Here is a 55,972-nt window from a genome sequence, read left to right as displayed (position 1 = left end):
CCTGATAGAAGGGACCAGCGATGCGGCTCTCGGTTTCCTGTCGCCTTTCGGCCACCGGCGTTCGCTTCTCGGGTCATCCTGTTCCCGCCGAGGAGTTGGGCCTTCCTCACGGTCGACTTACCACCCACCAACAGCAGGGTGGACCCCGTCGGGGTTTCCACGTTCCACACTCACGAGTTACGACCGGGGTGGGTGCCCTCTCTACTCCGGGGACCAGCGGTGCTCTCCTGACCGAATGCCGTGCCCGGCCAGCGCCTGCCACCACGAGGGCGGCGCGTCCCAACACCCCGCCCGAACATCCCATCGCGCGGAGCCACTATTCACGGAGCATCAACGAAGGTTCACGCAATTCACCCGTCCGGTCTGCCCCTCACCCGTGACCTCCACGATGGGACAGAGATCCTTCGGCTTTCCCCCGGGCTTCGCACCCCGCCGTTACCAGCGACGCACGCCAGGGAAGGGGCCAGGCAGCGAGCACGCGCCCGGGACTACACCACCGACATCTCGCCGGTCCTCCTAACTGCGAGTCCACTCGCAAAAGTGCGACCTCGTGTCGCAACGGCATGACAGTGTGTCGCCGGCGAGGCTGAATTGGGCGACGGGAGGACGTTGTAGTGATCGACATGCAGGTACGTAGTGAGAGCGGTGAGGTAGTCGCTCATGGCTCCCATGGCATCCGATGGTCCGACGCGCTAGCGCGGCTGGATCCGGAGATCTTCCCGTGTCTCAGTAGCCTGCTGCCATATGCGGATGCCATCTTCAACTCACGGCAGACTGAGAGGCTGCGGCGGGAAATCTCCGATCAATATGTTCGAAGCGTGATCGGAGAAGACGCCGCGATGGAAGCCGAAAGGCTGAGTAGGGAAGTCGAGAGCGGCTCCCATCTTTACCTGTGGTTCGTGGGCGACTGACTCGAGAGACGCACTCCTCTCGGTACCAGAAGACGCCTGCCAGTAACGGCCGACCACCGGTCGTGATGGCGGCGGCCAACGCGAGCGCGGACAGCGGCTACATGAGAGGTCGTCGCAGGAATGCGAGGATTGTGTACGTAACCTTGGGAGCTTCCGTGAAGGACGCCGCCATGGACTGGCGCGCCCTTCAGACCATCAACATTCTTAAGCTGTGATTGCAGATCAAGAACCAGGCCGTTCGGAACGCCGGATGCGGGTCACCGTCGGCATCGGTAGTGCTTTCATCGGCCATATCGTCGCTGCATGCCCGTGGTTGTCTAGCCTTTTTGCTTTCACCGTCCACGCCGGGCCTGAATCGATTTTTATGGTGGTCTGTCTGACGGGAGCTTTGGAACTGATGCTCTTCGTCGTCTGCATGACGCTGGGAGTAGTCCTGCTGCACAACCGAGGGCGGTACTTCGGGACAGGTCTCCTGACCGGATGGTGCGCCGGCTTGATCACGGTCCTCGGCGGAGGCACCGCCTTGATCGGGTTGCTCGCTGCGCCGTGACCGTAGTCGCCGACTCCAGACCAGCGTGGCTGCGAAGCAATCGCCGCGTCATCAACGACGCTTACAGCGAGTTCCGGCTGTTGCGCGCTACGGCAGAGGCAGAGACGGGATCCAGCGCGCGTTGTCTGCGGCATGTGAGGGCGTTCTCGTCACACCTTCGTTAACGTGCCGGAATGATCACCCACTCGGGAGAGCCGGCTCGCACGCTTGATGACGTACAACGGCAGCGAGCACATCACCTCATCCGACGCCTCAGGCACCCAGAGTTGCCGGACGAAGCTGCTGCTGAGCTGCTAGACGAGTTGGAGAAGCTGCTGCTGTATCCGCGAGTCAGCGATCTTCTGTTTTGGCACACGCCCGAACTTACTGACGATGAAGTCATTGACGAGGCGCTCCGGTATCAGCCGTTCGTCGGCTAGCCGACGAAGGGTCGTGGGCACTTGTATACACGCTGCTCGGATGCCGACCATCAGCCACCCCTGCCCGGTATCCGGCACCGCCAGCGCCCGATCGGCGGCAGATGAGCGCGTTGACCTCGGCTGATCACCAAGCGTTAGGCACCCGACCGCTTGGCCTTATAGAAGGCATACAGCGCGTTGAGCTGTCCGATCCAGAAAGCTTGCTTCGCCATTGCAGACGACCGCTGCGGGAGCACGCCCAACTCGACCGCCAAGACATAGAAACCGGGCCCCGCATCGTTGGCATTCAAATACTGAACCAAGGCCGATATCAGCAGGTTGGTCGTCGGACGATTACGCTCCACGATCAAACCGAGCAAGTGACCCATAGCGGCACGTTCGCTGTCCTGGTCGAAATCGAATCCGCGTATGCCGGTCCGCCGTCGTAGCGTGGCATCGAGCTCGGTGTACGTCGTGGTGTTCTCAAGGCGTGCCCGTTCGACGAGGAACGCCAAGCCGACGGAGGTTAGCTGGTCCCACTCCTCGTCGCTGCGCCCGTAGCCAGCCATCGGTTGTCTCCCTGCGTTCGTGTCGAGTTGCAGCCTCTGGCCAAGAGCATCGGCGCCAAAGCCGGTCTACCACCCTGAGGGCGCGGCACGCCATCGCCAAACTAGACGCGAAGGTTGGGACTGAGCTGATCTCGGTCGGCACCCACTCCGACCAATAAACGCTCCGCCAGCGGGGCTGTTGCCCGACTACAGCCTCGAGCGCCTGGCTCCGGGGTGGCCAAGAAGCGGTTATGTTGGTTGGTGGCCCGGTCATTGCGTCTTCTGGGGGGACTTCGTGGCATATCTCGAGGACGTCCTGGCAAGTCGAGATCTTCGCTTCGAGGCCGCACTGGCCGAGGCGCGTGCGCTGTTCCACCACGGCGAGGCCGGGGCGTTGTTCGAAGACCTCGTCCTGAAGATCATTCACGAGATGCTGCCGGGCACCTACACCGCGCGGAGCGTACTCCTGGCGGGAACGGACGAGACGAGGAAGCAACTGGACGTCGGCGTCTTCCCGGAATCCATTCCACCGTTGATCAGGCAGCTCAACATCGATGCGTTGACCGCGGTCGGGGAGATTAAAACTCGGCTGAGTACCAAAGACAGCATCACCACGATCTCCGACAAGCTCGCCGCCGAGGCGAGCTCGCGAGGTCGGTTACGGGCTGTGCCGTTCTTTGTGCTGGTCGGCAAACTCGAACACAGCACTGCATGGCTGTGCGACTTGGTCGCGGCCCTGCACCTCAATGCCGCCGCACAAGTGTGGCCCGCTGTGTTCAGCTTCGACCGCGACAATGCAACGTCCGTCCTGCGGCTTACCCGAGATTCCGCGTTACGCGCCGAAACGGCGGAAGGAGAAATTCTGGAAGGGCTGGTGACGATCGACCGGTCCAGCCTTTCTCCCTCCGCCGTCTTATACCTTTGGCTTTGGGCTGCTATCTACGCCGACGAGCCCGTTCACAGCATGGATTTCCGCTTCATGCGGGAAGCCGTCCGGGAACTCACTGGCGAAGGGCTGGCCGTGCGATACCGGCAAGACGGGTCGGCCAACTCCCGGGACATCCCCGCGGTGCGCCTGCTCCTGCCCGAGGATCAGCCGATCAGCCCTGCCGCAGCCCAGGTGATTCCGCGAGACGCGCGAGCCCTCCCGAACCACCGTTTTCTTGTTGATGAGGAACCTGCCCCCGCGGCGCCGGACGGGCGTCGCGTCATGTTGATCAGCCTCGGACCGTGGACGGACGAGGAAGACACTTGGGACGAGTCGAAGTGGGGTGGGGACGCCCAAGAGACCCGGACAGGCTACGGCTACCGGGAAGGCATGAGCGATGCCGAACTGCTCAACGCCGCCAGACTGTTTTGGAAATGGAATCCCCGCTCGCGGGTCTGGACGGGTGTCGATTATGCGGTGGTGGCCCACGCAGGTCGTACACGGGCCGTCCTCCGCATCGACAAATCGATCGGACCGTTCTGGGGCAGGTGGGGTTTCCAAGGACGTGTCGCTAAAGACTCCGCGCTGAACTCAGAACTGGTCGACCGGGAGGTACCACGACGCCAGAACCCCATCACGTCGATCACCTTGTAAGACAATGGCCGACCTGCCGGCTGATGATGCGCTGGGCGAGCGTCCAGGCCAGCACTCCATCATCCTGCCACGGCTCTATGCGCGGCATAGCGGGCCCAGGCTAGGCGCGCGCTGATCGGCGCGAGCGGGCACTGGCCGGCACCCACTCGCGCCTGGACGCAGGTCAACGAGCGGCTGAACGCGGGTCAACGAGCGGATCGTGGCATCTGAGGGCGGCTCGCTCGGTTGACCGGAGCCGGACCGGCCTGTCGGCAACACCTGCTCGTTTAGTCTGGAATCGTGCTTGAAGCAGGTGGTCGGCGGCGAAGCCAGCCGGCACCGCCCCATGTCGTCTTCGAAGCGCTGACCGAACCGGACCGCGACCCGGCCCGTCGATGGCTACTGCTCTTGAACGATGAGCAACCACCGCGGGTGATCGCCGCCGAGCAGCCGAATTCTGTCGTCTGGTCCTCGCTGTGGGCGAAGCGGCCCGACGCGCAGATCCGGTTCGACCTGGCAGCCGACGGCACTGGTGGCACCCGGCTGGGGTGGACTCTGCTCGTCGTCGAGCCGCTGCCGGACTCCTCGAACCTCGGACACATGCGCAAACGGATCAATGAGCTGATCAATGCGAATCTGCGGTACACGTTCGGGCAGTAGCCCACCGGCACCGGATGGGGGCTATTCATGTTGGTAGACCTGCTGGCGGAGATACAGCGGCAAAGTGGCTGCGAGACCGGCGTGGGGCTGGAGTCGGTCGTCAGCCTGGAGTTGTTCTTCGAAGGCAACGACGATCTGGGATCGATCGGCTGCAACCTGGCCGATCATCCAGGGATCGAATATTTCCATGCCACCCTACTCGCGCTGCGGGAGCGACCCGATGTCGACGACGTACGGGTCGGCATCAGCGAGGTCATGGGCGACGACGAATGGCCTTTCAGTGATCATGTCTACGTCGTCGCCAGTGCCTCCGCGGCCGAGGTGCTGCGCTCCACTGCCGCGCTCCACCCCGAGCCGGAATTGGGATCAGACTGGTGGACGGGCAGCCCGCCCGCCATCGAGATTCCCATACCCGAAGGACAACGACTCATGACTCTCTGGTGGGACTAGTCCAAAGGCGGCGGCGGTATTCCACCGCCAGTCGACCCCGTCGGCTGCCGACTTTCGTAGCCGCGCACAGGGAGCCGTTTCGCCTGCGGTACATTCCCTCAGTCTCGTCGTCTAGGGGCCTAGGATCCCGTGCGCCCTTCGGGGACACGGAGGCGCGGGTTCGAATCCCGTCGAGGCACTCGGCCGACGCCGTCTGCGGCGTCGGCCGACATACTTTCGTGCTGCTTCCGGCTACGGGGTCGGCACCGAGATCGGTGACCATGTCGCTCCGCCGTCCCGCGATGTCCAGTAGGTGCCGGCGCTCGTCATGGCCGTGATCATCCCGCCGCGCTCGATGAAACTGGAGACAGCGGGCATGGTGTCGGGGGTGGTGAAGGTGCGGCCCCCGTCGGCGCTGATCATCGGACCGTCCCGTTCCGTCCCGATCAGCAGTTGTCCATCCGGCTGGATGATCGCGCCGGTGATCGAGGCGGGCTGCTCTTCGCCGTCTCGTATCCGGGTCCAGGTTCGGCCGGCGTCCGTGCTGGCGTACAGGGGCCCGAAGCCGTTCTTGACGCCGTGGCGTTGCACGGTGAACACCGCGTACCGCTGCTTCCCGGGGCCTACCAGGAGTTTCGGCCCGGACAGTAGCTTCTCCGGCTTGGGAAGACGAGACACCGACCAGGTACGGCCACCGTCGCGCGTAATGGCCAGAGCGGGAGCGCCGCCCCGGGCGATGCCGGAGATCCAGCGAGTGCCGTCGGGGGCGATCGTGGATTCCGATGAGTCGTGAACGCTCTCCAGCGGTACGTCGCCCACCTTCAACCGCATACCCGTCGCCGGGTCGATCACCGTCAGTTCGCGCCTGTCGCAGTTCGGGTCGGCACAGTGGGTGTGAAGGCGCGCCTTCGCTGGAATCGCGGTAACGGTTCGCGTCACGGAGTTCGGCGCCGAACGCCATGTACGCCCGGCGTCGAGGCTTACCCACCATGTCCCGCGATCCTCGATCACGACGGTCTGTGCGGTGACGGCGTGCAGGTCGGCGCTGTAGCCCTCGAGCGGAGGGACCTCGGCCAACGGGACCCTCCGATGCTGGTAGGTGCGGCCTCCGTCGATGCTGACGGCCAATCCGTACGAGCAGGGCTGCTTTTCGTCCGGGCATGTCGAGGTCAGCGCGAACCCGTGATCCCGGTCGACGAACTGGACGAACAGGGCGCCGAAATGCGGTCCGTTCACCTCGCCGGTGTCCACCCCGGCAACGACGTCGTCGGAAGGCATCGCCTGCGCGAGCGCCGCGCCGTCACTCCGGCTGGGCTTGTCGCCTGCCGCATCCGTCGTCGCAACGCCGATCGCCGCCAGCAACACCGTGGCGATGACGGCACCGCCGGCTCGCCGGTACCACCTGTCTGCTGTCGGCCCTCGCGGGTCGGGTGATGGTTCGTCGTGTGGGCCGGCCTCGCTCCAGACGATCAGCTCACGACGCGGTGTGGCGGGCATACGGCCGTCTCCTTCCGGTGGGTGTACTCAATGACACCGCCGGGGCGAAGACGGTTCCGAAGCCGGAGTTCCGAGAGGGCGTCGAGCGATGACCGGCGGAGCAACGGTCCGGACGATCAGATCAGTCCCACCACACGCGCCAGACGGGGGCATTCATCAGACCGGCGGCCAGTTCGGTGAGAGTGTCAGCGTGGTAGTAGTCGAATCCGCCGTCGTTGTACTGGCGGTATTCCCAGGCCAGGGCCAGTGCGTCGGGCGGGGTGGTCGGCGGGCGGGCGACGGCGTATTCGAGGGTGGTGTCGGTCCAGACGACCGGTTCGGCTCCGTACCGGCCGTGCCAGTAACGCATGATCGCGGAATGCTCGGCCGGGTCCGGGGACCAGAAGACACTGTGTTGCAGGGTCACCGGCACCAGCCACGGTGCGGTGGCGGGCACCAGGGCGACGGTGACTTCGGCCGGCTCCCCGTTCCAGCTGTAGGGGAGCCCGAATCCGGGTTGTTCTGGTTTCTCGGGCCATACTCCTTCACCGGCCAGTTCGGCGCGCAGCTTCGCGGCGTAGTTCGGGGAACTGGTGCTCAGGTACCGCTCGCCGAGTTCGGCCAGAAGCGCGGCGCCGTTCAGCGCCTGCGCGTCGGCTGCCGACCAGACCTGTCCGTTGTTGGAGGGGTACGACTCGGTCAGCTGCCCAGGGGTGTCGACATCCATCAGGAGCGGCCAAAGCCCACTCGCGGGATGGGCCAGCCGCAGCTGTTCCCACCACCGCAGGGCCTCGTCGCCTTCAGCCTGGAACCCGATGACCTCTGCTCCGGTCGGCGTGACGAGCAACGGCTGCGTAGGTGGTGTGTCTCGCATCCGATCATGGTGCCGCAAAGGTGGCCGGCTGCCGGCGGGGGAGGGACGTCGACCGGCCGCCGTCCAACGACCATCATCTGGTGCAACGGGTGGCCCCCGCTGTTACCGTCACGGTTCGTGAGTCAAAGCGGCAGCCAAGCAGCGGCGTTCTTTCGCGAGGTGGCGCGCCATCAGGTCGTATGGTGGGTTCGAGACGATCAGGGAAGCCCGGCACCGGAGGTTTCCACCGGCGTACGGGCGATGCCGTTCTGGTCGTCGCCGGTTCGCGCTCAACGAGCGGCCGAGATCTGGGGCGGTGGTTTGCGTCCCGAGAGCATGACGCCTGGTGGGCTGGGACTTCACGGTGGCAGAGGTGACGAATCGCTTGGCATCGATCAGGTTCGGGCCCGGTCGGCATGGTCGGTGATGTGCGGAATCGCCAGGAATCTGTCCAGTTCGGCTGTCGAGCCGATGGTCGAGCGAAGGTCGGCGTCGTTCGCGTACTCGTGAATCGCGCGTGCCAGCAGTTGCGCGTCGACGCCCGCGGCCGGCAGTAGCGCCGGACCGCTGTATCGAAAGCCGCGCCGGCGCACCAGTTCCGGATGCGCGAGATGGAGGGTCACCTGCTGCGCGTCGCGCGGTCGGGCCGAACGGGGAGTGGCCAGGGCCTGCCAAGGTAGGAACAGAGATCCGAAAACATCCCGGAACTCGATCCCGTCCGGAGTCAGTCGCGTTCCGAATCGGCCCAGCGCCGCCCGCCAGAAGGCGGCCAGTTGACCGGTGAGGAGAACCGCGAGGATCGCGGCGAGCCACCAGAGTCCCTCGTCCGCCGCGACGGCCCGGACCGGCCCACCCAGCAGGAAGAACACGAAGAACGTCTGACCCGTCGCGGCGAGGACCGCACTCGGGCCGACTGGGACGTCGAAGGCGGACGCCTCGGGCCGTGCCACCAGCTTCGCCGGATGAAAGACGCGGGCGGCGAAGGCCGAGCACAGCAGGAACGGGATGGCGGGCAGGATGCCGACCGCGAGCCGGAACCCTAGGTGATGGCCGTTCTCGGCGTACCGAGGCAGTACCTGGAGGGCGACGGCGGTCAGTAGTGCCGTGGTCGACAGCACCGCCCGCCGCCGAACCACCCACCCGAGAACCAGGAGCCCGGTCCGTAACCCGGCATACAGGCGCCGATGCAAGGCCGGACAGTCGATGCCGTGGGTCACGCTCGGGGGGCCCAGCCGCGCAACATGGCGTGAACTGCCGAGTCGAAGCCGTGGTCCGCGGTGGTGCTGTCGAGCGCCCCGGCCAGTTCGAGGGCGACGAGCCCGTGCAGTGTGACCCAGAGGGACAGGGCGATGGCGGTCGGGTCGCCGTCGAGTACCGGTGTGGCCAGGCCTCGGTGGATCGCGTCGAGCAGTGGCCGGACCGGGTCGCCGGCACCGGCCGGGCCGGACGGGTCGAACGACTGGACGCCGCCGAACAGGACCGCGTAGAGGTGACGGTTGCGGACCGCCCAGTGCCGGTAGGCACGGCAGAGTGCGTGGATGTCGGCGAGCGGATCGGCTCCGGTGGGGACGGCGGACATCTCCGCGAACAGTCCGGCGACCGCTCTGGCGCGGACCTCGTCGATCAGCGCGTCCTTGCTGCCGAACAGCGTGTAGACCGCTGCGGTGGCGGCGCCCGCGGCGGTGGCCAGGGCGCGGATGCTGATCGATTCGCTGGGGCGGGTGGCCAGCATCTCGGTGGCGGTCTGGACCAGTCGGTCCTTCACCGCGTCGTCGTTGGTTCTCGGCCTGCCCACGACGCCCAGCCTACGGGCCTGCCGGGCGACCGTCGTTCACCGTGCGGCGTACCTCTCCACTGTTTTGATACGGTGTTTCAAAACAGTGTTCAGAAACTTGGAGGAGATGCGGCATGCGACTCTGCCTGGCGGTGGGTGCGTTCGGAGGACTCGTCCTGCTCTTCCTCGTGCTGATCGTCGCCACCGACGGGGCTCGAAACGGGCTCGTCGCCTGGCTGTTGACGTTTCTCGCCGCGACGGCGGCCGTGCTCGGGTTCGGCCGACGGCACACCCGGCGGATCCGGCTCAGGCGGCTGCTGCCGGTGGCGGCCGCCGCGGCGCTGACCATCACGGTGTGCATTCCCACCGTCCCCACCCAGCGGCGCCACCCCGTGGACCTGCCCTTCGCCGCGGCTCGACACTGGCAGCTGGCCTCCGGCAGCCGAGTCGCGGTCTACCACTACCCGCCCGCCCCCGGCTCTCCGCGCCGCCCGACACCGCTCGTGTACCTGCACGGCGGCCCGATCCGCGGCATCTCCCTGCTCGACCACGCCTTCCTGCAACTGCTGGCGCGCGAGGGCCACGACGTCTACGCCTACGAACAGGCCGGCGCGGGACGTAGCGACCTGCTTCGCATGGACGAGTACGGCATCGACCGGCTGACCACCGACCTGGGCGACTTCCTCGACCGCCTGGGCGGCCGGGGGCAGGTCGACGTGCTCGGGTTCTCCGCGGGTGCGATCGTTCTCACCCGGGCCCTGGCCGACCCCCGGCAGGCCGCCCGGGTACGCCGGGCGATCATCGCCGAACCGGGCCCGATGGACGGCCCCACCGCGCGCATCGACGGGCACCCGGGAAGACCGTCCGCCCGGGGAGCCGCCCCCGATCCGGCGGGCCCCCGCTCCACCCACCTACCCCGATACGGCGTGGCCTTCGGCCTCCTGCGCCTCGGGCTCCTGGGGTTCGACAACGGTCTGGTCGGCCAGGCCGAAGGTGTCAACGCGTTCACCGCCGCCGACCTCGGCAGCGACACCGCCTCCGCCTACTGCGCACATGACGCACACCGCATTCCGGTCGAGGACGACCCGCAGAACTTCTCCTTCAACGCCGCCGCCAGTCTTCGAGTGCAGCAGACCATCAGAGACTCGCCGTCCCTGGCCCCGCGACTGGGGAGTTCCGGCACCCCGACGATGCTGATGATCGCCGAGTGCTCCTCGCAGATCCGGCAGTGGGCGACCGCCGTCCTGGCGGCCGGGCCCGCCGTCGAACGGACTCAGTACCTGCCCGGCGTCGGACACCGCATGTGGAACGGCCTCGACGACAACAACCGACGAGCGGCCGGCGTCATCACCGCCTTCCTCGACGGCCGGCCGGCGCCGCTGCCGAACTACCCGACGCGCGCCGACATCCCGACGTTCCTGCAAGATCATCGATGACGGTACGGCGGTGCCGCTCCGGGCGTACCCGGGAGATGTCGTTGATCTTGATCTGGTCGTGATCCGAAGGATCAGGGTGGCAGCGGTCTCGTGGGTCGGGCACAGTGGATGCCGGCACGTGAGGGGGACACGGTGGCGCTTCCAGGTTGGGTGGAGTCCCTGCGGCGTCGGGTGGTGCGGCCGCCCGGTTCGGCCGTCGACCTGCGGCCGCTCTGGGCCGAGGCGCGGGGGACGGGCACGCCACGAGCCGAGCTCTGTGCGGTCGCCCGGGAGACGGCATGGCAGACGCTGGGGCTGCGGCCGTACGACGAGCAGCTCGTCGGGGCTCTGGCGCTGATCGGCGGCCGGGTGGTGCAGATGGCGACCGGTGAGGGCAAGACCCTGACCGCCGCGATCGCCGCGGCCGAGCTCAGCCGGGGCGGGCCGGTGCACGTGCTGACCGTCAACGACTATCTGGCGCGGCGTGACGTGGAGTGGATGTGGCCGTTCTACGAGCGGCTCGGCGTCTCCGTGGGCTGGGTGACCGGGGCCTGCACGCCGGAGGAGCGGCGGATGGCGTATGCGCGTGACGTCACCTACGTCTCGGTCAACGAGGTCGGCTTCGACTTCCTCCGCGACGGGCTCTGCACCGACGCCGCGGACCGGGTGCAGCGACCCCTGCACGCCGTCATCGTCGACGAGGCCGACTCCATTCTGGTCGACGAGGCGCGGGTGCCGTTGGTGCTGGCGGGTTCCACCGGCATGGAGGCTGATCTGGCGCCGGGCATCGCCGTGCTGGTCCGGGCGATGATCCGCGACGAGCACTACACGGTCGCCGACGAGAATCAGGCCGTGCACCTCACCCCGGCCGGCATCGAGTTCGCCGAGGAGGGTCTCGGCGGTGTCGACCTCTACCAGCCGGAGAATTTGGATCTGCTGACCGCCGTCAATCTGGCGCTGTACGCGTCGGCGCTGCTCACCCGGGACGTCGACTACATCGTCCGGGACGGCCGGGTCGAACTCGTCGACGGCTTCCGTGGCCGGGTCGCCGGGCGCCGCCGCTGGCCGGACGGGCTACAGGCGGCGGTCGAGGCCGAAGAGGGGCTGACCGGCAGCGGCGGCGGCACGATCCTGGCCACGATCACCCTGCAGGCGCTGCTCGGGCAGTACCGCAAGGTGGCCGGGATGACCGGCACCGCCCTGCCGGTCGGGGAGCAGCTGCGCGAGTTCTACGGCCTGGAGATCGCCGTCCTGCCGCCGCACCGGCCGTGCATCCGCCTGGACGCACCCGACCGGGTGTACGAGACCGCCGGGCAGCGTGACGCCGCCGTCGTCGCGGAGGTCGCCCGGACCCACGCGACCGGCCGGCCGATACTACTGGCGACGGCGAGTGTCGCCGACTCGGAGGCGCTCGGCGCGCGCCTGAGCGACGCGGGCATCCCGTGCACCGTCCTGAACGCCCGTAACGACGCCAGGGAAGCCGCGATCGTCGCCGAGGCCGGGCTTCCCGGGGCCGTCACCGTCTCCACCCAGATGACCGGGCGCGGCGTCGACATCCGGCTCGGCGGCAGTGACCAGGCCGACCACGCGCGGGTTGCGGCGCTCGGCGGTCTCTACGTGATCGGGGTCGGCCGCCACGACAGCAGCCGCGTCGACGATCAGGTGCGCGGCCGGGCCGGGCGGCAGGGTGATCCGGGCGGCTCGGTGTTCTTCGTGAGCAGGGAGGACGAGCTGCTTCTGCGGTACGGGCAACGCCCGGCCGCCGACGCGCAGCGCCTCGCCGAACAGGTCGATCTCCAGGTGCACCGCAACACCTGGCGCTACCACTACCTGCTCGAACAGCACCGGACCACGATCGCCGCGTACCGGGAGCAGATCCTCACCACCGACCGCGCGCCGGAGGTGATGGCCCGGTTCCACCCGGTCGACCGGCGGCTCACGGCCGTGGCCCGGCAGTTGCTGCTGTTCCACCTGGACCAGGCGTGGGCCGATCACCTGTCCGACATGGCCGAACTCCGGGAAGGCATCCACCTGCGCTCGATCGCCAACCTGGACCCGCTCGACGAGTTCCACCGCGCCGCGATCCCCGCTTTCCGGCAGCTGATCCCGGCGGCCGAGCAGCGTGCCGCCGACGCGTTCGGGGCTCTCGACCCGGCCGCGCCCGACCCGGTCATCGACCGCCCGAGCGCCACCTGGACCTACGTCGTCGACGACACCCCGTTCGAGGCGGGCCTGGAGCAGTTCTTCTCCGGCCTGCGCAACCTGCTGCGCTCCGGCTGGTCGTCCACCGCGGGCCGCTGAACCACGGGCATCGCTTCTCGCCCACCCGGCGTAGCGTCGCTGTCGTGGAGTCGTTTTCCCGCAACGGCATGCGGTTCGACGTGTCGGACGAGGGGCCGGTGGGTGCGGAGACGGTGGTGCTCCTGCACGGGTTCCCGCAGAGTGCTCGATCGTGGATCGGCGTTTCCCGGCCGCTGCTGGCGGCCGGTTACCGGGTCATCGCGCCGGACCAGCGTGGTTACAGCCCGCAGGCCCGGCCCCGGTCCCGGCGGGCCTACCGGCTCGACGAGCTGGTGGCCGACGTCGTGGCCCTGATCGATGCCGCCGGGGCCGAGCGGGTTCACCTGGTGGGCCACGACTGGGGCGGTGGGGTGGCGTGGATGTTCGCCGCCATGCGGCCGGATCGGCTGCACACCCTGACCGCGGTTTCCGCGCCGCACCCGCGTGCGGTGGTGAAGGCCATGCTGACCGGTCGGCAGGCCTGGCAGGCGTGGCATGTCGGCTTCTTTCAGCTGCCATGGCTTCCCGAGGCCGCCATCCGGTCGCGGGATGGCCGGCTCGCGGTGGCGATGCTCGAGCGATCCGGTCTCGACGCTGAGACGGCGAGGGCGTACGTCGACCGGCTCAGCACCGACCCCGGCCGGCTGGCCGCCGCGTTGCGCTGGTATCGCGCGATGCCGCTGGACACCTGCGTCGGGCTCGGGACCGGCGCGGTCACCGTCCCGACGACGTATGTCTGGAGCACCGACGACATCGCCATCGGTCGCCGTGCCGCGGAACTGACCGGCCGGTGGGTGACCGGCCCGTTCGACTTCAAGGTCCTCGACGGCGTCTCGCACTGGATTCCCGAACAGGCACCGGATGAGCTGGCCAGGTACATCCTGGAGCGGATCAGAAGCGTCGCGCCGACGACCTGAATGACACGTCGTCAAGGAGAAGTCTCCGGTCGGTCAGCGGGGCGACATCAGGCCGGCGGTGAGACGGCCGCGGCCGGCGGTTCGGGAGAGCACGATGCGGTCGATCTCGGTGTGTGGCTGTTTGGTGCCGGGCAGGCCGTCGGCCAGGGTGCGGATGGTCAGCGTGGTCGGCCGGCCCGGGGCCGCGGGCACCGCGTCGATGGCCAGGAAGGCGTATCCGTCGTAGCGGACCTGCGACCAGTCGACCGACTCCGGCACGCGGGTCCCGCTCACCTGCCCGCCCTTGGCGGTGTTGGCCGGACTGGCCGCCCAGACGTAACTGTTGGCCACGGTCTCGGTGGTGTTCTCCGGGTTCGCCGGTCGGTATCCGCGGTAGCGTTCCCCCTCGGCCAGCGCCTGCGGCCCGCTGACCTTGACACCTTTCGGGGCGGGCGCCGACGGGCCGGGCGCGGGTCGGAACGGATAGCGGGGCCGGCCTCCCGAACCCGCACAGATGTAGGTCACCCCGTCGACGGCCGGGTGAATGGTGGAACCGTCCGGTGCCGAACGGGTCTTGTGGCCGTACCGAATCGGGTCGGTCCTTTCGAATTGATGGTTGTGTCCCTGGATGGCCAGGTCCACCTGGTAGCGGGAGAAGAGCGGGTCGAGGACGTCGCGCACGCCGCCGTCGGAGGCGTGGTTGTTCGAGGTGGCGTACGCGCAGTGGTGGAAGAACGCGACGATGAAGTCGATTCTGCTGCCGGAACGCCATTCGGCCAGCACCTTCTCGATCCAGGTGGCCTGCGCACCGCCGGAATAGCCGGTGTTGGTCTGCAATTCGGCGGACAGTTCGTTGGCGTCGATCGAGAGGAAACCGACGTTGCCGTAGACGAACCGGTAGACCGACGGGCAGTCGTGCGGCCCGTTGGACGGCATGTCGAGCCGGGTGCGATGCCCGCCGTAACCGTGCGAACCGTGGATCGGCTCCATGTCGTGGTTTCCGGTGGTGAACATCCACGGAATGTGCGCGGCCAGCGGTTCGATCTGATTCAGGAACACATCCCAGACGTACGGGTTGAACATGTTCTTTCCCGGCGGTGCGGTCCTGGACATCGCGAGAGTGTCATCGGCGGGCAGGCCGGAGCCGGTCGGGTTGGCGTAGCAGATGTCGCCCGCGAGCAGTGTGAACGCCGGTTTCTGGGTGCCCATCAGGCCGATCTGGGTGACGGCCGGCCAGGGGTCGGTGCCGTTGGCGCCGGCGACCGGGTCGGTGCTCCAGTAGGAGTTGTTGTCGAACACGCCGGCCGGCCAGGTGCCGTCGGCGCGGAGGACGGCGGCCGGTTGCTGGTGCCAGGAGTGGCGCGGGTCGGTGGGCGCGTTGTGGGTGCCGACGTCGGCGAAGGCGGTGAACGTGAAGGGCTTGGCGACGCCGGACGTGGGTGCGGCGGAGAAGTGCGCGTCGCCGCTGACGGTGCCGTCGGAGAGCCGGATCCGGTAGTGGTGGACGGCGCCGGGGTCGAGTTCACCGAGCATGGCCTTGACGTAGAACTGGCTGCACACCGGGCCGCCGACGATCTTGTCGGTGCCGGTGAGGTGGTGGATGGTCGCGTCGTGGCGGGTGCCGTAGTCACCCGGCGCGCGGCCGACCTCGACGACGGCGCGCAGGTCCTTCGGGAGTTTGCCGGTGCTGCTCACGAGTTGGGCGGTGACGGCCATGGCGGCGCTCGGTGAGCCGTCGGCGGCGGGTACGAACGACAGGTGCCGCCCGGAGACGACCACACCGGCCTTGCCGGCCCTACCGCCGCCGGCTGCGAACGCGGCGTCGGCGAGCCGGAACTGGCCGGCCGCGATCCCGCCGGCGCCGGCCATCACCGCCTGTAACGCCGAGCGGCGGCTGATGCGGTGCCGGTTCAGCAGCCGCGTGTTCTGCTCGGTGTACTCGTCGATGCTGACAATGCCCATACCGCAGATATTGCGACATACCGGGTCCGTTTGGCGGCGACTCGCGGAAAAGCCTCATCCGGCCTTCAGGGTTCGAACGCGTCCGGCGTCGCCGCCGACTCTTCGTTCAACCCCGTCGTCTCGTCAGACGCGGGTGCTCGACCGATAACGGATTGACCGTTTCGCTTCGTCCATCTTGGATCAGGCCATGGTATCGAGGCGCCGGTGGTGGCTGCTGATCGGAATCGGTGTGGTTCTCCTCTGGGCCGGGATCGCGGTCGCCGCGGCATCGGTACTGAAACAGCCGGATACGGCCGCCCCAGCCCCAGCCCCGGCCCCGGCCTCGGCCTCGCCGGTCGCCCCGGCTTCGGCGGCGCCGACCGGTGAGCCCATGTCGATCACCCCGGCCGGGATCGGGCCGGCGCTGCTCAACGGCGCCGTGGCACCGCTGGTCACGGCGGGGCTGTTCAGCAAAGGCGACGCCGCCATGTGCGACACGACACTGTCCGGATCCGGGGCTCTGGCCGACGTGGCGGCCTACACCGACCCCGGCGGCACGATCGTGGAGCAGCTCTGGATCCACTCGCCGAAGCTGACCACCCGCACGGGGGTGCACGTCGGCAGCAGCGAAGCCGAGCTGAAGAAGGCGTACGGCAGCGCGCTGCGACTGTTCCAGGCGAAGGAGAACCCCTACGTCCGGGCGTACTTCCTCGACGAGGGCGGCAACTCGGTGGTCTTCCTGGTCCCCGACGGCGGCGACGGCATCGACAAGATCCTGGTGATGTCGACCGCGCTCGGGGAGGCGAGCGTCCGCAATCTGGAAGGGTTCTGCTGACTGCTCTGTTCGGCGATCAGCCCGGCTGTACTGAGGGCAGGACCGTCCTGGCGCAGGCCGCCTGGTCGGTCGCGCAGTCATGCCGGACGATCGACCCGTTGTCGGCCACGACGAACTGCTGCCGGTATTCGCCGGGCTTGACGTAGGCGGTCATCCGGAACGGCGGCTCGTCCGCGGCCGGGACGACGATCTCCCGGTCCTCGCCGCGGTAGCGCAGGTACAGGTGCAGCCGCCAGGCGTACTCCTGCTTGGTGGCCCGGGCGTCGACGTTGATCACCCACACCTCGCCGCGGCCGACGTCGATGTGTTTGCCGGTGAAGTAGGGTGCGCCGCCGGCGGCGGTCAGGATCGGCCGGGGTGCGTCCAGGTTCAGCTCGACGGTCGTGTTGTCGGTCTCGCCCTGCGGTCTGATGAAGTAGACGGTGCCCCGGCGGGCCGGGACCCGGTCGACGACCTCGACGGTGGCGTCCACCACCGTGACCTTGGCCGAGCGGTTCCCCTCCAGGATCAGCCGGGTGTCGGCGAAACCGGCCGGGACGAACCGCGGGTCGGTGATCGCCGGCTCGGTGGTGACGGCCTCACCGGCCGCGATGCTCAGACCCCGGTTCGTGCTCCCGAAACTCTCCTGGATCTCGACGATCGGCGAACCGGCGAGGTCCTGTACGTGATCCGTGACCCAGGGCAGGACACCGGGGACCGCGGTGGCCACCACCGTGGTGCCGATCAGGGCGAGCAGTGCCTTCGTACCGTTGGAAAGCTTCTGCCAGCCGTTCTGCGGCGTCTCCTCGGGCGTCGGCGCCGGCTTGCGCCGCGCCTGATCCTTCTTCTTCGCGGATACGGTCCGTTTACGCGCCGCCTTCGTCACGCGGTCTCCTCGACCTGCTCGTCCGCCGGTTCCCGACCCTCGTCGTCCTGCTGCGGCGTGTCCGTTCTCGCGGGAAGCGCGGTTAAGCTGACGGTGATCAGCAGCATCGCGCCGGCGGCGAGGTGGAAGCCCGCACCGACCAGGTCGAACGTCGTCGGCAGCGCGGTCTTCTGCCAGACGGACAGGTAGCCGGTGGCGAGCATGACGAGCACCGCGGTGCCGACGATCACCCCGACCAGCCGCAGCCGAACCGCGTGCCGACGCCAGATCAGGGCCAGCACGGTGATCACCAGGCAGGCGAGGAACCCGACGCGGTAGACGCCGAGCCACGCCTGCGCGTCGTCACGGATCATGTCCGGGGTGATCTGGCCCCAGGGGACGACCTGTTCTCCGACGGCGGTTCGATACCAGGGCAGCGTCAGCGACACCGCGGCGAGGACCACCCCGGCCACCAGCAGCAGCCGGTGCACCAGCGGGAACCCGCCGGTGGGCAGCGGGCGCAACCGGAACGAGTCGTTGACCGCGATCTCGACGAACACGGCGCCGGTGACGACCAGCGCGAGACCGAACAGGTACAGCAGCAGACCCACATCCGGTACGGCGTTCCAGACGACGACCTTCGTCGCCTCGTCGGTCGTACCGGTGTGGGCGATGACCTCGGTGCCCTCGCTCAGAAAGAGCGTCAACCCGGTCACGAACGCCCCGGCCGTCGTCCCGCTGATCATGATGCCGAGCCGGGCCAACGACGACCACACCGAGGATCCCCGGCTCACCAGCAGGCCGCCCGCCAGCAGCACGACCCACAGCACGGCCATCGGCGCCGCGACATGGCTCAGATCCGGCAGCCGTACGACATAGCTCACCCGGATCGGGTCGGCGACCCGCGCCCAGTACAGGGTCGTGCCGACCACCGCCAGGGCGCCGCCGGTGAAGGCCAGCGCCGGGGCGACCCCATGCACCACAGTGGATCTGTCACTCATGGCCCGACGATAGCGGCTGCTCCGGAGCCCACTGGTAGTGCGTCGACGTGGTGATCACGTGGAAGCCGCAGCGGCGCAGGATGGGCGCACTGGCCGGGGACGCGTCGACGTGCAGCAGCCGGAAGCCGCGGGCGACCGCCTCCCGCGCCCGGGCGGCGATCATGGCCCGGTAGAGACCGCGGCCCCGCCAGTCGGGCAGGGTCGCGCCGCCGAGCAGCGCGGCGAAGTCGGTGCCCGGGCAGTAGTCCACGAAGGCGGCGCAGACGAGCCGGTCACCGGCCTGGGCAGCCAGGACGGTGAGCTGATCGGGATCGGCCGACACCCGGGCGGCGAGGTCGTCGGCGACCCAGGAACAGTCGACGCCGAACACCTCGGTCTGCAGATCGGCGAAACGGCGCAGGTCCTCGAACGCGGCGAGACGCCGCAACACCACACCGGCGGGCAGGACCGGTTCGGCGGCCACCTTCTCGGCGAAACCGATCAGGACCTGCGACGGCTCCTGCGGTACGAACCCGGCCGCGACCAGCCGCTCCGGAAGCTCCGGGGGCAGATCGTGGGCCCGCACCTTCCACTCGACGCCCTGGCCCCGGGCCTGGAAGTGGTCACGCTGGCGGGCGATCAGGCGGTCGAGTCCGGCGCCGGTGACACCGACGTCACGGGGCGCCCGGATGCGCCCCACGTGCCCGCCGACGATCCGCAAGACCGGGCCGTCGTACTCGTGAGTGATGCCGGTCGGGACCGCGCCCGTCGGCAGGCGCATCTGCGCGTCGTAGGCGGCCAGCAGGGCGCCGGTGTCGACCATGGCCACACGGTGCCAGACGGGTGCCACCGGTCGACTCGTGCAGGGTTCCGGTTCGCGGCGACACCGTTCGGCGGTTTTGTCGGTGCCTCTCGTTAGGGTGGCTGCCATCGGCGAAGGGAGTCTCGTTGCAGTCTCGGATCGAGCGGATCAAGGCGTGTCTCAACGGTGGCCGGCTCCGCGACGAGCATCCGGCCGTGCCGGTCACGCCCGAGGAGTCGGCGGTGCAGGCGGCCGCCGCGGTGGCCGCCGGTGCGGAGGCGCTGCACCTGCATCCGCGCGGTCCCGGCGGTGCGCAGTCGCTGCGGCCCGACGATGTGGCGGCGGCGGTGACCGCGGTGCGCCGGGCCTGCCCGGGCGTGCCGGTGGGGGTGACCACCGGACTGTGGATCAGCGACGGCGACGCCGATCGGCGGCTCACGACGGTGGCCGGCTGGGCCGCTCTGCCGTCGACGGCACGGCCCGACTTCGCCTCGGTCAACGTCGGTGAGCCGGGCTTCGCCGAGCTGGCCGAGGTGCTGCGACGGGCCGAAGTCGGCGTGGAGGCCGGGGTGTGGTCGACCGCCGACGCGCACATGCTGGCCGCCGTCCGGACGCCGGTGACGCGCATCCTGGTCGAGGTGATCGACGGTTCGGCCGCGTCGGCCGTGGCCACGGCCGACGCGATTCTGGCCGCCCTGGATGATGCGGGGCTGTCCGCACCGCGGCTGCTGCACGGCGAGGAAGCGACCTGCTGGCCGCTGGTCGCGCACGCGGGCCGACGGGGACTACCGACCCGCATCGGGCTGGAGGACACGCTGGTCGGCCCGGCCGGCGAGCCGATCGCCGACAACGCGGATCTGGTCCGCCGGGCGTTGACGATCTGGAGTGCGGCCGTGCCACCGGGAGGTCACGAATGGTGACAGGTCTGTCGCACTTGGATATCGTCGCCCTGTGCGACTGCAGCTCACAGTAGACGGTGACGCCGACGCGACGGAACAGCTGCGGAGGTTTCTCGAGGCGGATCCCGACGTCCAGCGATTCGGTGACCTCCGGTATGGGCGGCCGGAGGAACGTGAGCATCTCGGCGTGGACCTTCAGGTGCTGTCGATCGCCGTCACCGGCACCCTCACCACCGCCGGGCTCGTACTGCAGCTGCTCAACTTCCGCCGGACGAAACCGGCCGCGCCGCCGGTCTTCGTCCTCACCCGGGAGTTGCCCGACGGCACGGTGCTGCGCCTGGAACTGCACGACCCGGCGCTGAAGGACGAGGTCATCCGCCGGCTCGAAGGCGGCTGATCGGTTCGATGAACGAGGTCGCCAACCCGGGGAGTTCCGCGGTGGTGCTGATCGGCACCGCCGAGTACGACCACGCGGACGTCGAGAGGGTGCCCTCGGTCAGTGCCAATCTGGACGATCTGTACGACGCGCTGCTGGACCCCGGGATCTGGGGGGTTCCGGCGGAGAACATCACCGTGCTGCGCGACGAACGTGACCCCGCGAGCGTCTACGACGCGATCCGGGCCGCCGCCAGGTCGACCAGGGACGACGGGCTGTTCCTGGTCTACTACGCCGGGCACGGCTTCCCCTACGACGACGACCTGGTGCTCGGCCTGCGCGAGGTCGACCCGCAGTTTCCCGACGAGAAGGGGCTGCGTTACCCGAAGATCCGCCAGGCGACCCAGCTGGCGATCGCGTTGCGCCGTGTGGTGATCCTCGACTGTTGCTTCGCGGGGCGCGCCGGCCGGGAGGTGCTCGACGCGGGCGACGCGGTCAAACAGATCGCCGGCCGTGCCGAGATCTCCGCGGAGGAGACCTATCTGCTGGTCGCGGTGGGTCCCAACGAGCTCGCCAAGGCGCCGCTCAACGACCGGCACACCGCCTTCACCAGCGCGCTGCTGCACGTGCTGACCACCGGCTCGGAGACCGCCGACCCGGTGCTGAGCATCCGGACCGTCGCGGAGAAGGTGATCCGGCGGGTCGTCGCCGCAGGCCACCGGCGGCCGGAGTTCCGGGCCGCCAACGCCGCCGTGGACGCGCCGTTGGTCCGCAACGCCCGTCTGCGCCCCCACGACCTGACCGGCGTCGTGCTGGAGGCGACCGCCGACGTCACCGACCCGGAGCTGCGCGGCGCCGTGATTCTGGTGCTGCGGCACAACGACAGCGGCGCGCTCGGCGTACGGCTCAACCGTGACTTCGGTCCGCTGCCGGCGGCCCTCGACGGGTGGCGTGATCACGTCTCCCTGCCCGACCGGCTCTTCGACGGCGGCCCGGTCGCCCAGGACGGGTTCATCTCGCTGGTCCGGTTGCGGGAGCACGAGGAACGTCCGATCCGGTTCACCGAGGTGACCGGATTGCTCGGGTCGCTGCCGCTGTCCGACGCGCAACAGTCGGCCCGGGACCGCATCGCCGATCTGCGGATCTTCCGCGGCTATCTCGGCTGGCGTCCGGGCGCCCTGGAACGCCTGGTGACCCACGGCCGGCTGCGGATCACCGACACCAATCCGTTCCATGCGGCCTTCGCGCGGGCGCCGTTCACCCGGACCGGCTCGTGACCGAACAGGTGAGACCGCTGCAGGACGCGGAGGAAGACCTGATCAAACAGCTGGTCGCCCGGTACGGCATGGGGCAGCGGATCACGCTGGTGGTCGGCTCCGGCCTCGGCGATCCGGCGGCGCCCCGCCTCGTGGACGTCATCCGCCTCGCCGAGCAGTACGCGCGGGGCCGCGACGACGACGGTGACCTCACCGAGGCGCTGCATCGGGTCCGGGAGAGCACCGGCGAAGGCGGCCCGGCGGCGCTCTACGAGGGGTACCGCCGGGTACTCGCCGACTGGATCTCCGCCGACGAGTTCGACGCGATCGCCCAGCTGTCGGTGTTGAAGCGGTACCGGCCACCCGAGCTGATCGCCAGCCCGCTGGGCAGCCACGGATTCTGGCAGCCGATCACCATGCTGCTCGGTGAGGAGATCGAGGAGGACCACGACTCCTGGCAGCTGTCCGGCTCGATCCGGGCGCTCGGCGCGCTGCTGGCCGAACGCCCGGAGCTGTTCGGTGCCCGGGTGCTGACCACCAACATCGACCCGGCACTGGAGATCGCGATCCGGCGGGCGGGCGGCACCGCGGTGAGCAAGGTGGCGAACCGCACCGGCATCCCGTACCCGCAGACCAGTGACCGGGTCGTCGCGGTGCACCACCTGCACGGCTTCTGGCGTCCGTTGCCGCAGAGTGATCCGGGGCGGCTCACCGAGCACATCGACGAGTCCGCGGTCACGCGCATCGCCCGGCACGCGGCGCCGCTGATCGAGGGTGACCTGGTGTGCGTCCTGGGTTCCAGCGACCGGGGCGCGACCATCAAGGCGGCGCTGGCCGAGACCCGCCGCCGGAATCTGCCGGTGCTGTGGGCCTCGCACGAGCCCGACGCGCCGGATCCCGAGATCGTCGGCTTGTCGTCGGTGCGGCATCTGCGTCCGGTGGACAACGCGCGGTTGTTTCCGGAACTCGCGGAGGCGTTCTCGGTGCGGGTGCCGTCGGGGCCGACCGAGACGGTGAAGGCCCGGCACCCGAACTGGGAGCGGATCTTCGTCTCGCAGCCGGACAGTGAGCCGCCGGAGCCGATCGACGACCTTCTCCGCGAGTTGGAGCGGCGGTTCGGGTGGAAGAGTGGACGGCCCAAGGACGCGCCGCCGATCGGTGCGTCGCCGCTGGTCTACTGGCCGGTGCGGTTGCGTCGCCCGTCAGTGATCCACATGGCGCAGGCGTTCGCGGTCGGTGCGCTCGCCGGCCGTGGCGCGCGGATCGTGGTGGCGCTCGACGACCTCAGCGTCGCGGACAGTGCGGCCCTGCGCGGACCGTTCGAGGCCGAGCTGCGCCGGTGGATCACCCATGTGACTCCGGATCCGGACCTGACCTTCCAGTCCCTGCGGGCGTACGTCGAGAACCGGGATCGGATGCGCGGGCCGGAGGACATGTTGCGGCCGACCGATCCGTGGGTCGTGGCGCGCGAATTCTACGGTCGCCCGGTGTCGCTCTACACGGCGCTGGCAGCGGTCAAGGCACTGCCGCATCTCTCGCCGTTCGACCTCGACATCGAGGAGAGCGCCGCCATGATCGTGCAGAACCTGCAGCAGCAGGGTGCCCGCCGGATCCTCACCCCGATGACCATCTGGGCGTACCTGCACTCGCTGTTGCGGAAGTCTCCGGACGCTTCGGTCATCACCATCAGCGGCCGTGACGAGGGCCTGTTCTGGGATCAGTGGCACCAGATCTTCCGGCACCGGCTCAGCCCGCTCTACAACCCGCGGATCAAGAGCGTGTCGCACGAGTCCGGGATGGTGCGCTGGAGCTCCGCCGAACAGCTGGCCCGCCAACTGCAGACCGTGCCGAGATCGCATGAGGAGGGTCGGTACCTGCACTGGCTCTTCCAGAACGCGGTGCTGCTCCCGGCGTATCTGACCCGCCGCCGTATCCCGGAGGTGGACGGGTTCGCCATCGACTCGTGGGCGGCCTTCGCCGCGGCCATGGAGGCCGACCTGCCGGTGCTCAACCGGCTCGCCGACTGGGCGACCGAGCGGTACCTGGGACCGAACTGATGCTCGCGATGATGGCCTGATCCGGATACGGTCGGGGCATGGCGGTCGATGAGGGTGTGCGAACCGACGCGAGGCTCTGCGAGCTGGTCCTGGGCGAGTCGGTGACCGCCTACCTGGCGAACGCCGACTCCGTCGAGGAACACCGCGCCCGGTTACGCGTCGGCGGCGACCAGCTCCGCGGCGCCGCACCGCGACTGGCCGCGGTCCGCCGCGTCATCCTGGCCTTCCAGATCGAGAACGCGTTGGGGTCGGTGGCGACCTGGCTGCGGTTCGGTCATCAGCCCGACGAGGTTCCGGCCCGCATCATCCGGGACCAGGGTGACGACGAGCGGCTCTGCGCGGGGCTGGCCGAGGCCGCGAGCAAATGGCTCAGCGACCACCGCGTGTCCTACGCCCACTGAGGATCGGTCCCGCCGAGGTATCGGTCGGCGTGTGCGCGCCTGTCGATCCTGTCCTGGAACAGCCGGCGCAGCGTGTCCCGGTCACCGGTCGCCGCCGCGACCCGGACCTTGCCGCCCGGCCCGGTCTCGGCGTAGACGTCACCCCGGCTGCCGACCAGCAGCACGGCGTTCGGACTGGTGTGGGTCGCGGTGACCCGGACCCGCAGCCCGCAGAGCGTGGCATCGGCGTCGATCTCGGCCAGCACGTCGTCGAGTAGCCGGGACACGTCGCCGCTCGGCAGCAGCCGGTGGCTGCGGGGTTCGGCGGCGCGGCCCGCCGGGACGGCCACGTGCAGGACCCACTGGCGGATGCCCTCCCCGGCCAGCCGTCGGGCCAGGGCGAGCAGGGCCGCCCGATCCTCGTTGGCGCTGGACACGACGGTCTGCACGGTCGTCGCGATGTCGGCCGCGACGGCCCGCCGGATCGTCGTCCAGGCCGCGGCGTGTGAGCTCGTTCCGCGCGCCAGCAGCCGCGGGTTGATCGGGCGCAGCCGATCGTGCACCGCGGCGTCGGCGCTGTCCACCGAGACGCGCAGGTGGCCCTGCACGCTTTTCAGCGCCGGCAGCAGCGGGGTGATGTCGCCGGCCCCGGAGGTGTCGATGACGATGGCCTTCTCCGGTGCCAGTGCCATGATCAGGCGTTCGGTGCGGTCCGGCCGCAGGATCGGGTCCCCGCCGGTGATCACGGCGACCATCGCCGGGACGGCGGCGGCGGTCATCGCCACCCGGTCGACGTCGTCGTCGGTCTCGCCGGCCCGGAACGGCTGCATCAGATCGTCGGCGTGGCAATAACCGCACCGCAGCGGACAAAGGGCGGTCGCGAACGCATTGACCACCAATGGTTCGGTGACTTCCGGCAGATCCGGGAAATCACCGATGAGTGCCCGCCCGAACCTGAAACGCTTTTCTGGAACCGACGGAATGTCGAGTACCCCGACGCGGACCAATTCGGCGGCCAATGCCCGATTCTCGACGTCTCCGGTGTCGAGCAGGTGGGCGGCTTTGCGGTCCAGGGCCACGAAGTGATCCCGGTCAGGGACGTAGACCAGGGCACCGAACGGCTCGGGTCGCAGGCGTACGCCGTCGCGTCGACGGACCTGACCGGAATGGCTCTGTGTAGACAGCGTGACTCCCCGATGTGTCTCCGGGGGGTCATTCGCCTCGGTGATCAGGCCTGGGGGCATGAGCGAGAACTATAGGGCTCGAACGGCCCGTTCGGGCGTTTTCTGATCCCGCGTCCAACCCCTTTCACTTAGCGTCTCACCAACCAATACAGCGCGTTCGGCCTTTGCGTGTCGTGGCGGGCGGTCACCTGACCGAGTGCGCGCCGGTCCGCGCGGTCGGTCAGGTGGCGGCCTGTCGATAGGGTGGGGTGATCTCGGATGGCTGGGGGCGGGTCGGGGATGGAACACCACGAGATCGAGGCGGTTCTGGAGGAGCACCCGCAGGTGCGCCGGAGTGCTGTCGTGGTCACGGCCACCGAGCGGTCCGGGTCGACGATGATCGCCTACGTCGAGGGCGACGACCTGCAGCCGGCGCGGATCCGGGCGTATCTGCTGGCGGCCGGACTCCCCGCGGAGTCGGTGCCGCAGTTGGTCGTACCGCTGCCGGTCCTGCCGTTGTCGGTGTCCGGTGAGGTGGATCGGTCCGGGCTGCCGTTGCCGCCGTTGCCGGTCGCGGCGGTCGGCAAGAGCGCTGCGGGCGATGTCCATCCGTGGTTTCTGCTCGCCGCGGTCGTCATGCTGACGGTGACGTTGGTCGCCCCGGCGACGTTGACCGATGTGCTGTGGCCCGGCTCGACCGACCTGACCTACGTGCCGTCGCCGTGGTCGTGGCTGTTTCGTGGGCTCTACCTGGCCGAGTGGTTGTCGTTCTCGTTCGGGTTGGTGTTCCTGCTGGTCGGTCGGGCTTCGGTGGCGCGGCTCGCCGGCGGGCCGTGGTGGACGACGGCGGTGCATCTGTCGCTGGGGTGGCTGCTGGTGGCGTGGTGGCCGCAGGACAACTTCTACCGGCTGGCCGACAAGTTCGACTGGCCGCGGCAGGCCGCGCTGGTGTACGGCTTCAACATCACGCTGATGCTGGCCGCCGCGACGCTGGCGGTGTTCGTCCTGTTCGGCCGTCGCCGGGACTGAGCTCCGTGTCGCGGAAGATGTCGCCGAGTGCCGTAGCGGCCTGACGGACCGCGGTTTCGGCGTCGGTCACCGCCTGGACGGTGCGGGCCGCGAGGGCGACACCCAGGTAGGGCGCGGCGTCGAACGCGGCGGTGGGGATCGTGACCAGCAGCGTCGCGTCGAGACTCGCGCAGTGTTCGGTGAGTCGGGCGACGTGCTCGCGTAGGGCGGCGGACGGTAGGCGGGCGCCCAACCGGAGCTGGTCGACGGTGCGGACGATGTGCCGGCCGCCCCGCTCGCGGTCCAACGCGGCCTGGATGTGGAAGGCGGCCGACGGTCCGGTCAGCCGCAGGTTGATCTCGGTCGGCGTCAATCGGCCGGACGTGGTGGCGACGAAGTCGACGTCGTACCAGCCGCGGTAGCCGGCGGCGGCCAGCGCCTGGCCGACGGCGACCCCGAACGCGCCGGCGATCCGGGCCACGTCGTCGGGCAGGACGCCGGGCCCGACGGTCACGCCGCGGTAGGCGGTGGTTTCGACGTGCATCAGGCCGGTGCCGACCGGGTGCACCCAGCCGTCGGCGGCGACGACCGCGTCGAAGGTGACGTCACGGTGGGCCGGGTCGCCTTCGACGAACTCCTCCAGCAGGGCGCCGCCGTACATCCAGTCCCACACCTGCCGGCGCAGGTCGGGGGTGTCGGCCGACACGATCAGGGTGCCGGCACCGCCGACGCCGTGTCGGCGTTTGAGGACCATCCGCCCGTTGTGGGCCAGTTCGCGTTTCAGCCGCCGGAACGAGGTGATCTCGCGCTGGTCCAGGACGGCGATGCCCGGATGGTCCGCGGCCAGTGCGTGGAACAGGGCGTTCGCCTTCGACTTGGACTCGTACTTGCGCATCGCCCGCACCACGTCGTCCGGGCACAGGGCGATCGCCGCCAGACCCGGCGTCCAGCCCCATGGGCGTACCTGTCGGCGGCCGGCCGCGATCCGCCGGGTCAGCGTCGGCGACCCGCCGATGGCCGCGTCCATCCGCCCGTCGTCGGCGAGACCGCTGATCACCTCGGTGTCGGTCCAGCCGAGGATCTCGCTGACGTGGCCGGTCCACCAGTCGTCGACCGGCATCGGCAGCAGGACGGTGGCGGGCCGGTCGGCGCCGAACACGGCCAGGCACGAGTAGTGGTCGGGGCCGCGTGGCCGTCCACCGAACTGGGCGTTGAACTCGGCGGCGTTGCCGACCACGATCGGCCGGCCGGGGCCGCCGGTCCAGGCCGCCGACCACGACGGGTCGGGCGTCGGCGGCCACGCCTGCATCCGGACCAGCTCGCCGGGGCCCGGCGGCTCCGATCCGGGTACGGGTTCGGCGCCGAGCCTGCGGTAGAACGCGACGGCGTGCGGGTCGGCGTCGATGGTGAGCCGGTGGAACCCGAGCCGCCCGGCCTCGGTGAGGACATGCCGGTAGAGAGCTTGTCCGATCCCGTGGTGCATGTCCGGCGGGTCGACGAACAGAAGACCGATCTCACCGTACGGCGGACGACCGTCCAGGGTGGCCACGCCCACCGGTGTCCCGTCGCGGTCGGCGACCACCGTCCGTCGGGGGAGTACCTCGTCCGGCCGGATCCGCAACTGCTCGCGCCAGGTGTCCAGGAACGTCTGGTCGTACCCCCAAGCGGCCTTTGATCGCAGCACCAGATCGGTGAGTAGCCCGGCCTCCGCGGGTGCGGCCGCCCGCAGCCGGAAATAGTCAGCCCCCATGTTCGCAGACTAGGTGTTCTGCCCAGAGAGGTTGGGAACGCGGTTGGCGGGTGGTCCGCCGATGGCGGTGTGGTGGCGGTGGTGATTGTAGGTGTGCAGGAATCGGGGTAGGGCTTTGCGTCGGGCGTTTTCGCTGGTGTAAGGCTTGGCGTAGGCCCATTCCTCGGTCAGGGTGCGGTGGAAGCGTTCGACCTTGCCGTTGGTTTGTGGCCGGTAGGGGCGGGTCTTCTTAACCCGGACGCCGAGTTCGGTGCAGGTCTCGGTCCAGAGCCGGGCTTTGTAGCAGGATCCGTTGTCGGTCAGGACCCGGGCGACGGTGATGCCGTGGCTGGTGAACCAGGCGTGGGCGCGTCGCCAGAACCCGGCGGCGGTCTCTTTGGTTTCGTCGGCCAGGATTTCGGTGTAGGCCAGCCGGGAGTGGTCGTCGAGGGCGGTGTGCAGGTAGGCGTATCCGAGCTGGGCTGCGCCGTTCTTGCCGTTAGCGTGTCCGGGAGTTGCGGTGCGGTTGAGATTGCCTTGGCGGCGACCTTGGGTGCGCCAGCCGCCGCCGGTGGGGATGTTGCCGAGTTTCTTGATGTCGACGTGGATCAGGTCACCGGGCGTCTGATGTTCGTAGCGGCGGATCGGCTCGGCGGTGGCCCGGTCGAGATGAGACAGGCGGGCGGCGCCGGCGCGGCGCAGGATCGCGTGGCAGGTCGAGGCCGCAAGACCCAGTCGCCAGCCGATCCGTACCGGCCCGAGTCGTTTGCTGCGGCGCAGGTGTAAGACGCGACGTTCGACCGGGCGGGGTGTGCGGTTCGGGCTCGTGTGGGGCCGGCTGGGCCGGTCAGCCATGCCTGCGGCGCCGTCGGTGCGGTAGCGGTCGGCCCAGCGTTTCGCGGTTGTCGGGCTCACCTGGAACCGGTCCGCCGCCCGGCGCAACGGCCATTCGTCATCGACGACGCACCGTGCCAGCCGCAATCGGCCACGTTCGGTCAGTGTGGCATTAGCGTGGGGCATAGAGGGCCTCCCGGGTGAAACGGAACCTTAGACAAGCTCCACCTCACCCGGAGGTCCTCACCTATTTCAGGAACTCCACCGCGTTACCAACGTCCGTGGTCAGAACAACTAGGCGATGGCGTGGCAGTCGGCGCTTTCCTTGGGGCGTGCGTCGTAGCAGCCGTATTGCAGGCCGTTCGCGGGTTGGTCGAGAAGGCCGTCGCTGAAGTGGATCACGGAGACCCAGCCCCAGCGGCCGTTGTCGGCCCGGGTGAAGGCCCACCAGAAGTTGTGCGTCGCATCGAAGGTGTGCGGTTCGCCCGGTTGCTGGCCCAGGAACCAGGTGGAGCCGCCCTTCGCGAGTGATCCGACCGGCGCGGAGGTGGGATCCGGGTGGGTCATCACCGGCACGTCGCCGGTGGCGAGGGTGCAGTACTGCCCGGTGAGCCGGTGCTCCTCGATCCATTGGGGAACGCTGCAGTCGCCGCCACCGCCCCCGGCGGCGGTGGTGTGCAGCCAGTCGCCCAGCAGGGCCAGGTGATTGCTGCTGAGATAGTCGACGCTGCCGTAGAGGGCGTCGGTCCAGAAGTCGCTGCGGTTGGTGCAGTCGTGCGGGTCCCACACCCGTACGTGATGGCCGGTGGTCTGTGCCGTGATGACGTCGTCCCAGTGCTTGAGCTGGATCGGCTCTTCGCCGGGCCCGGTGCAGTTCTGGTCCGTGACCGGGTTCGGGAAAGTGATCACCGGCACCAGGTCCGCGTTGTACTGGTCCCGGTCGAGGGCGAAGCTTCCGTCGAGGAACGCGTAGCGGTCGGCCTGTCGGGTGAGCAGTTCGCGTACCGAATCGTCGCCGGTCCCGGCGGGCAGCCGGTCGTTGTTGTGGTCGCCGGTGACGACGACCTGCACCGGACCCCAGCGGCGTCCCGCCGCGTCGACATGGAAGAGCATGCTCTGGTACGGGACGAGCGCGTCGATGATCGTGCGGGCGACCACCAGCGGGTTGTTGGCGTCGGTGGCCGCCGCGGCCCGGTCGGCGGGCAGGACGCAGCCGGAGGTGTCGGCCACGCAGGTGATCTCGACGAACAGCAGGACCGGCTGGTGGAAACCCGGATACACCCGGCCGCCATGGCTGCTCACCCGGGTCTGGAGGCTCTGCAGGTAGGTCGAGTCGAAGGGCTTCGCCTCGATCCGGTTGCCGCCGGGGTCCCGGCAGACGTCGCCGTCGAGGTGATGGCAGAGCACGAGGGTGCCGTCGTGCAGGACGACGTCGACGTCGATACCGGTGAATCCGTGATCGAGCGCGTCCTGCAGCGGCCGCTGGTTGAGGTAGTCGTCCCGGGCGTCCCCGTGGTCCAGGGGCGTGACCGCGGCCACCGCGGCCGGAGCCGGGGCCGGCACCGCGGCCTTCCGCTCCTGCTGTTCCCGGCCGTGGAAGCCGGCGGCCGCCGCGACGCCGATGAGCACCAGGACACCGAGGGTGCCGGCGATCAGAGTCCGGCGGCGGACCGGTCGGCGGGTGGTGAAATAGGCGTCGATGACCACGGGTTCCGCTCGCCGCGGCTCGTCGGACTGCGCCGCCCGGTGGGGTACCGGCATGAGGTCCGGTGACCGCTCGTCCGCCTGCCGGGCCGCGTCGACCAGCGCGGACACGTGGGCGGCGGCCACGACGAACCGGTCGGCGTCGGCGGGGTCGAGGGGTGCACCGGCGATGAGGTGGGCGGCGCGGGCGACCGCGAGGACGAGCGCCGGCTCGGTGACCGACTTCGGGTCACCGGCCAGAACGGCCGCGATGTCGTTCTTGTCCACGGACAGACCGGGAGCCAGCCGGTGGGTCCGGATCACCTCGGCGAGGTGCCGCAGCGAGGCGGGTTGCCGGCGTCGGCGGGGCGCGGGTGTTCCGGGCGGCGGGGTGTAGGCGCCGTTCTGTGCGGCGTGCGAGACCAGGGCGTTCAGGCGGGACGCCAGCAGTTGTGCGGCCTCATGGACTTCACTCCACCAGGGCGACAACGTCTCCCGCACCAGACCTCCCCGCACCACACCAAATCCGGACCCATCGGCCATGATGCCCCATCGATCGACAATCGGCCATGTCCCGCGGCGTCTCAGCGCGGCCGTCGTCGACCTGGAGGCGACGGATGAGACCTGCTCAGGGGTGGTCTCTGCCTGAAATTGACCTGCTGAAACGGTCTCCGGGGAGACCGCGGGTGCGGTCTCCCCGGAGGGGTGGGAGTCGGTCAGGCGGCTGCGCGTCGGCCGACCACGATCGCGCCTGAGGCCTGGGCCCAGCCGGCGAACTCGTTCAGCGGGGTGTTGCTGATGCGGAACGTGCCGTCACCGTTCGCGAACGCCACCGGCTGGGTGTACCACCACGGGGTGTTCGGGCCGGGGGTCAGTGCCACGTCCGTGCGGCCGTCGCGGTTGTAGTCGCCGGTCACCACGGTCACTCCGGGGACCTGCGCCCAGCCGGCGAAGTCACCGACGCCGGTGTTGGTGACCCGGAAGGATCCGTCGCCGACGGAGAACGCCACCGGCACGGTGTTCCAGCCGGCGCCGCCGGTCAGGGCCAGGTCGGTACGGCCGTCGCTGTTGAAGTCACCGGCCACCGTCCTCGCCCCGGTGGCCTGCGACCAGCCGGCGAACTCGTTCAGCGGCGTGTTGGTGATGCGGAAGGTGCCGTCGCCGTTGGAGAACGCCACCGGCTGGGTGTACCACCAGGGGGTGTTCGGGCCGGGTGTGAGCGCGATGTCCGTACGGCCGTCGGCATTGAAGTCTCCGGTGTTGAGCCGGACACCCGGGGCCTGGGCCCAGCCGCCGAAGTCGCCGACACCGGTGTTGGTGACCCGGAAGGATCCGTCGCCGACGGAGAACGCCACCGGCACGGTGTTCCAGCCGGCGCCGCCGGTCAGGGCCAGGTCGGTACGGCCGTCCTTGTTGAAGTCACCGGCGAAGGGGCCGGCTCCGGGCTCCTGCGCCCACGCGGCGAAACCGCTCACCGGCGTGTTGGTGATCCGGAAGGTGCCGTCGCCGTTGGAGAACGCCATCGGCACCGTCGTCCAGCCGGCGCCGCCGGTCAGGGCCAGGTCGGTACGGCCGTCGTTGTTGAAGTCACCGGCGACCGGGGTCGCCCCGGACTCCTGCGCCCAGGCGGCGAAGTTGTTCAGCGGCGTGTTGGTGATGCGGAAGGTGCCGTCGCCGTTGGAGAACGCCACCGGCTGGGTGTACCACCAGGGGGTGTTCGGGCCGGGTGTGAGCGCGACGTCCGTACGTCCATCGGCGTTGAAGTCTCCGGTGTTGAGCCGGACGCCCGGAACCCCGGCCCAGCCGGCGAAGTCGCCGACGCCGGTGTTGGTGACCCGGAACGTGCCGTCGCCGACGGAGAACGCGGCAGGCATGGTGTTCCAGCCGGCGCCGCCGGTCAGGGCCAGGTCGGTACGGCCGTCGGCGTTGAGGTCGCCGCCGGCGAGCACCGGGGCGGTCCCGGTGGCGGCGGCCGAGTAGAGCAGCCGGTTGGGGGAGCCCGTGCCGATCTGGCTCAGGGCGTCGTTGGTGGCGGTGTTGACGATCAGCGACTTGATCGTCGCGGGTGCTGCCGTCGGGCGGCTCTCCAGGAAGAGCGCCGCGGTGCCGGTGACGTGTGGTGCGGCCATCGAGGTGCCGTCGAGGGTCGCCGTGGCGGTGTCGGAGGTGAACCAGGCCGAGGTGACTCCGGTTCCCGGCGCGAACAGCGTGACACACGTTCCGAAGTTGGAGTAGCCGGTGTCGCGGCTGTCCGAGCGGGTGCTGGCGGCCACCGTGATGGCGGCCGGTGTGCGGGCCGGGCTCTGGGCGCAGGCGTCGGAGGCCGCGTTGCCGGCGGAGACGGCGTAGGTCACGCCGGAGTTGATCGAGCGGGTGACCGCGTCGTCGAGGGCCTGGTTGGCGCCGCCGCCCAGACTCATGTTGGCCACCGACGGGCCGGTGTGGTTGCCGGTCACCCAGTCGACGCCCGCGATGATCGTGGAGGTCGGGCTGGAGCCGCTGCATCCGAAGACCCGGACCGGGACCAGGGTGACGGCCTTGGCCACCCCATAGGTGGTGCCGCCGACGGTGCCGGCGACATGCGTGCCGTGCCCCCGGCAGTCGTCGGTGCCGCGGCCGTCGCCGACGAAGTCGACGCCCTGGCCGACCCGGCCGGTGAACTCGGAGTGGCCGGCGCGGATGCCGCTGTCGATCACGTACGCGGTCACGCCGGCGCCGGTCGCCCTGGCGGCGTAGGTGCCGTTCAGTGTGGAGCCGCGCTGGTCGACGCGGTCCAGGCCCCAGGTCGCCGAGGTCTGCACGCCGTCGGGGTTGATCAGCTGGTCGGCCGCGACATAGGCGACGGCCGGATCGTTGCGTACGGCTTCGAGCTGGTCGGCGGTGAGGGTGGCGGAGTAGCCGTGCAGTGCGTGCTGGTACTCCTGCTTGATCTTCACGCCGCTGGTGCGGGAGCGGGCTACGGCTTTGGAGCGGTCGGCGGCCTGTCGCAGGACGACGATGTAGCTGTCGGCGGCGACCGGTTCGCCGGATGCGGTGATCAGCGGTGCCGGGTCGGCCGGCGCGGCGACGGCCGAGGTGGCCGGCGTCAGGGCCGACACCGCCACCGCCGCTACGGCGAACATGGATGTTGCGGGAATTCTCACGCGCCCCGTCCTTTCGGTTCCATCGACCTGCCTCGCTGCGGCAGATCGGGGGAATCGTGGCGGGGGCGTTGAGACGGCGCTGACGTGGCGCTGAAAACGCCACGTCAGGTGGTGTTCGGCACACCCCTCCTCAATATCTGACTAGTCAGCTACTGTCTAGGCAGATGATTTGGAGGGGTTGACGTCATGCGGTTGATCTACGTTTTCGACGCCTACTGCGGGTGGTGTCACGGTTTCTCGCCGACCCTGAGCGAGATCACGGCGAACCACCCCGACCTGCCGGTCGAGGTCGTCTCCGGCGGACTGTTCGTCGGCTCGCGCCGGCTCCCGATCCGTGAGTTCGGCTACGTCCAGGGCGCGAACGCCAACATTCACGAGGTGACCGGCGCCGAGTTCAGCGACGCCTACGAGCGGCTCATCGCCGACGGCTCGTTCGTCATGGACTCCGAGGCCGCTGCCCGGGGATTCGCCGTCCTGCGCGCGGCGGCGCCGGAGCGGGCCGTCGAACTGGCCACCGCACTTCAGCACGCGTTCTACATCGACGGCCGTAGCCTGTCCGACCCGGACACCTACCGGGCGGTCGCGGCCCGTACCGGCCTCGACGCCGAAACCGTCGCGGCGGCCTTCACCGACCCCGGCTCGTCGGCCGCCGCGGCAGCCGACTTCCGCCGCGCCGCTCGGCTCGGCGTCACCGGCTTCCCCACCCTTCTCGCGGTGCACGGCGACGAGACCACCCCGATCGCGTACGGCCAAGCCGCCCCCGCCCAGGTCGAAGCCCGCCTGGCCGCCCTGACCGGGAGCCGGTCATGACCGATTTCGCCACCTCGACGGCACCCACCGACGTCGTCCGCCGCCAGTACCTGGCCTCGGCCACCCGCGACCTGGAAGCCCTGCGCGCCACCCTGGCCCCGGACGTCGAGTGGACCGAGATGGCCGGTTTCCCGCTGGCCGGCACCTACCGCACACCGGAGGGCGTGACCGGCAACGTCATGGAGAAGCTCGGCGCCGACTGGGACGACTGGACCGCCCACGACGACACCTACGTCACCGAGGGCGAGAACGTCGTGGTCCTGGCCCGGTACACCGCCGTGAACAAGGCGACCGGCCGGTCCATCGACGTCCGGGTCGCGCACCATTTCGTGGTACGCGGTGGTCAGATCGTTCGATTCGAACAGTTCGTGGACACGGCCAAGGTCCGCGAGGCGATGGCCTGACCGTTCGTGGCAGGCGACGGGCCTGGACGCCGACGCCCGCCTCTGCGGTCGGCAGGCGGGGATGCCCAGCCCGGCTGAGTGATCATTGCTGCGCGTGCGTTGTCGTGGAGCGTTCAGAATCGCTGCTCAACGTGGTCTTGACCTGGTCCAGCAGGGCTGCCGCGCTGAACGGTTTGTTGAGTATGGGCACGCCGTCGGGCAGCCGGCGGTTGCTGTCGGCGGTGTAACCCGACATGAAGACGATGCGCATCGACGGGCGGGCCCGGACAGATGTCTGGATGAACTCCAGGATCGGCATGCCGGGCATGATGACGTCCGACAGCAGCAGATCGAAGGGGGCCGGGTCGTCCTGCACGTGCCGCAACGCCTCGTCACGGGTGGCGGCATCGACGACCTGGTACCCGCCACGGGTGAGCACCCGCCGGGTGATGGCGCGGATGTCGTCGTCGTCCTCGACCACCAGAATGCGTTCCCCCAGGCCGCGGGCGGCTTCACCGGCGGCCGCCGGAGCCTCGGTGATCGGCGCCGGCCGGTCGGCCGCCGGTAGGTAGACGGTGATTCGGGTTCCCGCGCCGGGCGCCGAGTCGACGGCGATCGCTCCGGCCGCCTCGTGCACGGCGCCGTAGACGGTCGCCAGGCCGAGGCCGCTGCCCTGGCCGGTGGCGCGGGTGGTGAAGAACGGCTCGAACGCTCGCCGTCGTACCTCCTCGTCCATGCCGCAGCCGGTATCGGCGACGGTGAGACTGACGAAGTGCTGCGATGACGGCCGGGCGCCCAACGCCGCCGCCGGGACCTGGTCGACTCGTCGCGTCCGGATGACGAGGCTTCCGCCTTCCGGCATCGCGGCTCGTGCGTTGACCACCAGGTTCATGATGATCTGTTCGAGGCGGCTGGGATCGATGATGACGCTGTCGAGGCCCGGCTCGATGTCGAGGACGAACTCGATGTCCTCGCCGATGGTGCGGCGCAGCAGGCGTTCGATCTGGCTGACCACGTGGTTGAGATCCACCACCTCGGGCTGCGAGGGTTGCAGGCGGCTGAAGATGAGCAGCTGGCGGGTCAGTGCGGCGGCGCGGCGGGCGGCGTCGTCGATGTTCTCCAGGTCGGCGCGGCACAGGTGGTCGGGTCCGAGTTCGTCGAGGACGAAGCCGATGTAGCCGCTGATCACGCCGAGGATGTTGTTGAAGTCATGGGCGACGCCGCCGGCGAGTTGGCCGAGGGAGTCGAGGCGTTCCGCCTGGTAGAGCTGACGTTCGAGTTCGCGACGCTGTTCGGCGGCCTCGACTTCGGCGGTGATGTCGCGCAGGATGCCTTCGACGGCGATCGGTTCGTCGCCGTCGTACACCGCGACGAGGCGTTGTTCGGCGCAGGCGCGGGTGCCGTCGGTGCGTGGCCAGTGCAGGACGAGTGGGGCCTCCGGTGGTGACTGCCACGATCGCCGCATGATGTCGCGGTCTTCGGGATCGGTGGTGTCGAAGAGCAGTTCGGGATGCTCGTACAGTTCGTCGGGGGTCAGTCCGGTGATCGAGGCCACGGCCGGGCTGATGTATTCGAGTTCCGGGGTCCGGCCGGGGCGGAACCGGAACAGCACGTCCTGGAGGTTCTCCGCCACCAGCCGGAAGCGTTCCTCACTGGTGGCCAGCGCCGCCTCGGCCTGCCGGCGTTCGTGACGCCCACGTGCGTCGCGGAGTTCGCGTTGTACCGCCGGCGCAAGGCGGGCGAGTTTGTCCTTCAGGACGAAGTCGGCGGCACCGGCCCGCATGAGGGCGGTGGCGGACTCCTCGCCGATCTGGCCGGAGACGACGATGAACGGCACGTCCAGTCGACTGTCGCGCAGCAGTCGTAGTGCGGATTCGGCGTCGAACGTCGGCATCCGGTTGTCGGAGATCACGATGTCGGGGGAGTGGCGCTGCAACGCGGCCCGCATTCCGTCGGCGGTCTCGACCCGCTCGTAGTCGACGCGCAGGCCTGACCGGCGTAGCCGGTTGACCACCAGTACGGCGTCGTCCTCGCTGTCCTCGATGAGTAGCAGTCGGATCCCGTCGGGCTCGTCAGTCATGATGTCGTCCGACCGGCCGGTTCACCAACAGCCAGTACATGCCGAGTACGCGTACCGCCTCCAGAAATTCGTCGAAGGCCACAGGTTTGCGGACGAAACTGTTGGCGCCGAGGTCGTAGGTGTTGACGATGTCGCGTTCCTCGGTGGACGTCGTGAGCACGACGACCGGCAGATATCGGGTCCGCGGGTCGTCGCGGATGTGCCGCAGCACCTCGAGACCACTGACCTTCGGCATGTTGAGGTCCAGCAGGACGAGCGCCGGCAGCGTGTCCGGTTGCCCGTCGGCGGGGAACAGGTACCGGATCGCCTCCTCACCGTCGCTGGCGATGTCCACGGCGTTGGTGATGTTGTTCTTGTTCAGGGCCCGGAGGGTCAGCGCCACGTCGTCGGGACTGTCGTCGATGAGCAGGATCTTCCCGTTGATGTTCATCCTGCCTCCTTCGCCAGGCTCATCAGGTTGAAGTAGAACGTCGCGCCCCGATCCACCTCGGCCTCGGCGAAGATGTGGCCGCCGTGACGGCGTACGACACGGGCCACGGTTGCGAGCCCGATGCCGGTGCCTTCGAAGTCGGAGGTCGTGTGTAGTCGCTGGAACGCGTCGAAGAGCTTGCCGGCGTAGGCCATGTCGAAACCGACACCGTTGTCGCGTACGAAGAAGTAGCTGTCGCCGGAATGGACGGTCCGGCCGACCTCGATGACGGCGTTGTCGCGTGTGGCGGTGAATTTCCAGGCGTTGGCCAGCAGATTCTGCAGGGCGAGCCGGAACAGGTGGGGATCGGCCTCGACGGTGAGCCCGTCGGACACGATCAACTCGACGGAGCGGTCCGGGTCCGTACCGCGGAGGTCCCCGATCACCTCCTGACTCATCGCCGAGATGTCCACCGTCGCGCGTTCCAGGTCGGCCCGGGTGGCCCGCGACAGATTGAGCAACGCGTCGATCATCCGGCCCATCCGACTGACGTTGCGTTGCAGCCGGTTCAGGTAGTCCTTGCCGACGTCGTCGAGAACGTCGCCGTAGTCCTCCAGCAGGGCGTCGCTGAATCCGTGCAGCGACCGCAGCGGCGCACGAAGATCGTGCGAGACGGAGTAGGCGAACGCGTCGAGCTCCTTGGTCGAGGCCTCCAATTCGGCGGTACGCTGCGCCACCCGCGTCTCGAGGTTGCTGTTGAGACGACGGATCTCGTCCTCGGCCCGTTTGCGTTCGGTGATGTCGGTCGAGATGCCGCATACGGCGTAGGGCTTGCCGGTGCTGTTCAGGACCGGGAACTTCACCGACATGTACGTGCGTACGCCGTCGACGCTGTCGGCGGTCTCCTCGTACTGCACCGTTCGACCGGCATCGGCGACCTGCAGATCGTTGGCACGCAACTCGCCGGCGAGTTCGGGCGGGAAGACGCCGTGATCGTCGAGTTTCACGACGCGTTCACGCGATACCCCGAACAGCCGCTCCCATTCCCGGTTCACGAGCAGGTAGCGGCCGTTGTCGACCCGCTTCATGTAGATGATCGACTCGGTGTTGTCGATCAGCTTCTGCAGCTGATTGTGGCTGGCCGCTGCCTCGTTGTGTGCCTCGGCACGGGCTCGGCCGGCCCGCGCCACGAGGGCCAGGCAGTAGACACCGAACCCGCCGAGCAGGCCGAGATTGACGCCGGTCACGGCCATCGTCGTACGGTCAGGATGTTTTCGGATCAGCAGGCAGCCCATCGTCGTGGCGGCCGCGACGGCGGCGCCCAGAATGGAGCGTGCATCGGCGGTGCCGACCCCGCGGGTGAGCAGACTCCGCAGAGTGGTGGCCGCAGCAGTCATCGCCATGGCGGCCCCCGATGCGCTCGAGCTTCGTCAGGGGATGACGCTAACACCGTACGTAATCGGATCAGTCGGTTTTCGTCACTGTCAGACCGATGCTCGTACTCGATGGGCAACGTCCGGCCGGTGCGATCCACGAGGGGCCGGTCTGTTCGGGGATCCGGAGCTGAGGATGTCCGGCCCGTCGGGTGCCGCTATGCCGGCACCCGACGGCCGGTGGGCAGACGATGGATTCGCCGGTGCGTTGTCGACGACCCGTCCACGATGTCGGATCAGAGGTTCTGGCGCAGGCCGTCGGCCAGGGGAGTGGTACGGCGGCCGATCAGACGGGTGAGCTGGTCGCCGGTATGGGCCTGAATGCCGGCGCCGATGTTGCCGTCGAGGACGGCGAGGAACGCGGCGGTGCCTTCGTCGACGCCGGCACCGGTGAGGATGGCCTGGTACTGCTCGCCGGTGACCGGCTGGTATCGCACCGGGGTGCCGAGGACTTCGGTCATGGCGGCGGCGATGTCGTGGTAGGTGTAGTCGCGGTCGCCGCTGAGATGGTAGGTGCGATCGTCGTGGCCGTCGGTGGTGACGGTGACGGCGAGGGCTTCGGCGAGGTCTTGGCGGCTGGCGGGGGCGATGCGGCCGTCACCGACGGCGGCGGTGAAGACGCCGGTCTGTGCGGCGCCGTGCATGGCCTGGATGTAGTTCTCGATGTACCAGGCATTGCGCATGATGGTGTAGGTCAGCCCGGACGCGGTGATGGCGTCTTCGGTGGCGATGTGGTCGGCGCCGAGCGGGTAGCTCGGGTCGTCGACGCGCAACCCGCTGGTGTAGTAGAAGTGCCGGACTCCGGCGTCCTTGGCGGCGTCGATGACGTGTCTGTGCTGCTGAACCCGGTCGGGGTCGATGCCGGAGATCAGCACGACCTGGTCGTGTCCGGTGACGGCCGCACGGACCTGTTCCGCGTCGCCGAGTTCGACCTGCGCGGTGCGATAGCCGTCGGCGGCGAGGGCGTCGAGTACGTCTTTCTTGCGGCCGGCCGCGGTGATGTCGGTGGCGGTGAGACCGCGCTTGCGCAGTTCGGTCAGCACCAGGCGGCCGAGGGCGCCGGTAGCGCCGAGGACGAGGACAGACACGGGAGGACTCCTGAACGTTTCGTGGTTGGTCGACGGTCATGCGTGGGCGACCGGGGTGCCGGTTTCCGCGCGGGCGGCGGGCGTCGAGGTGAGCCGGTCGTTGTCACGTAGTCGCGGCAGCAGGTCGAATGCCTAACTCCGCGGCGCTCACCAGCCGTACGGCCCGAAGCGGCCCCACGCGACAAGCCCGGCGAGCAGGAAGAGTACGGCGTTGACGGCGATGCCGGACGGCTCCTTGCGGCGCAGGTGCACGACCGCGGCCAGGACCATGATCACGGCCAGGCCGGACGCGGCGAACGGGGTCAGGATCGGGGCGACGCCGGTGACCGCGGGCAGGATCAGCCCGAGGCCACCGAGTAGTTCGGCGATACCGATCAGCCGCAGCGTGCCGAGGGAGACGTCTCGCACCCAGGGCAGGTTGGGGGCGAGTCTCTCTTTCGGCTGGGTCGATTTGAGGACGCCGGCGGTGATGAACGCGGCCGCCAGGACGGCCTGCACGATCCACAGGAACACGTTCATGGGTGGGGGGTCTCCGAATCGCAGAGGTCAGGCGACGGTGATCGAGATCTTGCCGAGGGTGCCGCCGGCGAAGTCGGCGAACGCGGCGGGCACTTCGTCGAGGGAGTAAGTGCCGGCGACCGGCACGGTCAGCCTCCCGGCGGCGAGATCCCCGGCCAGCCGGTCGAGGGTGGTCTCGGTGGGGGTGGCCATCACCGCGGTCGACGCGGGGTGCTCGACCGGGCCCAGGGTGCTGGCGATGCGGCCTTTCTCGGTCAGCAGCGTGATCAGTGTGGCGCTGTCGCCGGCCAGGTGCAGCACGGCGTCGACGCCGGCCGGGCTGGCGGCGCGGACCTGGGCCGGCAGGTCGCCGGTGTGGTCGACCACCGTGTGCGCGCCCAGGCCACGGACGAACTCGGTCTCCGCGCCGGGCTTCGCGGTGGCGATCACCGTCGCCCCGGCCGCGGCGGCGTACTGCACCGCGATCGCACCGACTCCGCCGGTCGCGCCGCTGATCAGCACGGTCTCGCCGGCCCGCGGCGCCACGGCGTCGAGCGCGTCGACAGCCGCCGTACCGGCCAGCCCGAGTGCGCCCGCGACGTTCACGTCCACGCCGTCGGGGAGCTTGGCGATGCCGATCGCCTGGGGCACGGTCACGTACTCGCCGAATCCGCCGTCTCCGAGGAACGCCTTGGTGACCACGCCGAAGACCGTGTCTCCGACGGCGAACCGGGTCACGCCGGCGCCGACCGCCTCGACGGTGCCGGCGAAATCCTTGCCGAGCACCACCGGGTAGCGGTGCTCCATCATCGCGGCCAGGTAGCCGGCGACCACCGCGGTGTCGAAGCCGTTGATCGACGACGCCCGCACCTTGACCAGGACCTCACCCGCGCCTGGTTGCGGCTTCGCGATGTCCACGGACCGGGGCGCAGCGCCTTGCTCGGTGATGACGACAGCCTTCATGGGGGTCTCCCTCGGAACGTAAGTGGAACTTGTGCTCCACTTGCTGGGCCGACCGTAGCACGGAAGTGGACGACATCCTCCAGTCGCCCGTAGGGTGACGTTCATGACCTCGCTACCAGCAGAGACTCCCGGCGGCAGTCTGCGTGTCGACGCGGAACGCAACCGGCAGCGGATCGTCGCCGCCGCCCGTGAGGTCTTCGCCGAATCCGGACTCGAGGTGCCGATCGAGGACGTCGCCAAAAGGGCGGGTGTCGGGGTCGGCACGCTCTACCGCCGGTTCCCGGAACGTGCCGATCTGATCGCCGCCGCGTTCGAGGAGAAGATGGCCGCCTATTCCGAGGCGGCCCGGCAGGCACTTGCCGACCCGGATCCCTGGCACGCGTTCTGCGTTCACCTGGAGACGATCTGCGGCATGCAGGCCGGTGACCGCGGCTTCACCACCGTGCTGACCATGACCTTCCCGACCGCAAAGCAGTTCGAGGCGGCTCGCGACGAGGCGTTTCACGCTTTCAGTACGGTCGTCGACCGTGCCAAGGCCGCCGGGAGGCTCCGGCCCGACTTCGTCACCCAGGACATCCCGATGTTCCTGATGGCCAATGCCGGCGTCCTCACCGCCACCGGCGACGCCGCCCCCGACACCTGGCGCCGCTTCGTCGGCTACCTCATCCAGGCGTGCGCCGCGCCGGCAGCCCTGCCGCTCGCCGACCCGCCCGCACCCCGGCAGATGTACCGGGCCATGGTCCGGGCCACCTGGCAGCAACGCGAACGTCGTACCAAGACCAGACCCGCACCGTAGGTGCTCGGTCGGTTCCCGGATGCGGGAGTGGCACTCGTGGCTCGCCACGCGGCGTTGTTCACGCGGGCTACCATCCAGTCCATCTTGTCGATGGAACAGGGAGAACATGCTGCGCCGCACGACATCCGCTCTTCTCGGCTTCACGCTCGCCCTGAGCATCTCCGGTTGTCACCGGGGCGGCGACGAACTCGAGGAATGGGACCGGGCGGAAGTCGCACCCTGTTCCTCGGTCGCTGCCGCCGACGCGGCTGTGCTGAACGGCGCACCGATCCTCGCGGAACACCCCTCCGGCGCAGAACTCGTGGACGACTCGGCGGGTTGCGACGATGTCGGCCGGCCGGATGCCGGGCGTCTTTACCAGACGGAGATCGGCGCGGAGGCGGTCGCCGCGTTCTACCGCGCGGTCGCCGAGCGGCAGAGTTGGGCTCTGCATCGGCTGGACGCGTCGCCGAACCCGACGGAACCCGTCGACACCGGGGATGTCCTGTGTGCTGCCGTGACGATCGGCGGAAGCCCGGCCTACCTGAAACTGTGGTGGCCCGACGAGGACTCCGGATGGATCGACCCCGAACTTGTCGGCGAGGTCTACTCGCTGAGCCTGGCGCGGGAACCTTTCCGACAGACGCAGTGTTCGGCCCCGACCTCCGCCATGGCGTCGACACCTACACCGCTGACCGCACGCTGAAAAGGATCCGGGATTGGTTCTGATTTCTGAGGAAGACCGCCTCCGTCTGCGTTGCGCGCCGGCTTTCAGGCGGTCGGTCTGGGCGCTTCGGTTACTCGCCTTCTTTCCGGCGGTGGTGATAGCGATCTTCGTGCTGGCGGTACTCAGGGTTCCGCTGCAGGTGGCGGAGGTCATCGCCTACGTCGCTTTCGTGGCCTGCTCTATCGGCGTGGGGCTCGGCGCGATCTCCCGACCCTCGCTGGAGAGGGTGAAGAACGACGTGCTGGACGGGTACGACCTCAGTCCTTACGAACGTGCCATGCTGCTGAACGTCATGCTGGTGCGGGCTGCGGTCGGGAAGTATCGCGAGCCGACGAGGTCGTGACCCTCCGGGTCGATGCAGGGCGGCGTGTAGTCGTCCACGCGCAGGCCGCGAAATTCGAGGCGGTTCGCGGTCTTGCCGACGAACACGAAACCGCGTGCCTCGGCGAGTGCCGTCGCGAACGGGTGTGTGGGTGCGCCGAGTTCGGTCACCGGCCCCCACGCGTACGGCCGGAAGGTGAAGAATCGTGTCACCGTGCGTCCGTGTGTGGACGGGATGCGGGTGGCCCACTGGGCTCCGCCGCTCCATTTCGAGGCCGGCACCGTGGTCCCCTCGCCGCTGGCCAGCCACTGCTGGTAGCGGCCGATCGACGGGGTCGCGCACTCCCGTGGATGGGCGTTCGCCGGGGCGGCGATCAGGGTCGACGCGGCGATGGACAGGGCGACGGTGAGTATCGGTCGACGCATGCCTTCTCCTCCTCCAGGATTAGCAAACGTTGTTAATAGTTACCGATGTAGTCACCACAATCAATGTCTTTCAGCGTGCCGACGCCTCCAACGTCGCCCGGATCCGCTGCATCCCCGGGTGATGCCGGTGCTCGATGACGGCCAGCGCCGCCCGGCGGAACTCCTCGACCTTGGCGTCGTCACCGAGGTCCCGGTAGCAGTAGACGAGGCCGGTGAGCGCCTCTGCCTGCAGCTCCGGCACGTCACCGGCGAGCTCCAGGGTGCGGTGATAGGCCACGATCGCGGCTTCGGTCGCGCCCGCGTGCTGGTTGAGATGGCCCAGCTCCAGCGACGTACCGGCCGCACCGATTCGGTAGTCGATGCGCAGCAGGGTGTCGATGATGGTCCCGAAGTGATCGACGGCGGTCTGATAGCCGTTCGGCTGGTGGGATTCGTACCAGGCGACGTGCCCGAGGGCGACTGCCTCGTTGAGCACCCGGCCGTTGTCGAGGGGAAGACCCCGACAGATTTCCAGGGCCTCCCGGGCGTACGGGTGAGCCGCCTCGGCCGCCTGCCGGTCCGGAACCCGGTGCTCGCCGTTGATGACTCCCGCGAGTCCCAGCAGAGACTGGGTCAACCGGAACCGGTCGCCGGACTTCCGGGACAGTTCGATTCCCCGCTCGTACCAGGCCCGGCTCTCGGCACGCTGATCGATCCGGTAGTAGGTGCGGGCGAGGTTCAGTGTCAGATTCACGATCCACCACTCGTCCTGATGCTTCTCGGCGAGAGCCAGAGCCCGCAGCAGATGGGTGATCGACTCGTCGAGCCGGGCCCGACGGTCCTGCACGTAATGGGCCATCGCCCAGTTGAACTGCCAGCAGTACCGGCCGTCGTCGTCGTCCTCGGCCACGGCGACCGCGGCGAGCAGATTCCGGTACTCGGTGTCGAACCAGTCGAGCGCCTCCGCCTCGGTCGCGACGATCTCCGGCGTGACCCCCGGCGCCGGTGGGAGGACCGTGATCGGATAACGCTGGGGCAGCAATAGAGCCGTCGCCGACATCGCCGAGTGCAGGTAATGATCGAGGCTGCGGCGTACGACGGCCGCCCGGGTCCCGGCATCGTCGTGACCGTCGGCGAGTTCGGCCGCATAGGCGCGCAGCAGGTCGTGGAAGCGGAACCGGCCGGGCCGGTGCTCCCGGATCAGGTGCGCCTCGACGAGATGGTTCATCCAGGTCCGGACCGTGGCCCGGGCGGCACCGGTGAGACTGGCGGCGGCGGCGACCCCGGCATCCGGTCCGGGGTGCAGGGCCAGATGGCGGAACAGCGCCGCCGCCGCAGCCGGCAGATGCCGGTAGGACCAGGAGAAGACGCTACGCGGATCGCGGCTGACACCGGGTGCCGCGAAGGCGTCCAGACCCTCGCTGCCGCGTAGTTCCCCGGCGATCGCGGTCAACGTGAACGTGGGGTTGGTGACGATCCGGGCGGCGACCACCGCCAGCGCCAGCGGCAGGCCACCGCAGACGGCGACGATCGCCCGCACCGCGTCCGGCTCGGCCGTCGTCCGGGCCACGCCGACTCGCCGGGCCAGGTAGTGACCGGAATCCTCGGCGACGAAGACGGACAGGTTCACCGGGTGCGCGTGGTGCATGGTGACCAGGTCGTTGAGCAGGGCGCGGCTGGTGATCAGCACAGCGCAGCCCGCCGACCCCGGGATCAGGTCGCGGACCTGGTCGGCGTCGCGGGCGTTGTCCAGGATGAACAGCATCCGCCGCCCGTTCACCATGCTGCGCAGCAGCGCGGCGCGATCGGGGACCGAGACCGGCACCGCGTCATACGCGACGCCGAGCGAGATCAGGAAACCACGCAGCACCTCGGCGGGCGGCAGTGGCTCACCGGCCGGGGCGAAACCCAGCAGATCGATGTACAACTGGCCGTCCGGGTACTCGTCCTGGTGCTGATGGGCCCAGCGCAGCGCCAGCGCCGTCTTGCCGACCCCGCCCATCCCGGTGATCACGGCGACCAGCACCGTCCCGGCCGACGCGCGCGCCAGCCCGGTCAGCTCGGCCAGTTCGGCGTCGCGGCCGGTGAACACGGCCAACTGCAACGGCAGCTGCGCCGGCCGGATCCGGTCCGGTTCCGTCTCAGCGTGCAGGAGCTCGGTGCGCTGGTTGAGGATCGCCTGTTCCAGAGTCGACAGCGCGGGGGCGGGATCGAGGCCGAACTCGTCGCGCACCGCCTCGCGATGCTGTCGCAGCGCCTCCAGCGAGTCGGATTCCCGACCGACCGCCCACAGAGTGAGCGCGGCCAGCCTGCAGGCCTCGGGGCGCAGCGGCTCGTCGCGGACGAGGCGCTGCGCCTCCAGCATCGCCGCGGAGTGGTCGCGGACCCGCAGCGCGGCCTGAATCGCCTGCTCCCGGGCCAACAGTCGCAGCTCGTCGAGGCGCGATGCCTCCGCGATCGCCCAGGGCTGGTCGCGGGACTCCCCGAACACCGGCCCCTGCCACCACCGGAGGATCTCGAGCAGCAGCGGGCGGGCCTGATCCGCGGGCAGGCTGCGAGCCTGGGCCAGCGACTGTTCGAAGCGCCACGCGTCCACGGCGTTCTCTGGCAGGCACAGCGCGTACCCCGACGACCGGCGTACCAACGTGGTCGCCGGGCCCCGGCTGACCCGGGTGGGTTCGAGCACCCGCCGCAGATTCGACACGTAGGCCTGCAACGACACGATCGCCCGTGGCGGCGGCCGGCCGTTCCACAACTCCTCGATCAGGCGGTCGGCCGAGACCGCGTCACCGCGCGCGGCGACCAGGATCCCGACGAACGCCCGCTGGTTACGGCGCCCGAGATCGACCGGCTCGCCGTCGATGTCGGCCGAGATCGGACCCAGCACCCGTACGTACAACATGAGCCGGGAGCTTAAGCGAGCCCGGCAACGCCAAGTTTTCGCCAAGTGACAGTCCACATCCTGATCTCTCCCTACCTAGGAGATCTGATGCCGACGCCAACGTCGAGAGCACCATGGACGCTTGTCGTGGTCTGTTCCGCAATCTTCATGCTGACCCTGGACGTGACGATCGTCTCCGTCGCGCTCGCCGGGATCCAGGATGAACTGGCCGCGTCCCTCTCGTCGCTGCAATGGGTCGTCGACGGCTACACCCTGCCGCTGGCCTGCGGCCTGCTCAGCGCGGCCGTCCTCGGCGACCGGATCGGCCGGCGCCGGGTCTTCGTCGCCGGAATGCTCGTCTTCACCGCGGCGTCGCTGGCCTGCGCCCTGGCCGACACCGCCGCCACGCTCATCGCCGCCCGCGCGGTGCAGGGCGGGGAGCGGCCCTGCTGTTCGGCACCGCGCTGCCGCTGCTCGGCGCGGCCTATCCCGAACCGGCCCGGCGGGCACGGGCGGTCGGCGTGTTCAGCGCCTGCTATGCCGCCGCGACCGCCGCCGGGCCGCTCATCGGCGGTGTACTCGTCGACGGGCCCGGCTGGCGCTGGATCTTCCTGATCAACGTCCCGATCGGCCTGCTGGCCATGCTCGGTTGTCTGCGCCTGCACGAGTCCCGGCCGGACCGGGCGCCCCGCAACGACTGGACCGGTGCGGCCCTGCTCAGCGGCGGCCTGTTGGCGCTGCTCACCGCCCTGATCCGGGGCAACGAGGACGGTTGGGGCAGCCGGCCGACCCTGGGCCTGTTCACCGCCGCCGCCGTACTGCTGATCGTCTTCATCGGGTGGGAGCGCCGGACCGTCGATCCGATGTTGTCGCTGCGGCTGCTGGTCCGGCCCGCCTTCGCGGGCGTCGCCCTGCAATCCTTCGCGACGGCCGCCACCCTGGTCGCGGCGACCTACTATCTGGCGCTGCATCTGCAGAACGTGGCCGGCTACTCGCCTCTGGAAACCGGCCTGCGGGTGCTTCCGCTGACCGCGACGGCACTGGTGGCCGCGCCGGTCGCCGCGGCCCTGCTGCGCCGGTTCGGCTCCACGCCGCTGCTGGTCCTCGGCCTGGTGCTGGCCGGTGTGGGCCTGCTGGGCGCGTCCCTGATCGACACGAGCGGATCGATGGCGGTGCTGGCCCCCGGGTTCGTCCTGGCCGGTGCGGGACTGGGCGTCGGTGCCGCCGCGACCGCGTCCGCCGGACTGGCCGCCGTCGAACCGGCCGACGCCGGCATGGCCACCGGAACCGTCAACACGATGCGCCAGATCGGCACCGCCGCCGGCGTCGCCGTGCTCGGCGCCGTCGTGCAGTTCCAGGCGAAGCAGAACGCGCAGCCGCTGCTCGACACCATGGCTCCGCCCGTTCCGAAGGACCAGCTGATCGCCGAGATCGGCGCCGGGCTCGGCCGCCACGTCGGCCAGAACCTTCCGGCAGGGGTACGGGAGACGACCGCCGAGATCGCCAGAGCCGCCACCAACGACGCTGTCGCGACGGTCTTCCTGATCAGCGGAGTGGCCGCCCTGGTCGCCGCCGTCGCCTGCGGACTCCTGCTGACCAGACGACCGGCACCGCTCCCGGTCCCCGCACTCACCTCCGGCAGCTGAACACAGTGATGGGCGAACAGATGAATGCACTGCTACTGCCGGTGGTCGCCGCCCAGGCGATGTGGAAACGCCGCCGCACGGTGACGATCCCCGCGGCCGAAGGCCCCGCCACCGGCGTCGTACCGGGCCCGGACCCGCAGGACCCGCTGAGCGTCGTCATCCTCGGCGACTCACTCGCCGCCGGTTACGGGGTGCACACCCACGACGAGGGCTTCGGCGGCTCCCTGGCCCGCGACCTGACCGAGCTCACCGGCCGGACCGTGGCCTGGTCGGCGGTCGGGCAGTACGGCGCCACCGCCCGACGCATCCGGTACCGGCTGCTGCCGCGGATCCCGGAACAGGCCGACATCGTGGTGATCGTCGGCGGCGCCAACGACGTACTCTGCGGCCGGCAGCCACACGAATGGGCCGAGGACCTGACCGCCGTCGTCGACGAGTCGAGCCGCCGTGCCGGCCAGGTCATGGTGGCCGGGATCCCACCGTTCGAACACCTGCCGTGCATGCCCCGAACCCTCGGCCGGCACCTGGCCCGGCGGGCCGTCGCCCTGGACGAGGTCGCCCAGCAGATCTGCGATGCCCGCCCGGCCGTGACGTGGGTCCCCGGGAAACTGCTGCTGCCGTTCGTGCCCGCCTACTTCGCGCAAGACGGATTCCACCCGTCGGCCCTCGGCTACCGCCGATGGTCCGCCGCGGTGGCCGGTGAGATCCCCACCTGATCGGTCTTGGGGGCGGCGCGCATGCCGATGTAACAGACCCTGGTGCCGGTGGTCAGGGTGGAGAAGACGACCGGCATGTACTCCTCGCTGAAGGACGGGCCGGCACCGGAGGCGGCGAACACCGTGCCGGTCACCGGCTGCAGGTCCATCTCCAGGGGTGGGGACATGTGGGCCATCTCGTCGACGAACTCGTACCGCAGGTGGGGTGTGCCGTCGTCCTTTCGGGAGACGGTGATGACGACGCCGGCCCGGCGGTAGGTGCCGAGCAGCGGGGCGAGGTCGACCGGCGGCGGTACGGGAGCCGGGGCGAACGGTTCCGGCATGGTGACGTCGGCGAGTTCGGCGAGCAGCTCCCGGAACAGGTCGGTGTAGAGCAGCCGGGCCCCGCCGCCGTTGGTCATCAGGGCCACGGCCAGGTTCGCCTGCGGTACGACTCGGAGGTAGGCGTACTGGCCCACGGCGGCGCCGTCGTGGCCGTACCCGGTGATGCCGTTCCAGTCGTAGAGCGTCCAACCCAGGCCCCATCCGTCGGCGCTGACCGTCCACTTGTCCGGGACGTCGACCTCGCGGCGCTGCATCGCGGCCACCGCCGCGGGGGAGAGGACACCGGCGCCACCGTCGAGGTGCATGCGGGCGAAGCGGACCATGTCCCCCGCGGAGACGATGACCCGTCCGGCCGGGCCGGCCGAGCGGGGCATCAGGTCCCAGGCCGGCGCGGGCGCGCCGTCGAGGTGACTCATGGCGGTACGGAACCGCAGCGCCTCCTCCGGCAGGGTCATCGAGTGGTGCAGGCCGAGCGGCTCGAACAGCAGACTCTTCAGCGCCTGGTCCCAGGTGAGACCGGTGATCCTCTCGACGACGCGGCCGAGGACGATGTAGCCGATCCCACCGTAGGAGACGGCGGTGCCGGGCGGGCAGTCCAGGGCCACGTCACGGGCGGCCGCGACATAGTTGGCGAGGCAGTCGTCACCACGGCCGCCGTCGAAGTTGAAGTCGGTGGTCACGCCACCGGTGTGCGACAGCAACTGCCGGGGTGTGATGGTCTTGGTGGCACCGGGGTCGGGTGTGGCGAACTCCGGCAGCACGTCCACCACCGGCACGTCCAGGTCCAGTCGGCCCTCGTCGACCAGCCGCATGACGAGGGTGGCGGTGTAGACCTTCGCGATAGAGCCGGACAGGAACACCGAGTCCGGGGTCACCGGCACGCCCGTTCCGAGATGCAGCACCCCGCTGGCCAGTTCGTGGACCTGGCCGCCGACGGCGATGGCCAGGCCGGCGCCGGGAACGGCGTGGGCACGGCACAGTTCGTCGAGTCGCTGCTGCCAGCGGGCGGTGTCCTTCGCCTCGATCACGATGTCTCCCCATGTCGATGTGTCGATACGTGAAACGTAGATTTCCGTTCACGGAGGCTGCAACGGATCGTGTTCTCGAGTGGGGTGTTTTCCAGCGTTTTCCGTGAATCCTTTGCAATGGCTTGCGGGTTAACGCATTGCTGGAGTGGGCGCGGTTGCAAAGCTGTCGGGACGCCGCCAGAGTGGGCCGATGCCAGGGAACAGACTGACGGCCGGGGATCGGCGGCAGATCGAAGAGGCACTCGCCGCCGACATGAGTTTCGCCGCGATCGGGAGACGGCTGAACCGGCCGGCGTCCACGATCAGCCGGGAGGTGCTCCGCAACGGGGGGCCGGAGCGGTACCGGGCCGAACACGCCCAGCACGCCACCGACTGGCGGGCACACCGGCGAACGCCTGGAACAGTCGCTCCCGCCGAGGCGGGTTCGGAGGCCGTGGACGCTTTCGCCGACGACTTCGTGCGGGTGATGCTGCGTACCGGGCTGCCGCCGATGGCCGCTCGCGTCCTGGCGCGTCTGATGGTCACCGACACCGCCTCGGCGACCGCTGCCGATCTCGCCGAACGGCTCCGCGTCTCCCGGGCGGCGGTGTCCCGCGCGGTCGGCTACCTGGAGACCGTCGCGATGATCCGGCGGGAGCGGCCGGCCGGGCAGCGCCGGGAACACTACGTGGTCGACGACGGCATGTGGAGGGCCGCGTTGGCCGACACCATTCGGACCAACACGATGTGGGCCGAGACCGCCCGTCAAGGATCCGATCTGCTCGGACGCGACAGCCCCGCCGGTATCAGGTTGCACTGGATCGCGGTGTTCTTCGCCGACCTGAACGACCGCGTGACCGGAGCACCCCGGGCCACCGCCGCCGCGGGCGCCGTCTGCTGTTGCTCTAACCAGGTGTGTTGCGCACGGTCTGCTGGGCCGGGCGCGCCGACCGGCGAAGAGTTTCGAGAACACCTTGGCGTCGGCGTCGGCGTCGGCGTGGCTGCGGGGCGCGTGTGTTGAGAAGGTATCCGCATGACACCGATCGCGATCCGTGCCGGGGCGCTGTTCGACGGCGTCTCCGGCACCCTCACACCCGACCCCGTCCTGGTCATCAGCGGCCCGGCCATCGTCTCGGTCGCCGGATCGGTCGCCCCGCCCGCCGACGCGGAAGTGATCGACCTGCCCGGAGCGACCCTGATGCCCGGTCTGATCGACACGCACGTTCACCTCGCCTTCGACGGCGGTCCCGACCCGGTCGCCGCCCTCGCCGCCCGCGATGACGACGCCGTGCTCGCCGTCATGCGGGCCGCCGCACGCACCGCCCTGCACGCCGGTATCACCACGGTCCGCGACCTCGGCGACCGCGACTACCTCTCCCTGCGCCTGCGCGGCCTCGACGGCATGCCGACGATCGTCGCGGCCGGCCCACCGATCACCACACCGGCCGGGCACTGCCACTTCCTCGGCGGCGCCACCGAACCGACGCCACAGGCACTACGCGCCGCGGTCCGCGAACGCGCCGACCGCGGCACCGACGTCATCAAGATCATGGCCAGCGGCGGCACGATGACACCCGGCACCCGCCAGGAGACCTCCCAGTTCACCACCGAACTGCTGCGGGCCGCCGTCGACGAGGCACACCGGCACGGCCTGCCGGTCACCGCACACGCCCACGGCACCGACTCCATCCGGATGAGCCTCGACGCGGGAGCCGACGGCATGGAACACGTCACCTTCTGGTCCGCCGACGGCGTCGACGAGCCCGGCGATCTCATCGACCGCATCGCGAGGTGCGGCGTGACCGTCGGCATCACGGCGGGCAGCGTGCAGGCCCCGGGTCTCGCGCCACCACCCGCGATCGTCAAGCGCCTGCCCGCCGTCGTTTCCAACACCCGGCGACTGTACGAAGCGGGCGCGCACCTGGTCCTCGGCACCGACGCGGGCATCGGCCCGACGAAACCCCACGACGTGCTCCGCCACGCCCTCCAGCAGACGGCGATGCTCGGCGTGACGCCCGCGACGGCGCTGACCCTGGCCACCTCCCGGGCCGCCGCCGCATGTGGCCTGGCCGGCACCAAGGGCCGCCTGGCTCCCGGTTTCGACGCCGACATCGTCGCCGTGGACGGCGACCCCCTGGCCGACCTCGCCGCCCTGCACCACATCCGCGCGGTCTTCGCCCGAGGCCGCCGCGTCCTGTGACGACGTCGTCGGCGATCACCGGTGCGCTACTGACCGGGCGGACGTTGCTGGTTGCGCATCATCGCGGGCAGCGCGTCAAGGTGCCGGGAGCGGGCCAGAGCCTCCACCCGCTGCGCCTCCGCGGTCTTGCCCTGACGGGCCAGGACACGGGCCATGACCAGCTCGGTCGTGTAGATCTCCTCGACCGTGGCCATGTCGGGGGACCGGCTGATCGCGTTCATGAGCCGCGTCTGCGCGTCGTTCGCGGCGCTCATCGCCTCGTCCAGCTCCACGCCCGCCTCGGCCCGCACGTGGGCGAACATGCGCAGCGTACGAGCCATCTCGGTGTCCTCGACGGTCGGCAGGCCGCGACGCAGGTCGACGGCTTGGCGACTGGCGACCAGCGCCTGAGACAGGTCGCCGGCATCGCCGAGCGCACCGGCCAGGCTCTGCACCGTGCCGGCCCGCAAGGACTGCCACAGCGTTCGCCGTACCGGATCGTCGTGTTGTTCGATGCTTTCGAAAATGGTGGCGGCACCGGCGAGGACCTTGGCCGCCTCGCCGAAACGCCGCAGACCGCCCAGGCACAGCCCCAGATTGTGCAGGTCACGGGCGATCGCCGCGTTGAGCTCCAGGTCGTCCGGGCGCGACTGGAGCCGCTGCTGATTCTCGGCGATGGCCGCGGCGAACGCCGCACGAGCCTGCTCGAAGCGGCCGGCCGCATACAGCTGCTCGCCAGTGGCTCGCTTCGTCTTGAATGGATTCCAGCGAGCCATGGCCCCGAGCGTACGCCGGGGCCCTCAGAAGTCCAGATGCCGATAGTCGACGCCGTCCAGCCAGCCGGTCAACTCCGCGAGCTGGTCGCGGGTCATGCCGTGGGCGACCCATTCGTCCTGCCGGTCGAGCCGCAGGAAGCCCTTTCCGGCGAAGGCGTGACGAAGGTAGTCGGTGAAGCTGAGGCCGTGTTCCTCGTCGCGGACCAGCGGATCCGCGCCGGTGTCGGGCAGCCGGACCGAGTACGGGGAACCACCACTGATATCGGCCTTGTGCCAGTAGTCGGCGGCGATGGTGATCGCCAACGGGCCGGCGAGTTCGGGATGCAGTTCCGCCGATTCCTCCTCCCACTCCTCGACGTCGAACCACGCCGTTTCGAGATCGATGATCTCCAGCGGATCGGCGACCGCGAGTTGGGCGGGAATGCCGGACGGGAACGGGCCGTCCCAGGTGGTGCGGGGCACGAGGTCGATCGTTCCGACGACGCGCCAGAAGGCGGCCGGCGCCGGAGGCACGGGTGATCCGGTGATCTGCTCCAGCCGGCGCAGCCGGTCCTCGATGTCGGCGGCGGGGCCGGGTAGCGCCTGCTCCTGGCTGACCGGCCAGCCGCGCGCGATGAGAGCGGCGGTGAGGGCGGCGGCGTTCTGCCGGACACGGTCCATGGTCAGCGCGGCCACCTGTTCGGCCTCGGCGCGCCACACGTCGTCGAGGTGGGCGACGGCTCCGAGGTCACGCCACACCCCTCGGTGATCCCCGTCCCGATAGCGTGCGACGAGATCACCCGGCCGTAGGCGCTTGCCGTCGGGTGTCGCAGTCTGCGCCACCCGCCTGGCCCGGGCCGCGTCCAGTGCGGGACCGGTGACGGCGGGATCGGCGTCCTTGAGTGCTTGGCGGGCCTGCCGGCCCAGGTCTTCGTGGTCGCGGAGAGCGACACACAGTTCGAGCCAGCGGTGGTCCTGCGCGACCAGCTCGCGGGTCACGGCCGGGAATCCGAGCGCCTCGCCCGCGGCCGCCTGCCCGGCCGCGGTGGTCAGGCATTCGTCGGAGAACAGGTGGCCGACGTTGTCCCAGGCCGTCCCGTCATCGGTGAACATGACCTTCAGGGCCATGAACCGGCCCAGATGGTCGTGGTCGTGGATGCCCTGCCGCAGGGTGTCGCGGGCCTCGGCGGTGCCGATGTCGAAGAGCGCGTGGGCCGCGGCCACCTGGACCGGGTTGATCGGGCACTGCTGCCACAGCTCGATCAAGGTCGGAACGGCCGGCTCGTACCGCAGCCGGCCGAGCTCGCGGATCTGGTCGGTCACCGACCGCCAGTCGGCGACGGCACGAACGGCGGCGATGCTTTCGTCCTGGTACGCCTTCGCCTCGGCGGCGGTGAGACTGTTCCATCGGTCGAGGGTCAGGCGGGGCCGGCTGCCGATGTCGGTCCATCGTGCGACCGCCGCGAGCAGCGACTCCAGCACACGTGCACCACTGTTCTGATCTTCGCTCGCATCGCTCACCACGCGCACAGTACGCCAACTGGCGGCGCCCCCTTAAGGTGCAGCAATGAACCTGGGCAAGGCGCGTCGGCGGCTCCGTCTCCACGCCGTCACCGTTCTCGTACTCCTGCTGGCGTATGTGGTGCTGGCGCCGTTCGGAGCTCCGCTGTTGTTGCCGATGCTGGCCCTGACCGCGCTGGGTATGCCGTGGTCGATTCCGTTCCTGTGGGACCCCTACATGCTCGACGACGCCCACATCCTCGTGCGGCACCTGGTGATGGTGGCGCCCGCGATCCTCAACGTGCTCCTTCACGGCGCCGTCCACCTCGTGCGCAGCGCCCGAGTCGTCAACTCACGCTGAGGGCCAGTTTGCCGACGTAGTGCCCGGCCAGGGCGAGATGGGCCTCCCGGGCCTGCTCCAGGGGGAAGGTCCCGGCGAGGTGGACCTGGAAGGTGCTCGCCTCGATGATGGCGTTCAGCCGGTCGGTGGTGGTGCGGCTGCGGTCGCCGTCGAAGGCCGACGCCGTCACGCCCGGCGGTGTCGCCGGCACCGGCATGACGCCGTTCGGCCAGGCGATCCGGCCCGACTCCCGAACGGTGTGCAGGGCCTTCTCGGCGGCTGCGCTGCCGCCGGTGACCAGGGCGGCGTCCAGTCCGTCGGGGGCGAACTCGCGGGCCGCGGCCGGCACGTCCTCGCGGTGTCCGTCGACCACGTGGTCGGCGCCCGACCGTCGGGCCAGTTCGACGCCGTCGTCGCCGGAGACCACGGCCAGCACGCGGGCGCCGTGGTGACGCGCCAGTTGGACGGCCATGTGTCCGATGCCGCCGCTCGCGCCGAAGATCATGAGTGTCTCGCCGGGCTGCAGGCCGAGCGTGTCGAGGCCGCTCAGCGCGGTCACGGCGTCCCAGGCCATCGCGCCGGCCTGGTCGGTCGGCAGCCGGTCGGGTACGTGGGCTACGAATTCCGCTTCGACGGCGACGAACTCGGCGTAGCAGCCGCCGCGCGCGGCCGGCATGGTGGCGGCGTAGACCCGGTCGCCGACGTCGAACCGGGTGACGTTGCGGCCGACTGCGGCCACCGTGCCGGCGGCGTCCCACCCGAGGACGTACGGGAAGGTCGTCGGGATGCCGAACATGTTGTCGTAGTGGCCCTCCCGTTCCTCGGTGTCCCAGGAGGCGGCACCCGCGAACTGGACCCGGATCAGTACGTCGTCGTCGCCGACCGCCGGGAGTGGGATCCGGCGTGGCGTGAGCTCTGCGGCCGCGCCGAACCGGTCGAGGACGATCGCGTTCATGTCGGTGCTGTTCATCGAACCCCCATGATTACTTGATCGGATCAAGCATTATCGAAGCACAGTTGTTTGAGCGAATCAAGTAACTGTTCTAGGCTG

The 55,972-nt window shown here is 69.6% G+C and carries 51 protein-coding genes, 1 tRNA gene and 1 pseudogene; 27 read left to right on the top strand and 26 right to left on the bottom strand.

The genetic code is table 11. From position 1 onward, the window contains the following. Window positions 1-1,161: 1,161 nt before the first annotated feature. Together Q0Z83_RS22265 and Q0Z83_RS22260 are read left to right on the top strand one after the other, a co-directional pair. The gene (locus Q0Z83_RS22265; protein WP_317795895.1) at window positions 1,162-1,461 is read left to right on the top strand and encodes a hypothetical protein; all 300 of its coding nucleotides are present in this window, start codon (window positions 1,162-1,164) and stop codon (window positions 1,459-1,461) included. Between the two features lie 173 nt (window positions 1,462-1,634). Further along, window positions 1,635-1,880, top strand: a complete 246-nt coding sequence (locus Q0Z83_RS22260) for an e9imm peptide (RefSeq protein WP_317795894.1) — start codon at window positions 1,635-1,637, stop codon at window positions 1,878-1,880. Between the two features lie 134 nt (window positions 1,881-2,014). Here the strand turns inward: Q0Z83_RS22260 and Q0Z83_RS22255 are convergent, their stop codons facing one another. Next, window positions 2,015-2,428 (bottom strand): hypothetical protein, encoded by a 414-nt coding sequence (locus Q0Z83_RS22255; protein WP_317795893.1) that lies wholly within the window; start codon window positions 2,426-2,428, stop codon window positions 2,015-2,017. Between the two features lie 274 nt (window positions 2,429-2,702). On the opposite strand from Q0Z83_RS22255, the gene Q0Z83_RS22250 reads away from it, so the two are divergent. From Q0Z83_RS22250 to Q0Z83_RS22235, 4 genes are all read left to right on the top strand, one after another. Continuing rightward, window positions 2,703-3,989 (top strand): DUF6602 domain-containing protein, encoded by a 1,287-nt coding sequence (locus Q0Z83_RS22250; RefSeq protein WP_317795892.1) that lies wholly within the window; start codon window positions 2,703-2,705, stop codon window positions 3,987-3,989. Window positions 3,990-4,268: 279 nt separating this feature from the next. Further along, window positions 4,269-4,628 (top strand): SRPBCC family protein, encoded by a 360-nt coding sequence (locus Q0Z83_RS22245; protein WP_317795891.1) that lies wholly within the window; start codon window positions 4,269-4,271, stop codon window positions 4,626-4,628. A gap of 27 nt (window positions 4,629-4,655) precedes the next feature. Continuing rightward, window positions 4,656-5,078 (top strand): hypothetical protein, encoded by a 423-nt coding sequence (locus Q0Z83_RS22240; RefSeq protein ID WP_317795890.1) that lies wholly within the window; start codon window positions 4,656-4,658, stop codon window positions 5,076-5,078. A gap of 100 nt (window positions 5,079-5,178) precedes the next feature. Continuing rightward, a tRNA-Arg gene (locus Q0Z83_RS22235) sits at window positions 5,179-5,257 on the top strand. 52 nt (window positions 5,258-5,309) lie between these two features. On the opposite strand, the gene Q0Z83_RS22230 is transcribed toward Q0Z83_RS22235, so the two are convergent. Together Q0Z83_RS22230 and Q0Z83_RS22225 are read right to left on the bottom strand one after the other, a co-directional pair. Further along, entirely contained in the window at window positions 5,310-6,422 is a 1,113-nt protein-coding gene (locus Q0Z83_RS22230; protein WP_317795889.1) for a WD40/YVTN/BNR-like repeat-containing protein, read from the bottom strand. A gap of 253 nt (window positions 6,423-6,675) precedes the next feature. Beyond that, the gene (locus tag Q0Z83_RS22225) at window positions 6,676-7,407 is read right to left on the bottom strand and encodes a DUF4253 domain-containing protein (RefSeq protein WP_317795888.1); all 732 of its coding nucleotides are present in this window, start codon (window positions 7,405-7,407) and stop codon (window positions 6,676-6,678) included. Between Q0Z83_RS22225 and Q0Z83_RS55885 the strand changes: the two genes are divergently transcribed. Next, complete coding sequence (locus Q0Z83_RS55885) at window positions 7,288-7,896, top strand: DUF2750 domain-containing protein (protein ID WP_378079230.1); 609 nt, start codon at window positions 7,288-7,290, stop codon at window positions 7,894-7,896. The two genes, Q0Z83_RS22225 and Q0Z83_RS55885, sit on opposite strands and share 120 nt — an antisense overlap. Here Q0Z83_RS55885 and Q0Z83_RS22220 read toward each other — a convergent pair. Together Q0Z83_RS22220 and Q0Z83_RS22215 are read right to left on the bottom strand one after the other, a co-directional pair. After that, a complete protein-coding gene (locus Q0Z83_RS22220) occupies window positions 7,782-8,576 on the bottom strand; it encodes a hypothetical protein (protein ID WP_317795887.1) in 795 nt (264 codons plus the stop codon). The genes Q0Z83_RS55885 and Q0Z83_RS22220 overlap by 115 nt on opposite strands. A 23-nt stretch (window positions 8,577-8,599) precedes the next feature. Further along, window positions 8,600-9,181 (bottom strand): TetR/AcrR family transcriptional regulator, encoded by a 582-nt coding sequence (locus Q0Z83_RS22215; protein ID WP_317795886.1) that lies wholly within the window; start codon window positions 9,179-9,181, stop codon window positions 8,600-8,602. 113 nt (window positions 9,182-9,294) lie between these two features. Between Q0Z83_RS22215 and Q0Z83_RS22210 the strand changes: the two genes are divergently transcribed. The 3 genes from Q0Z83_RS22210 to Q0Z83_RS22200 all read left to right on the top strand — a co-directional run bounded on the left by Q0Z83_RS22210 (window position 9,295) and on the right by Q0Z83_RS22200 (window position 13,772). After that, on the top strand, window positions 9,295-10,596 hold the full coding sequence (locus Q0Z83_RS22210) for an alpha/beta hydrolase (protein WP_317795885.1): 1,302 nt from the start codon (window positions 9,295-9,297) through the stop codon (window positions 10,594-10,596). 132 nt (window positions 10,597-10,728) lie between these two features. Beyond that, window positions 10,729-12,876 (top strand): accessory Sec system translocase SecA2, encoded by a 2,148-nt coding sequence (secA2, locus tag Q0Z83_RS22205; protein WP_317795884.1) that lies wholly within the window; start codon window positions 10,729-10,731, stop codon window positions 12,874-12,876. A gap of 44 nt (window positions 12,877-12,920) precedes the next feature. Next, window positions 12,921-13,772, top strand: coding sequence for an alpha/beta fold hydrolase (locus Q0Z83_RS22200; protein WP_317795883.1), 852 nt, complete (start codon window positions 12,921-12,923; stop codon window positions 13,770-13,772). Window positions 13,773-13,805: 33 nt separating this feature from the next. Here Q0Z83_RS22200 and Q0Z83_RS22195 read toward each other — a convergent pair whose 3' ends face one another. Further along, window positions 13,806-15,713 (bottom strand): metallophosphoesterase, encoded by a 1,908-nt coding sequence (locus Q0Z83_RS22195; protein ID WP_317795882.1) that lies wholly within the window; start codon window positions 15,711-15,713, stop codon window positions 13,806-13,808. Between the two features lie 370 nt (window positions 15,714-16,083). On the opposite strand from Q0Z83_RS22195, the gene Q0Z83_RS22190 reads away from it, so the two are divergent. Next, the gene (locus tag Q0Z83_RS22190) at window positions 16,084-16,527 is read left to right on the top strand and encodes a hypothetical protein (protein ID WP_317795881.1); all 444 of its coding nucleotides are present in this window, start codon (window positions 16,084-16,086) and stop codon (window positions 16,525-16,527) included. Window positions 16,528-16,543: 16 nt separating this feature from the next. On the opposite strand, the gene Q0Z83_RS22185 is transcribed toward Q0Z83_RS22190, so the two are convergent. Genes Q0Z83_RS22185 through Q0Z83_RS22175 form a run of 3 tightly spaced genes read right to left on the bottom strand, consistent with a single transcriptional unit; the run spans window position 16,544 to window position 19,174 of the window. Further along, window positions 16,544-17,392: a hypothetical protein gene (locus Q0Z83_RS22185; protein ID WP_317795880.1), complete on the bottom strand. Its 849-nt coding sequence runs from the start codon at window positions 17,390-17,392 to the stop codon at window positions 16,544-16,546. Then, window positions 17,389-18,372, bottom strand: a complete 984-nt coding sequence (locus Q0Z83_RS22180; protein ID WP_317795879.1) for a hypothetical protein — start codon at window positions 18,370-18,372, stop codon at window positions 17,389-17,391. Before Q0Z83_RS22180 ends, Q0Z83_RS22185 begins: the two co-directional genes overlap by 4 nt. Continuing rightward, window positions 18,365-19,174 (bottom strand): GNAT family N-acetyltransferase, encoded by an 810-nt coding sequence (locus tag Q0Z83_RS22175; RefSeq protein WP_317795878.1) that lies wholly within the window; start codon window positions 19,172-19,174, stop codon window positions 18,365-18,367. Before Q0Z83_RS22175 ends, Q0Z83_RS22180 begins: the two co-directional genes overlap by 8 nt. A 125-nt stretch (window positions 19,175-19,299) precedes the next feature. Between Q0Z83_RS22175 and Q0Z83_RS22170 the strand changes: the two genes are divergently transcribed. The 5 genes from Q0Z83_RS22170 to Q0Z83_RS22150 are packed head-to-tail and all read left to right on the top strand — an operon-like array spanning window position 19,300 to window position 24,142. After that, entirely contained in the window at window positions 19,300-20,073 is a 774-nt protein-coding gene (locus Q0Z83_RS22170; RefSeq protein WP_317795877.1) for a 3-keto-5-aminohexanoate cleavage protein, read from the top strand. A 31-nt stretch (window positions 20,074-20,104) separates the two neighbouring features. After that, window positions 20,105-20,449 carry an effector-associated constant component EACC1 gene (locus tag Q0Z83_RS22165; RefSeq protein WP_317795876.1) on the top strand — a complete coding sequence of 115 codons (345 nt, stop codon included), beginning with the start codon at window positions 20,105-20,107 and terminating at the stop codon, window positions 20,447-20,449. A gap of 8 nt (window positions 20,450-20,457) precedes the next feature. Beyond that, complete coding sequence (locus Q0Z83_RS22160; protein WP_317795875.1) at window positions 20,458-21,705, top strand: YqgE/AlgH family protein; 1,248 nt, start codon at window positions 20,458-20,460, stop codon at window positions 21,703-21,705. Beyond that, on the top strand, window positions 21,702-23,741 hold the full coding sequence (locus Q0Z83_RS22155; protein ID WP_317795874.1) for an SIR2 family protein: 2,040 nt from the start codon (window positions 21,702-21,704) through the stop codon (window positions 23,739-23,741). The genes Q0Z83_RS22160 and Q0Z83_RS22155 overlap by 4 nt, the downstream gene beginning before the upstream one ends. A 38-nt stretch (window positions 23,742-23,779) precedes the next feature. Continuing rightward, entirely contained in the window at window positions 23,780-24,142 is a 363-nt protein-coding gene (locus Q0Z83_RS22150; RefSeq protein WP_317795873.1) for a hypothetical protein, read from the top strand. Here the strand turns inward: Q0Z83_RS22150 and Q0Z83_RS22145 are convergent. After that, window positions 24,130-25,365 (bottom strand): radical SAM protein, encoded by a 1,236-nt coding sequence (locus Q0Z83_RS22145; protein WP_317795872.1) that lies wholly within the window; start codon window positions 25,363-25,365, stop codon window positions 24,130-24,132. The genes Q0Z83_RS22150 and Q0Z83_RS22145 overlap by 13 nt on opposite strands. A 219-nt stretch (window positions 25,366-25,584) precedes the next feature. On the opposite strand from Q0Z83_RS22145, the gene Q0Z83_RS22140 reads away from it, so the two are divergent. Then, window positions 25,585-26,313: an AMP-binding enzyme gene (locus Q0Z83_RS22140; protein WP_317795871.1), complete on the top strand. Its 729-nt coding sequence runs from the start codon at window positions 25,585-25,587 to the stop codon at window positions 26,311-26,313. On the opposite strand, the gene Q0Z83_RS22135 is transcribed toward Q0Z83_RS22140, so the two are convergent. The 4 genes from Q0Z83_RS22135 to Q0Z83_RS22120 form a co-directional block, all read right to left on the bottom strand. Further along, window positions 26,249-28,042 (bottom strand): GNAT family N-acetyltransferase, encoded by a 1,794-nt coding sequence (locus Q0Z83_RS22135; RefSeq protein WP_317795870.1) that lies wholly within the window; start codon window positions 28,040-28,042, stop codon window positions 26,249-26,251. The two genes, Q0Z83_RS22140 and Q0Z83_RS22135, sit on opposite strands and share 65 nt — an antisense overlap. 9 nt (window positions 28,043-28,051) lie before the next feature. Beyond that, window positions 28,052-29,041, bottom strand: coding sequence for an IS481 family transposase (locus Q0Z83_RS22130; protein WP_317791925.1), 990 nt, complete (start codon window positions 29,039-29,041; stop codon window positions 28,052-28,054). Window positions 29,042-29,149: 108 nt separating this feature from the next. Next, on the bottom strand, window positions 29,150-31,039 hold the full coding sequence (locus tag Q0Z83_RS22125) for a PI-PLC domain-containing protein (protein WP_317795869.1): 1,890 nt from the start codon (window positions 31,037-31,039) through the stop codon (window positions 29,150-29,152). Window positions 31,040-31,254: 215 nt separating this feature from the next. Continuing rightward, window positions 31,255-33,660 carry a S8 family serine peptidase gene (locus Q0Z83_RS22120; protein ID WP_317795868.1) on the bottom strand — a complete coding sequence of 802 codons (2,406 nt, stop codon included), beginning with the start codon at window positions 33,658-33,660 and terminating at the stop codon, window positions 31,255-31,257. A 207-nt stretch (window positions 33,661-33,867) separates the two neighbouring features. Here Q0Z83_RS22120 and Q0Z83_RS22115 point away from each other — a divergent pair, with 207 nt between their 5' ends. Together Q0Z83_RS22115 and Q0Z83_RS22110 are read left to right on the top strand one after the other, a co-directional pair. Then, window positions 33,868-34,491 (top strand): DsbA family protein, encoded by a 624-nt coding sequence (locus Q0Z83_RS22115; RefSeq protein ID WP_317795867.1) that lies wholly within the window; start codon window positions 33,868-33,870, stop codon window positions 34,489-34,491. Further along, entirely contained in the window at window positions 34,488-34,895 is a 408-nt protein-coding gene (locus Q0Z83_RS22110; protein ID WP_317795866.1) for a nuclear transport factor 2 family protein, read from the top strand. Before Q0Z83_RS22115 ends, Q0Z83_RS22110 begins: the two co-directional genes overlap by 4 nt. Window positions 34,896-34,977: 82 nt before the next feature. Here Q0Z83_RS22110 and Q0Z83_RS22105 read toward each other — a convergent pair whose 3' ends face one another. The 6 genes from Q0Z83_RS22105 to Q0Z83_RS22080 all read right to left on the bottom strand — a co-directional run bounded on the left by Q0Z83_RS22105 (window position 34,978) and on the right by Q0Z83_RS22080 (window position 41,345). Continuing rightward, entirely contained in the window at window positions 34,978-36,954 is a 1,977-nt protein-coding gene (locus Q0Z83_RS22105; RefSeq protein ID WP_317795865.1) for a hybrid sensor histidine kinase/response regulator, read from the bottom strand. Then, window positions 36,947-37,384 carry a response regulator gene (locus Q0Z83_RS22100; RefSeq protein ID WP_317795864.1) on the bottom strand — a complete coding sequence of 146 codons (438 nt, stop codon included), beginning with the start codon at window positions 37,382-37,384 and terminating at the stop codon, window positions 36,947-36,949. The genes Q0Z83_RS22105 and Q0Z83_RS22100 overlap by 8 nt, the downstream gene beginning before the upstream one ends. Next, window positions 37,381-38,766 (bottom strand): sensor histidine kinase, encoded by a 1,386-nt coding sequence (locus Q0Z83_RS22095; RefSeq protein WP_317795863.1) that lies wholly within the window; start codon window positions 38,764-38,766, stop codon window positions 37,381-37,383. Before Q0Z83_RS22095 ends, Q0Z83_RS22100 begins: the two co-directional genes overlap by 4 nt. A gap of 266 nt (window positions 38,767-39,032) precedes the next feature. Next, entirely contained in the window at window positions 39,033-39,884 is an 852-nt protein-coding gene (locus Q0Z83_RS22090) for an SDR family oxidoreductase (RefSeq protein WP_317795862.1), read from the bottom strand. A 147-nt stretch (window positions 39,885-40,031) separates the two neighbouring features. After that, window positions 40,032-40,403 (bottom strand): DoxX family protein, encoded by a 372-nt coding sequence (locus Q0Z83_RS22085; RefSeq protein WP_317795861.1) that lies wholly within the window; start codon window positions 40,401-40,403, stop codon window positions 40,032-40,034. Between the two features lie 27 nt (window positions 40,404-40,430). After that, window positions 40,431-41,345, bottom strand: coding sequence for an NADP-dependent oxidoreductase (locus Q0Z83_RS22080; RefSeq protein ID WP_317795860.1), 915 nt, complete (start codon window positions 41,343-41,345; stop codon window positions 40,431-40,433). Window positions 41,346-41,448: 103 nt separating this feature from the next. Here Q0Z83_RS22080 and Q0Z83_RS22075 point away from each other — a divergent pair, with 103 nt between their 5' ends. From Q0Z83_RS22075 to Q0Z83_RS22065, 3 genes are read left to right on the top strand one after another with little or no spacing between them, the layout of a single operon-like run. Next, window positions 41,449-42,141 (top strand): TetR/AcrR family transcriptional regulator, encoded by a 693-nt coding sequence (locus Q0Z83_RS22075; RefSeq protein ID WP_317795859.1) that lies wholly within the window; start codon window positions 41,449-41,451, stop codon window positions 42,139-42,141. Between the two features lie 19 nt (window positions 42,142-42,160). Continuing rightward, on the top strand, window positions 42,161-42,826 hold the full coding sequence (locus tag Q0Z83_RS22070) for a hypothetical protein (RefSeq protein ID WP_317795858.1): 666 nt from the start codon (window positions 42,161-42,163) through the stop codon (window positions 42,824-42,826). 13 nt (window positions 42,827-42,839) lie between these two features. Further along, window positions 42,840-43,190 (top strand): hypothetical protein, encoded by a 351-nt coding sequence (locus Q0Z83_RS22065; RefSeq protein ID WP_317795857.1) that lies wholly within the window; start codon window positions 42,840-42,842, stop codon window positions 43,188-43,190. Here Q0Z83_RS22065 and Q0Z83_RS22060 read toward each other — a convergent pair. Together Q0Z83_RS22060 and Q0Z83_RS22055 are read right to left on the bottom strand one after the other, a co-directional pair. Next, window positions 43,112-43,594, bottom strand: a complete 483-nt coding sequence (locus Q0Z83_RS22060; RefSeq protein WP_317795856.1) for a hypothetical protein — start codon at window positions 43,592-43,594, stop codon at window positions 43,112-43,114. The two genes, Q0Z83_RS22065 and Q0Z83_RS22060, sit on opposite strands and share 79 nt — an antisense overlap. A gap of 70 nt (window positions 43,595-43,664) precedes the next feature. After that, window positions 43,665-46,475: an AfsR/SARP family transcriptional regulator gene (locus Q0Z83_RS22055; protein ID WP_317795855.1), complete on the bottom strand. Its 2,811-nt coding sequence runs from the start codon at window positions 46,473-46,475 to the stop codon at window positions 43,665-43,667. Between the two features lie 87 nt (window positions 46,476-46,562). Between Q0Z83_RS22055 and Q0Z83_RS22045 the strand changes: the two are divergent. Next, window positions 46,563-48,100: pseudogene (locus Q0Z83_RS22045) on the top strand (MFS transporter). Between the two features lie 20 nt (window positions 48,101-48,120). Then, a complete protein-coding gene (locus tag Q0Z83_RS22040; protein ID WP_317795854.1) occupies window positions 48,121-48,816 on the top strand; it encodes an SGNH/GDSL hydrolase family protein in 696 nt (231 codons plus the stop codon). On the opposite strand, the gene Q0Z83_RS22035 is transcribed toward Q0Z83_RS22040, so the two are convergent. Continuing rightward, window positions 48,771-50,168, bottom strand: coding sequence for a serine hydrolase domain-containing protein (locus Q0Z83_RS22035; RefSeq protein ID WP_317795853.1), 1,398 nt, complete (start codon window positions 50,166-50,168; stop codon window positions 48,771-48,773). The genes Q0Z83_RS22040 and Q0Z83_RS22035 overlap by 46 nt on opposite strands. Before the next feature lie 190 nt (window positions 50,169-50,358). Between Q0Z83_RS22035 and Q0Z83_RS22030 the strand changes: the two genes are divergently transcribed. Both Q0Z83_RS22030 and Q0Z83_RS22025 read left to right on the top strand, forming a co-directional pair. Continuing rightward, on the top strand, window positions 50,359-51,168 hold the full coding sequence (locus Q0Z83_RS22030) for a MarR family transcriptional regulator (protein ID WP_317795852.1): 810 nt from the start codon (window positions 50,359-50,361) through the stop codon (window positions 51,166-51,168). A gap of 12 nt (window positions 51,169-51,180) precedes the next feature. Continuing rightward, on the top strand, window positions 51,181-52,347 hold the full coding sequence (locus Q0Z83_RS22025) for an amidohydrolase family protein (RefSeq protein WP_317795851.1): 1,167 nt from the start codon (window positions 51,181-51,183) through the stop codon (window positions 52,345-52,347). A gap of 26 nt (window positions 52,348-52,373) precedes the next feature. Here the strand turns inward: Q0Z83_RS22025 and Q0Z83_RS22020 are convergent, their stop codons facing one another. Together Q0Z83_RS22020 and Q0Z83_RS22015 are read right to left on the bottom strand one after the other, a co-directional pair. Further along, the gene (locus tag Q0Z83_RS22020; RefSeq protein WP_317795850.1) at window positions 52,374-53,102 is read right to left on the bottom strand and encodes a hypothetical protein; all 729 of its coding nucleotides are present in this window, start codon (window positions 53,100-53,102) and stop codon (window positions 52,374-52,376) included. 24 nt (window positions 53,103-53,126) lie between these two features. Next, window positions 53,127-54,602 carry a HEAT repeat domain-containing protein gene (locus Q0Z83_RS22015; protein WP_317795849.1) on the bottom strand — a complete coding sequence of 492 codons (1,476 nt, stop codon included), beginning with the start codon at window positions 54,600-54,602 and terminating at the stop codon, window positions 53,127-53,129. Window positions 54,603-54,648: 46 nt separating this feature from the next. Between Q0Z83_RS22015 and Q0Z83_RS22010 the strand changes: the two genes are divergently transcribed. After that, complete coding sequence (locus tag Q0Z83_RS22010; protein WP_317795848.1) at window positions 54,649-54,942, top strand: hypothetical protein; 294 nt, start codon at window positions 54,649-54,651, stop codon at window positions 54,940-54,942. Here Q0Z83_RS22010 and Q0Z83_RS22005 read toward each other — a convergent pair. After that, entirely contained in the window at window positions 54,929-55,891 is a 963-nt protein-coding gene (locus Q0Z83_RS22005) for a quinone oxidoreductase family protein (protein WP_317795847.1), read from the bottom strand. The two genes, Q0Z83_RS22010 and Q0Z83_RS22005, sit on opposite strands and share 14 nt — an antisense overlap. Window positions 55,892-55,972 lie beyond the last annotated feature (81 nt).

The sequence above is a fragment of the Actinoplanes sichuanensis genome (assembly GCF_033097365.1).
Taxonomy (GTDB): Bacteria; Actinomycetota; Actinomycetes; order Mycobacteriales; family Micromonosporaceae; genus Actinoplanes; species Actinoplanes sichuanensis.
This window is presented reverse-complemented; position numbering and strand designations above follow the sequence as displayed.

Excerpts from the sequence above, each read along its gene's own strand:
- Q0Z83_RS22180 (WP_317795879.1), bottom strand. The coding sequence starts at position 18,372 with ATGAGTGACAGATCCACTGTGGTGCATGGGGTCGCCCCGGCGCTGGCC.
- Q0Z83_RS22150 (WP_317795873.1), top strand. The coding sequence starts at position 23,780 with ATGGCGGTCGATGAGGGTGTGCGAACCGACGCGAGGCTCTGCGAGCTG.
- Q0Z83_RS22055 (WP_317795855.1), bottom strand. The coding sequence starts at position 46,475 with ATGTTGTACGTACGGGTGCTGGGTCCGATCTCGGCCGACATCGACGGC.
- Q0Z83_RS22255 (WP_317795893.1), bottom strand. The coding sequence starts at position 2,428 with ATGGCTGGCTACGGGCGCAGCGACGAGGAGTGGGACCAGCTAACCTCC.
- Q0Z83_RS22105 (WP_317795865.1), bottom strand. The coding sequence starts at position 36,954 with ATGACTGACGAGCCCGACGGGATCCGACTGCTACTCATCGAGGACAGC.
- Q0Z83_RS22010 (WP_317795848.1), top strand. The coding sequence starts at position 54,649 with ATGAACCTGGGCAAGGCGCGTCGGCGGCTCCGTCTCCACGCCGTCACC.
- Q0Z83_RS22120 (WP_317795868.1), bottom strand. The coding sequence starts at position 33,660 with ATGTTCGCCGTAGCGGCGGTGGCGGTGTCGGCCCTGACGCCGGCCACC.
- Q0Z83_RS22140 (WP_317795871.1), top strand. The coding sequence starts at position 25,585 with ATGGAACACCACGAGATCGAGGCGGTTCTGGAGGAGCACCCGCAGGTG.
- Q0Z83_RS22115 (WP_317795867.1), top strand. The coding sequence starts at position 33,868 with ATGCGGTTGATCTACGTTTTCGACGCCTACTGCGGGTGGTGTCACGGT.
- Q0Z83_RS22160 (WP_317795875.1), top strand. The coding sequence starts at position 20,458 with ATGAACGAGGTCGCCAACCCGGGGAGTTCCGCGGTGGTGCTGATCGGC.
- Q0Z83_RS22265 (WP_317795895.1), top strand. The coding sequence starts at position 1,162 with ATGCGGGTCACCGTCGGCATCGGTAGTGCTTTCATCGGCCATATCGTC.
- Q0Z83_RS22135 (WP_317795870.1), bottom strand. The coding sequence starts at position 28,042 with ATGGGGGCTGACTATTTCCGGCTGCGGGCGGCCGCACCCGCGGAGGCC.
- Q0Z83_RS22210 (WP_317795885.1), top strand. The coding sequence starts at position 9,295 with ATGCGACTCTGCCTGGCGGTGGGTGCGTTCGGAGGACTCGTCCTGCTC.
- Q0Z83_RS22005 (WP_317795847.1), bottom strand. The coding sequence starts at position 55,891 with ATGAACAGCACCGACATGAACGCGATCGTCCTCGACCGGTTCGGCGCG.
- Q0Z83_RS22020 (WP_317795850.1), bottom strand. The coding sequence starts at position 53,102 with ATGGCTCGCTGGAATCCATTCAAGACGAAGCGAGCCACTGGCGAGCAG.
- Q0Z83_RS22070 (WP_317795858.1), top strand. The coding sequence starts at position 42,161 with ATGCGGGAGTGGCACTCGTGGCTCGCCACGCGGCGTTGTTCACGCGGG.
- Q0Z83_RS22260 (WP_317795894.1), top strand. The coding sequence starts at position 1,635 with ATGATCACCCACTCGGGAGAGCCGGCTCGCACGCTTGATGACGTACAA.
- Q0Z83_RS22075 (WP_317795859.1), top strand. The coding sequence starts at position 41,449 with ATGACCTCGCTACCAGCAGAGACTCCCGGCGGCAGTCTGCGTGTCGAC.
- Q0Z83_RS22095 (WP_317795863.1), bottom strand. The coding sequence starts at position 38,766 with ATGGCGATGACTGCTGCGGCCACCACTCTGCGGAGTCTGCTCACCCGC.
- Q0Z83_RS22225 (WP_317795888.1), bottom strand. The coding sequence starts at position 7,407 with ATGCGAGACACACCACCTACGCAGCCGTTGCTCGTCACGCCGACCGGA.
- Q0Z83_RS55885 (WP_378079230.1), top strand. The coding sequence starts at position 7,288 with ATGGGCCAGCCGCAGCTGTTCCCACCACCGCAGGGCCTCGTCGCCTTC.
- Q0Z83_RS22030 (WP_317795852.1), top strand. The coding sequence starts at position 50,359 with ATGCCAGGGAACAGACTGACGGCCGGGGATCGGCGGCAGATCGAAGAG.
- Q0Z83_RS22145 (WP_317795872.1), bottom strand. The coding sequence starts at position 25,365 with ATGCCCCCAGGCCTGATCACCGAGGCGAATGACCCCCCGGAGACACAT.
- Q0Z83_RS22080 (WP_317795860.1), bottom strand. The coding sequence starts at position 41,345 with ATGAAGGCTGTCGTCATCACCGAGCAAGGCGCTGCGCCCCGGTCCGTG.
- Q0Z83_RS22190 (WP_317795881.1), top strand. The coding sequence starts at position 16,084 with ATGTCGATCACCCCGGCCGGGATCGGGCCGGCGCTGCTCAACGGCGCC.
- Q0Z83_RS22240 (WP_317795890.1), top strand. The coding sequence starts at position 4,656 with ATGTTGGTAGACCTGCTGGCGGAGATACAGCGGCAAAGTGGCTGCGAG.
- Q0Z83_RS22110 (WP_317795866.1), top strand. The coding sequence starts at position 34,488 with ATGACCGATTTCGCCACCTCGACGGCACCCACCGACGTCGTCCGCCGC.
- Q0Z83_RS22130 (WP_317791925.1), bottom strand. The coding sequence starts at position 29,041 with ATGCCCCACGCTAATGCCACACTGACCGAACGTGGCCGATTGCGGCTG.
- Q0Z83_RS22040 (WP_317795854.1), top strand. The coding sequence starts at position 48,121 with ATGAATGCACTGCTACTGCCGGTGGTCGCCGCCCAGGCGATGTGGAAA.
- Q0Z83_RS22100 (WP_317795864.1), bottom strand. The coding sequence starts at position 37,384 with ATGAACATCAACGGGAAGATCCTGCTCATCGACGACAGTCCCGACGAC.
- Q0Z83_RS22060 (WP_317795856.1), bottom strand. The coding sequence starts at position 43,594 with ATGCGTCGACCGATACTCACCGTCGCCCTGTCCATCGCCGCGTCGACC.
- Q0Z83_RS22025 (WP_317795851.1), top strand. The coding sequence starts at position 51,181 with ATGACACCGATCGCGATCCGTGCCGGGGCGCTGTTCGACGGCGTCTCC.
- Q0Z83_RS22085 (WP_317795861.1), bottom strand. The coding sequence starts at position 40,403 with ATGAACGTGTTCCTGTGGATCGTGCAGGCCGTCCTGGCGGCCGCGTTC.
- Q0Z83_RS22195 (WP_317795882.1), bottom strand. The coding sequence starts at position 15,713 with ATGGGCATTGTCAGCATCGACGAGTACACCGAGCAGAACACGCGGCTG.
- Q0Z83_RS22175 (WP_317795878.1), bottom strand. The coding sequence starts at position 19,174 with ATGGTCGACACCGGCGCCCTGCTGGCCGCCTACGACGCGCAGATGCGC.